At 70.6% G+C, this 55,789-nt stretch carries 47 protein-coding genes and 1 pseudogene; 33 read left to right on the top strand and 15 right to left on the bottom strand.

Annotation, left to right across the window (positions count from 1 at the left end; translation table 11 throughout):
* From IH09_RS33205 to IH09_RS33190, 4 genes and pseudogenes are all read left to right on the top strand, one after another.
* A pseudogene (locus tag IH09_RS33205) lies at window positions 1-563 on the top strand (flavodoxin-dependent (E)-4-hydroxy-3-methylbut-2-enyl-diphosphate synthase); the annotation flags it as partial.
* Window positions 564-782: 219 nt separating this feature from the next.
* Window positions 783-1,628 carry a GNAT family N-acetyltransferase gene (locus IH09_RS33200; RefSeq protein ID WP_052861272.1) on the top strand — a complete coding sequence of 282 codons (846 nt, stop codon included), beginning with the start codon at window positions 783-785 and terminating at the stop codon, window positions 1,626-1,628.
* Between the two features lie 46 nt (window positions 1,629-1,674).
* On the top strand, window positions 1,675-2,211 hold the full coding sequence (locus IH09_RS33195) for a GNAT family N-acetyltransferase (protein ID WP_052861271.1): 537 nt from the start codon (window positions 1,675-1,677) through the stop codon (window positions 2,209-2,211).
* A gap of 102 nt (window positions 2,212-2,313) precedes the next feature.
* Window positions 2,314-4,023 (top strand): proline--tRNA ligase, encoded by a 1,710-nt coding sequence (locus tag IH09_RS33190; RefSeq protein WP_052861270.1) that lies wholly within the window; start codon window positions 2,314-2,316, stop codon window positions 4,021-4,023.
* Between the two features lie 64 nt (window positions 4,024-4,087).
* Here IH09_RS33190 and IH09_RS33185 read toward each other — a convergent pair whose 3' ends face one another.
* The 3 genes from IH09_RS33185 to IH09_RS33175 all read right to left on the bottom strand — a co-directional run bounded on the left by IH09_RS33185 (window position 4,088) and on the right by IH09_RS33175 (window position 6,179).
* Window positions 4,088-4,999: an aminoglycoside phosphotransferase family protein gene (locus IH09_RS33185; RefSeq protein ID WP_052861269.1), complete on the bottom strand. Its 912-nt coding sequence runs from the start codon at window positions 4,997-4,999 to the stop codon at window positions 4,088-4,090.
* Window positions 5,000-5,049: 50 nt separating this feature from the next.
* Window positions 5,050-5,523, bottom strand: coding sequence for a ferritin-like domain-containing protein (locus IH09_RS33180; RefSeq protein ID WP_052861268.1), 474 nt, complete (start codon window positions 5,521-5,523; stop codon window positions 5,050-5,052).
* A 68-nt stretch (window positions 5,524-5,591) separates the two neighbouring features.
* Complete coding sequence (locus IH09_RS33175) at window positions 5,592-6,179, bottom strand: hypothetical protein (protein ID WP_318279627.1); 588 nt, start codon at window positions 6,177-6,179, stop codon at window positions 5,592-5,594.
* Between the two features lie 118 nt (window positions 6,180-6,297).
* On the opposite strand from IH09_RS33175, the gene rimP reads away from it, so the two are divergent.
* From rimP to IH09_RS33135, 8 genes are all read left to right on the top strand, one after another.
* The gene (gene rimP, locus IH09_RS33170; RefSeq protein ID WP_052861266.1) at window positions 6,298-6,831 is read left to right on the top strand and encodes a ribosome maturation factor RimP; all 534 of its coding nucleotides are present in this window, start codon (window positions 6,298-6,300) and stop codon (window positions 6,829-6,831) included.
* Between the two features lie 2 nt (window positions 6,832-6,833).
* Complete coding sequence (gene nusA / locus IH09_RS33165; protein ID WP_052861265.1) at window positions 6,834-7,823, top strand: transcription termination factor NusA; 990 nt, start codon at window positions 6,834-6,836, stop codon at window positions 7,821-7,823.
* A gap of 126 nt (window positions 7,824-7,949) precedes the next feature.
* Entirely contained in the window at window positions 7,950-8,228 is a 279-nt protein-coding gene (locus IH09_RS33160; RefSeq protein WP_110952748.1) for a DUF448 domain-containing protein, read from the top strand.
* A gap of 179 nt (window positions 8,229-8,407) precedes the next feature.
* Window positions 8,408-11,533 (top strand): translation initiation factor IF-2, encoded by a 3,126-nt coding sequence (gene infB / locus IH09_RS38355; RefSeq protein WP_110952747.1) that lies wholly within the window; start codon window positions 8,408-8,410, stop codon window positions 11,531-11,533.
* A 204-nt stretch (window positions 11,534-11,737) separates the two neighbouring features.
* Complete coding sequence (locus tag IH09_RS33150) at window positions 11,738-12,031, top strand: DUF503 domain-containing protein (RefSeq protein WP_052861262.1); 294 nt, start codon at window positions 11,738-11,740, stop codon at window positions 12,029-12,031.
* 67 nt (window positions 12,032-12,098) lie between these two features.
* Entirely contained in the window at window positions 12,099-12,548 is a 450-nt protein-coding gene (rbfA, locus tag IH09_RS33145) for a 30S ribosome-binding factor RbfA (RefSeq protein ID WP_052861261.1), read from the top strand.
* Window positions 12,545-13,678, top strand: coding sequence for a tRNA pseudouridine(55) synthase TruB (gene truB, locus IH09_RS33140; protein ID WP_240150679.1), 1,134 nt, complete (start codon window positions 12,545-12,547; stop codon window positions 13,676-13,678). The genes rbfA and truB overlap by 4 nt, the downstream gene beginning before the upstream one ends.
* Before the next feature lie 320 nt (window positions 13,679-13,998).
* Complete coding sequence (locus IH09_RS33135; protein ID WP_094792003.1) at window positions 13,999-14,955, top strand: bifunctional riboflavin kinase/FAD synthetase; 957 nt, start codon at window positions 13,999-14,001, stop codon at window positions 14,953-14,955.
* Window positions 14,956-15,088: 133 nt separating this feature from the next.
* On the opposite strand, the gene IH09_RS33130 is transcribed toward IH09_RS33135, so the two are convergent.
* The 3 genes from IH09_RS33130 to eccE all read right to left on the bottom strand — a co-directional run bounded on the left by IH09_RS33130 (window position 15,089) and on the right by eccE (window position 20,367).
* Window positions 15,089-17,917, bottom strand: a complete 2,829-nt coding sequence (locus tag IH09_RS33130; protein WP_052861259.1) for an SCO5717 family growth-regulating ATPase — start codon at window positions 17,915-17,917, stop codon at window positions 15,089-15,091.
* A gap of 375 nt (window positions 17,918-18,292) precedes the next feature.
* On the bottom strand, window positions 18,293-19,141 hold the full coding sequence (locus IH09_RS33125) for a hypothetical protein (protein WP_052861258.1): 849 nt from the start codon (window positions 19,139-19,141) through the stop codon (window positions 18,293-18,295).
* Window positions 19,141-20,367: a type VII secretion protein EccE gene (gene eccE, locus IH09_RS33120; protein WP_052861257.1), complete on the bottom strand. Its 1,227-nt coding sequence runs from the start codon at window positions 20,365-20,367 to the stop codon at window positions 19,141-19,143. Before eccE ends, IH09_RS33125 begins: the two co-directional genes overlap by 1 nt.
* 341 nt (window positions 20,368-20,708) lie before the next feature.
* Between eccE and IH09_RS33115 the strand changes: the two genes are divergently transcribed.
* The 7 genes from IH09_RS33115 to mycP (IH09_RS38350) all read left to right on the top strand — a co-directional run bounded on the left by IH09_RS33115 (window position 20,709) and on the right by mycP (IH09_RS38350) (window position 28,482).
* Window positions 20,709-22,364 (top strand): type VII secretion protein EccB, encoded by a 1,656-nt coding sequence (locus IH09_RS33115; protein WP_110952746.1) that lies wholly within the window; start codon window positions 20,709-20,711, stop codon window positions 22,362-22,364.
* 489 nt (window positions 22,365-22,853) lie between these two features.
* A complete protein-coding gene (locus IH09_RS33110) occupies window positions 22,854-23,177 on the top strand; it encodes a WXG100 family type VII secretion target (RefSeq protein WP_052861256.1) in 324 nt (107 codons plus the stop codon).
* Between the two features lie 124 nt (window positions 23,178-23,301).
* Complete coding sequence (locus tag IH09_RS33105) at window positions 23,302-23,592, top strand: WXG100 family type VII secretion target (protein ID WP_052861255.1); 291 nt, start codon at window positions 23,302-23,304, stop codon at window positions 23,590-23,592.
* Between the two features lie 236 nt (window positions 23,593-23,828).
* Window positions 23,829-25,088, top strand: a complete 1,260-nt coding sequence (gene mycP / locus IH09_RS33100; protein WP_052861254.1) for a type VII secretion-associated serine protease mycosin — start codon at window positions 23,829-23,831, stop codon at window positions 25,086-25,088.
* 2 nt (window positions 25,089-25,090) lie between these two features.
* The gene (locus IH09_RS33095) at window positions 25,091-25,420 is read left to right on the top strand and encodes a hypothetical protein (protein WP_052861253.1); all 330 of its coding nucleotides are present in this window, start codon (window positions 25,091-25,093) and stop codon (window positions 25,418-25,420) included.
* Between the two features lie 68 nt (window positions 25,421-25,488).
* The gene (locus IH09_RS33090) at window positions 25,489-27,033 is read left to right on the top strand and encodes a hypothetical protein (protein ID WP_052861252.1); all 1,545 of its coding nucleotides are present in this window, start codon (window positions 25,489-25,491) and stop codon (window positions 27,031-27,033) included.
* 90 nt (window positions 27,034-27,123) lie between these two features.
* Window positions 27,124-28,482 carry a type VII secretion-associated serine protease mycosin gene (gene mycP, locus IH09_RS38350; protein ID WP_110952745.1) on the top strand — a complete coding sequence of 453 codons (1,359 nt, stop codon included), beginning with the start codon at window positions 27,124-27,126 and terminating at the stop codon, window positions 28,480-28,482.
* A 165-nt stretch (window positions 28,483-28,647) separates the two neighbouring features.
* Here mycP (IH09_RS38350) and IH09_RS33085 read toward each other — a convergent pair whose 3' ends face one another.
* From IH09_RS33085 to IH09_RS33075, 3 genes are all read right to left on the bottom strand, one after another.
* Window positions 28,648-29,277 carry a hypothetical protein gene (locus tag IH09_RS33085; RefSeq protein ID WP_052861251.1) on the bottom strand — a complete coding sequence of 210 codons (630 nt, stop codon included), beginning with the start codon at window positions 29,275-29,277 and terminating at the stop codon, window positions 28,648-28,650.
* Window positions 29,278-29,346: 69 nt separating this feature from the next.
* On the bottom strand, window positions 29,347-29,949 hold the full coding sequence (locus IH09_RS33080; protein WP_052861250.1) for a hypothetical protein: 603 nt from the start codon (window positions 29,947-29,949) through the stop codon (window positions 29,347-29,349).
* Window positions 29,946-30,545, bottom strand: coding sequence for a hypothetical protein (locus tag IH09_RS33075; RefSeq protein WP_190233482.1), 600 nt, complete (start codon window positions 30,543-30,545; stop codon window positions 29,946-29,948). The genes IH09_RS33080 and IH09_RS33075 overlap by 4 nt, the downstream gene beginning before the upstream one ends.
* A gap of 417 nt (window positions 30,546-30,962) precedes the next feature.
* Here IH09_RS33075 and IH09_RS33070 point away from each other — a divergent pair, with 417 nt between their 5' ends.
* The 3 genes from IH09_RS33070 to IH09_RS33060 all read left to right on the top strand — a co-directional run bounded on the left by IH09_RS33070 (window position 30,963) and on the right by IH09_RS33060 (window position 33,111).
* Window positions 30,963-31,292: a WXG100 family type VII secretion target gene (locus IH09_RS33070; protein WP_052861276.1), complete on the top strand. Its 330-nt coding sequence runs from the start codon at window positions 30,963-30,965 to the stop codon at window positions 31,290-31,292.
* A 219-nt stretch (window positions 31,293-31,511) separates the two neighbouring features.
* Entirely contained in the window at window positions 31,512-32,525 is a 1,014-nt protein-coding gene (locus IH09_RS33065; protein WP_110952744.1) for a WXG100-like domain-containing protein, read from the top strand.
* A gap of 268 nt (window positions 32,526-32,793) precedes the next feature.
* Entirely contained in the window at window positions 32,794-33,111 is a 318-nt protein-coding gene (locus IH09_RS33060) for a hypothetical protein (RefSeq protein WP_052861248.1), read from the top strand.
* 221 nt (window positions 33,112-33,332) lie between these two features.
* Here IH09_RS33060 and IH09_RS33055 read toward each other — a convergent pair whose 3' ends face one another.
* The 3 genes from IH09_RS33055 to IH09_RS33045 form a co-directional block, all read right to left on the bottom strand.
* On the bottom strand, window positions 33,333-34,727 hold the full coding sequence (locus tag IH09_RS33055; RefSeq protein WP_052861247.1) for an SUKH-4 family immunity protein: 1,395 nt from the start codon (window positions 34,725-34,727) through the stop codon (window positions 33,333-33,335).
* Window positions 34,724-36,865 (bottom strand): hypothetical protein, encoded by a 2,142-nt coding sequence (locus tag IH09_RS33050; protein WP_052861246.1) that lies wholly within the window; start codon window positions 36,863-36,865, stop codon window positions 34,724-34,726. The genes IH09_RS33055 and IH09_RS33050 overlap by 4 nt, the downstream gene beginning before the upstream one ends.
* A 460-nt stretch (window positions 36,866-37,325) precedes the next feature.
* A complete protein-coding gene (locus IH09_RS33045) occupies window positions 37,326-37,727 on the bottom strand; it encodes a hypothetical protein (RefSeq protein ID WP_052861245.1) in 402 nt (133 codons plus the stop codon).
* A gap of 246 nt (window positions 37,728-37,973) precedes the next feature.
* On the opposite strand from IH09_RS33045, the gene IH09_RS33040 reads away from it, so the two are divergent.
* The gene (locus IH09_RS33040) at window positions 37,974-38,282 is read left to right on the top strand and encodes a hypothetical protein (protein ID WP_052861244.1); all 309 of its coding nucleotides are present in this window, start codon (window positions 37,974-37,976) and stop codon (window positions 38,280-38,282) included.
* On the top strand, window positions 38,279-39,046 hold the full coding sequence (locus tag IH09_RS33035; RefSeq protein WP_052861243.1) for a WXG100 family type VII secretion target: 768 nt from the start codon (window positions 38,279-38,281) through the stop codon (window positions 39,044-39,046). Before IH09_RS33040 ends, IH09_RS33035 begins: the two co-directional genes overlap by 4 nt.
* A gap of 107 nt (window positions 39,047-39,153) precedes the next feature.
* On the opposite strand, the gene eccCa is transcribed toward IH09_RS33035, so the two are convergent.
* Window positions 39,154-43,110, bottom strand: coding sequence for a type VII secretion protein EccCa (gene eccCa / locus IH09_RS33030; RefSeq protein ID WP_052861242.1), 3,957 nt, complete (start codon window positions 43,108-43,110; stop codon window positions 39,154-39,156).
* Between the two features lie 290 nt (window positions 43,111-43,400).
* On the opposite strand from eccCa, the gene eccD reads away from it, so the two are divergent.
* The 6 genes from eccD (at window position 43,401) to IH09_RS33000 (ending at window position 50,506) form a co-directional block, all read left to right on the top strand.
* Complete coding sequence (gene eccD / locus IH09_RS33025; RefSeq protein WP_052861241.1) at window positions 43,401-44,870, top strand: type VII secretion integral membrane protein EccD; 1,470 nt, start codon at window positions 43,401-43,403, stop codon at window positions 44,868-44,870.
* Window positions 44,871-45,031: 161 nt separating this feature from the next.
* A complete protein-coding gene (gene rpsO / locus IH09_RS33020; protein WP_052861240.1) occupies window positions 45,032-45,319 on the top strand; it encodes a 30S ribosomal protein S15 in 288 nt (95 codons plus the stop codon).
* A 293-nt stretch (window positions 45,320-45,612) separates the two neighbouring features.
* A complete protein-coding gene (locus tag IH09_RS33015) occupies window positions 45,613-47,829 on the top strand; it encodes a polyribonucleotide nucleotidyltransferase (protein WP_052861274.1) in 2,217 nt (738 codons plus the stop codon).
* The gene (locus IH09_RS33010; RefSeq protein WP_052861239.1) at window positions 47,826-49,205 is read left to right on the top strand and encodes a M16 family metallopeptidase; all 1,380 of its coding nucleotides are present in this window, start codon (window positions 47,826-47,828) and stop codon (window positions 49,203-49,205) included. Before IH09_RS33015 ends, IH09_RS33010 begins: the two co-directional genes overlap by 4 nt.
* A gap of 77 nt (window positions 49,206-49,282) precedes the next feature.
* Window positions 49,283-50,038 (top strand): 4-hydroxy-tetrahydrodipicolinate reductase, encoded by a 756-nt coding sequence (dapB, locus tag IH09_RS33005; RefSeq protein ID WP_052861238.1) that lies wholly within the window; start codon window positions 49,283-49,285, stop codon window positions 50,036-50,038.
* Window positions 50,039-50,053: 15 nt separating this feature from the next.
* Window positions 50,054-50,506 carry a tetratricopeptide repeat protein gene (locus IH09_RS33000; protein ID WP_052861237.1) on the top strand — a complete coding sequence of 151 codons (453 nt, stop codon included), beginning with the start codon at window positions 50,054-50,056 and terminating at the stop codon, window positions 50,504-50,506.
* Between the two features lie 125 nt (window positions 50,507-50,631).
* Here the strand turns inward: IH09_RS33000 and IH09_RS32995 are convergent, their stop codons facing one another.
* Both IH09_RS32995 and IH09_RS32990 read right to left on the bottom strand, forming a co-directional pair.
* Entirely contained in the window at window positions 50,632-51,189 is a 558-nt protein-coding gene (locus tag IH09_RS32995) for a phage holin family protein (RefSeq protein WP_052861236.1), read from the bottom strand.
* A gap of 102 nt (window positions 51,190-51,291) precedes the next feature.
* Window positions 51,292-51,531 carry a hypothetical protein gene (locus tag IH09_RS32990; protein WP_052861235.1) on the bottom strand — a complete coding sequence of 80 codons (240 nt, stop codon included), beginning with the start codon at window positions 51,529-51,531 and terminating at the stop codon, window positions 51,292-51,294.
* Between the two features lie 231 nt (window positions 51,532-51,762).
* Here IH09_RS32990 and thyX point away from each other — a divergent pair, with 231 nt between their 5' ends.
* The 3 genes from thyX (at window position 51,763) to IH09_RS32975 (ending at window position 55,408) form a co-directional block, all read left to right on the top strand.
* Window positions 51,763-52,512: an FAD-dependent thymidylate synthase gene (thyX, locus tag IH09_RS32985; RefSeq protein WP_052861234.1), complete on the top strand. Its 750-nt coding sequence runs from the start codon at window positions 51,763-51,765 to the stop codon at window positions 52,510-52,512.
* 198 nt (window positions 52,513-52,710) lie between these two features.
* Window positions 52,711-53,610 carry a 4-hydroxy-tetrahydrodipicolinate synthase gene (gene dapA, locus IH09_RS32980; protein ID WP_052861273.1) on the top strand — a complete coding sequence of 300 codons (900 nt, stop codon included), beginning with the start codon at window positions 52,711-52,713 and terminating at the stop codon, window positions 53,608-53,610.
* Window positions 53,611-53,722: 112 nt separating this feature from the next.
* Complete coding sequence (locus IH09_RS32975; protein WP_052861233.1) at window positions 53,723-55,408, top strand: ribonuclease J; 1,686 nt, start codon at window positions 53,723-53,725, stop codon at window positions 55,406-55,408.
* Window positions 55,409-55,789: the final 381 nt, after the last annotated feature.

Below are 55,789 nucleotides of genomic sequence, written 5' to 3'. Positions count from 1 at the left end.
CCGGCGGCTGCTCCAGAAGTACGGCAAGGCGACGCCGGAGGCGCTGGTGGAGTCGGCGCTGTGGGAGGCGTCGCTCTTCGAGGAGCACGGTTTCCGGGACATCAAGATCTCGGTCAAGCACAACGACCCGGTCGTGATGGTCAACGCCTACCGCCAGCTCGCCGCGCGCTGCGACTACCCCCTGCACCTGGGCGTCACCGAGGCCGGCCCCGCCTTCCAGGGCACCATCAAGTCCGCGGTGGCGTTCGGTGCGCTGCTGAGCGAGGGCATCGGTGACACGATCCGGGTCTCTGGAGGGCATGGAGGTGCCGCTGCGGGTCGCCGTGATGGGCTGTGTCGTCAATGGTCCCGGTGAGGCGCGGGAGGCCGATCTGGGTGTGGCGTCCGGCAACGGCAAGGGCCAGATCTTCGTCAAGGGCGAGGTCATCAAGACCGTCCCCGAGTCGAAGATCGTCGAGACCCTCATCGAAGAGGCCATGAAGATCGCCGAGCAGATGGAGAAGGACGGCGTGGCCTCCGGCGCCCCGGTCGTCACGGCCGCCGGCGAACCGGCCACCGTCTGAGCCGCTGACGCCCCGGCGCCGCCCCGCGCCCCCGAGCACCGCCGCCCCCACCCGGGCCGCGGGGCTCACGCGTACCGCGGCGCGCCTCACCACGCCCGCCACAGCCGCGGTGTGCGCCGTCACGCAGCGGGCCGGGTGCTCCCGCGCACGGAGAGGTAAAGTGCCAGGACCTGCTCCCGCCTGACCTCCCAGGCCCGCACCGGTGAGGCTTTCCGACACGTGCTGACGACCACCACCATCAAGGTCTTGGAGCCCGGGGAGCTCGACGAGGCCCTCGCGGTCCTGGACCGGGATCCGGTCGCCAACGCCTTCGTCGCCGCCCGCGTCCAGATCGCCGGGCTCGACCCCTGGCGGCTCGGCGGCGAGATGTGGGGCTGGTACGCCGACGGCCGGCTGCGGTCCCTGTGCTACGCCGGAGCCAACCTCGTCCCCGTCTGCGCCACCACCGAGGCCGTCCGCGGCTTCGCCGAGCGCGCCCGCCGCCAGGGCCGCCGCTGCTCCTCCATCGTCGGCCCGGCCGGCCCCACCGCCGCACTGTGGTCGCTGCTGGAACCCACCTGGGGCCCGGCCCGCGAGATCCGCGCCCACCAGCCCCTGATGGTCACCCGCACCCCGTCCACCGAGGTCGCGCCCGACCCGTACGTCCGGCGGATCCGCAAGGACGAGATGGACGTGATCATGCCCGCGTGCGTGGCCATGTTCACCGAAGAGGTCGGCATCTCGCCGCTGGCCGGCGACGGCGGACTCCTCTATCAGGCCAGGGTCGCCGAACTCGTCGGCGCCGGCCGGTCCTTCGCCCGCATCGAGGACGGCCGGGTCGTCTTCAAGGCCGAGATCGGCGCCGCCACCCAGCAGGCATGCCAGATCCAGGGCGTCTGGGTCGCCCCCGAACGCCGCGGTCAGGGCCTGTCGGAGACCGGTATGGCCGCCGTGCTGCGCTACGCCCTCAGCGACGTCGCCCCGATCGCCAGCCTCTACGTCAACGACTTCAACACCGCCGCCCGCGCCTCCTACCGCCGGGTGGGCTTCGAAGAGGTCGGCGCGTTCATGAGCGTGCTGTTCTGAGCCATCGGCGTACGGTCCCCGGCCGCCTCCTTGTACGCTCCCGACCATGGATGACGTCGCGGTCGGCCCCCTTGATCTCGTTGCCCGGGTGGATGACGCGCTCGCCGTCCAGGCGCTCGCCTTCGGCCTGACCGACGACGAGATCGCCGTCCGCCGGCACATCGTGCTGCGCCACCTCACCTGCCCCGGCGCCCGCGCCCTGGGCGCCACCACCCCGGCCGGCCGGCTCGTCGGCTTCGTCTACGGCATGCCCAACGACCGCGCCCACTGGTGGTCCACCGTCGTCGAGCCCTACCTGCACAGCGAGGGCCTGGACCACTGGCTCGACGACTCCTTCGTCATCACCGAACTGCACGTCCACCCCGCCCACCAGCAGCACGGCATCGGCCGGGCACTGATCACCCGCATCACCGACGAGGCCCGCGAACCCCGCAGCATCCTCTCCGCCGTCGACACCGAGAGCCCGGCCCGCGGGCTCTACCGCTCCTTGGGCTACCGCGACCTCGCCCGCCGGGTGCTCTTCCCCGGCGCCCCGACGCCGTACGCCGTCATGGGCGCGCCGCTGCCGCTCCGGCGCCCCTGAGCGCGCGCCGCCCGGCCGGTGCGGCGGAGAACGCATTTCCGTGCGCCACATCCCTGCGGCTAACCTCCAGGGAGTCACCTTTCTTACGCAGGAGAAACTCCCATGGCCCACGCCGCGCAGGTCCAGCGCATGTCCCGCTTGATGATCAAGACGTTGCGCGACGACCCGGCCGACGCCGAGACCGCCAGCCACAAGCTGCTCGTGCGCGCCGGATACGTCCGCCGTACCTCCGCCGGCATCTGGACCTGGCTGCCGCTGGGCAAGAAGGTCCTGGAGAACGTCTCCCGCGTCGTCCGCGAGGAGATGGACGCCATCGGCGGCCAGGAGGTCCTGCTCCCGGCGCTGCTGCCGCGGGAGCCCTACGAGACCAGCGGCCGCTGGGAGGAGTACGGCGACCTCCTCTTCCGCCTCAAGGACCGCAAGGGCGCCGACTACCTCCTCGGCCCCACGCACGAAGAGATCTTCACCCTCACGGTCAAGGACCAGTGCACGTCCTACAAGGACCTGCCGGTGATCCTCTACCAGATCCAGACCAAGTACCGCGACGAGGCCCGCCCCCGCTCCGGCGTGCTGCGCGGCCGCGAGTTCCAGATGAAGGACTCGTACAGCTTCGACACCACCGACGAGGGTCTGGCCGAGTCCTACGCGCTGCACCGCGAGGCGTACACCAAGATCTTCGAGCGGCTCGGCCTGGACTACCGCATCGTCTCCGCCGTCTCCGGCGCGATGGGCGGCTCCGCCTCCGAGGAGTTCCTGGCCCCGGCCGCGGCCGGTGAGGACACCTTCGTGGACTGCCCGGCCTGCGACTACGCCGCCAACACCGAGGCCGTCACGGTCAAGGTCGCCGCGGCCGACGGCTCGGCGCACGGCCCCGTGGAGGAGCTGGACACCCCCGACACCCCGACCATCGAGACGCTCGCCGCGCACCTGGGCGTCCCGGCCTCCGCCACGCTCAAGAACCTCCTGGTCAAGGTCGACGGTGAGATCGTCGCGGTCGGTGTCCCCGGCGACCGCGAGGTGGACCTCGGCAAGCTCGGCGAGCACCTCGCACCGGCCACCGTCGAACTGGTCACCGCCGACGACTTCACCGACCGCCCCGACCTGGTCCGCGGCTACGTCGGTCCGCAGGGCCTGGCCGGCAAGTCCTTCCGCTACCTCGCCGACCCGCGCATCGCCCCCGGCACCTCCTGGATCACCGGCGCCAACAAGCCCGGTACGCACGCGAGGAACGTCGTGTGCGGCCGCGACTTCGAGGTCGACGAGTACTTCGACGTGGTCGTCGTCGAGCCCGGCGACCCCTGCCCGAACTGCGGCGCCGGACTGCGCATCGACCGCGCCATCGAGATCGGCCACATCTTCCAGCTGGGCCGCAAGTACGCGGACGCCTTCGGACTGGACGTGCTGGGCCAGAACGGCAAGCCCGCCCGGGTCACCATGGGCTCGTACGGCATCGGCGTCTCCCGCGCGGTGGCCGCCCTCGCCGAGCAGACCCACGACGAGTCCGGCCTGTGCTGGCCCCGGGAGGTCGCCCCGGCCGACGTCCATGTCGTCGCCGCCGGCAAGGCCAAGCAGACCGAGCTCGCCCTGGAGATCGGCGAGCGGCTCGGCGCCGCGGGCCTGCGGGTCCTCGTCGACGACCGGGCCGGTGTCTCGCCCGGTGTGAAGTTCACCGACGCCGAACTGATCGGCGTCCCGACGATCGTGGTCGCCGGCCGCCGCGCCGCCGAGGGCGTCGTCGAGGTCAAGGACCGCCGCACCGGCGAGCGCGAGGAGCTGACGGTCGAGGAGGCCGTCGCCCGCCTCGGCGCGTAACCCCCGCATCCGGGCCGGCCGGGGTGGACAACCACCCCGGCCGGCCCGTTCGCGTGCCCGCCCGCTACAGCCAGGTGGCGAACTCCAGCAGCAGTTCGCCGTGGCGGCGGTCACCGGCCGCGGATTCGCGGACGCCCGCGGCGACCGCGAGGTACAGCGTCCAGGCCCGCAGCCGGTCCCGTTCGACCTCCAGGGAGTCGGCCAGCCTGGCCACCCTGCGGCGGGCCGTGGCCGCCCCGCCGGAGCCGGCCACCAGGTCCTCGAAGCGGTCCAGTACGAGGCCCGCCAGGTCGTACGCCCGCTCGCCGACCACCGGCGCCGGGCCGACCGCCAGCCACGGCACCCGCTCACCGGCCAGCACCTTGCCCTGCCGGAACGCGCCGTGCAGCAGCACCTGCTCCGTACTGCCGGCCGGCAGCGCCCGGCGCAGCTCCAGCGCCTCGTCCACCAGCGGCCCGGCGGCCGGGACCAGCGCCCCGGTGGTTTCGAGCGCCGCCACCGCTTCCTCGGTGCGGCCGGCCAGCGTCTCGAAGGGATGCCCCTCGGCCGGTGCCACCCACAGCCGGCGCACCGTCCCGGCCGCCTCCAGCAGCGCCTTGGCCTCCGGCAGCGAGCGCAGCGACACCGCGCCGTGCAGCCGCTCCAGCAGCAGCGCGCCACCGGTCTCGTCGGACCGCAGCAGCCGCACCGCGCCCCAGCCGTCCCACGCCGCCAGCGCCGCACCCTCCCGCGCGGACGCCTGCCCCGGCACCGGGAACTTCAGCGCGGCGGGCGTCCCGTCCTGCTGCCGTACGAGCGCGACGAGACTGCCGCGGCCACCGGGCGCCTGCACCCGTTCCAGCGTCAGATCCCAGGCGTCCAGCCGCTGCTGAACCACTGTCGGCAGCGCCGCCAGCCACTTCCGTACGGGGCTGTCCGGATCGCCGCTCAGTGCGCTCACCAACCGTTGCGGCGGTTCGACGGGTGCCGTTGACATGCTGGAACTGTCCTTTTCCTGGAAGCGGTGGCCGCGGGGCGGCCGGTCGGTCAGAGCGCGTTCGCGGCGGCGCCCGCCGGGGCCCGCTCGGCGAGCCCGGGGAAGGCTACGCCGCTGCCCCGCCAGCGCACGGCCCGCACCGCCGCCTCGCGCAGCGCGGCCGCCGCCTCGGCCCGCCGCGCCGCGCCACCGGCCCGTACGAGGTCCGCGTAGACGCCCGCCAGCCGGTCCTCCAGCTCCGCGGCCAGCCGGACCGCGGCGGCGGTGTCCGGCACCGGGAAGGGCAGCGCGTAGGCGGCGGCCGCCGCCTGCGGCCGCCCGCCGAGGTCGCGCACCGTACGGTGCAGCGCGTCCCGGCGCGCGCGGTGCGCGTCGTACGCCGTCTGCGCCTCCTTGCGGCGGTCGGCGGCGATCCGGCCGCCGACCACGCCGTAGCCGTACACCGCGGCGTGCTCGGCGGCCAGCGCCGCCTGCACGGCCGCCAGTTCCGCGCCGCGGTCCTCGGCACCGGTTGTCCCGGTCATTCGTGGCTACGCCCTTTCCCTGGTCGGTCCCCGGCCGCGGTACGCACCCGGAGGGCTGCCCGCCGCCGTCACGCCTCGGCCGCTGTCAGCAGATACGCGTGGGCCGCGCCGGCCGCCGCCACCGAGGCGAGCAGCCGGGCCAGCTCCGGCGGCGCGGCGGTCAGCGCCTTGGTGCGGGTGTCGGCGAGCCGCCGCTCCGCGTCGGCGAGCGCCGACCGCGCGGCCTTCTCGTCCTGGGGCACCGCGGCCCCGGCCGGCGGGGCGGCGGTGTGCGCGGGGCCGGGCGCGGGCGTCTTGGTGCCGGGGGCCGGGGTGCCGGACGGCGTGCCGCCGGGGGCGGGTGTCCCGGACCGGTCGCCGAACGCCTCGGCGTGCCGGGCGACTTCGGTGCGCAGCGGCCGCAGCCGCGCGGCCAGCGCCGGGTGCGCGGCCAGTGTCGCGTCGTAGCGGGCCAGCAGCGCCGTGCTGTCGCGCGCGGCGCCCGTGCGCAGCCGGTCGGCGGCGGAGGGGTCCGCCGGACGGTCCCGTTCCGGCTCCCCGGAGCAGCCCGCGAGCAGGGCCGCGCCCCCGAGGGCGGCGCCGGCCAGCAGGGTCCTTCTACGCGTGAGCGCCTGGTTCGGCACGTTCCACTTCCCGGGGTCTTCCGTAGTGATCACCGCAGGCGAGCGTAGCCGTGACCGCTCACCGAATCGTCAGTACCCCGCCGGTACCGATAGGCTTTGACCCGACACGCGACCTTCCCACAACAGCACACGCGGCCGAGGAGTCACCCGGATGAGCACCACCCAGAGCGAGAGGCTGCGCGGATTGCTTGAACCGCTCGTCGCCGCGCGAGACCTGGATCTGGAAGAGATCGAGGTGACCCCCGCGGGCAAGCGGCGAGTGCTGAGGATCGTGGTCGACTCCGACGAGGGCGTCCAGCTGGACGACTGCGCCGCGCTGAGCCGCGAGGCATCGCAGGTCCTGGACGACTCCGACGCGATGGGCGGCGCCCCGTACACCCTTGAGGTGACCTCCCCGGGCGCCGACCGGCCGCTGACCGAGCTGCGGCACTACCGCCGCGCCGTCGGCCGCCTCATCAAGGCCCGGCTCCACGAGGGCGACGAGCTGATCGCCCGGATCACCGCCGTCGACGACGCGGGTCTGGACGTCGAGGTACCGGGTGTGAAGGGCCGCAAGCCGACCACCCGCCGGGTCGCGTTCGACGAGATCGCCAAGGCGCGGGTCGAGCTGGAGTTCAACCGCAAGTCCGACAAGCGTGACGCGCAGCACGAAGAGAAGATCGACGAGAACCAGGAGGAGGCGTAGCCGTGGACATCGACATGAGTGCCCTGCGGGGTTTGGTGCGGGAGAAGGAGATCTCGTTCGACCTGCTGGTCGAGGCGATCGAGTCGGCCCTCCTCATCGCTTACCACCGCACCGAAGGCAGCCGCCGGCGGGCGCGGGTGGAGCTGGAGCGCAACACCGGCCATGTGACGGTGTGGGCGAAGGAAGACCCGGAAGACCTGGAAGAGGGCGCCGAGCCCCGCGAGTTCGACGACACCCCCTCGGGCTTCGGCCGGATCGCGGCGACCACCGCCAAGCAGGTCATCCTGCAGCGGCTGCGGGACGCCGAGGACGAGATGACCTTCGGCGAGTACGCCGGACGCGAGGGCGATGTCGTCACCGGTCTCGTCCAGCAGGGCAAGGACCCCAAGAACGTGCTGGTCGACATCGGCCGGCTGGAGGCCATCCTGCCCGTGCAGGAGCAGGTCCCCGGTGAGGAGTACACGCACGGCACGCGACTGCGTACGTACGTGGTCCGGGTGGCGAAGGGCGTCCGCGGTCCGTCCGTGACGCTCTCGCGCACCCACCCCAACCTGGTGAAGAAGCTCTTCGCCATGGAGGTACCGGAGATCGCGGACGGCTCGGTGGAGATCTCCGCCATCGCCCGCGAGGCCGGTCACCGCACCAAGATCGCCGTACGGTCCACCCGCTCGGGCCTGAACGCCAAGGGTGCCTGCATCGGCCCGATGGGCGGCCGGGTGCGCGCCGTGATGGCCGAGCTGCACGGCGAGAAGATCGACATCGTGGACTGGTCGGACGACCCGGCCGAGCTGGTGGCCAACGCGCTGTCGCCGGCCCGGGTCAGCAGGGTCGAGGTCGTGGACCTGGCGGCACGCTCCGCCCGGGTCACCGTCCCCGACTACCAGCTGTCGCTGGCCATCGGCAAGGAAGGGCAGAACGCCCGGCTCGCCGCCCGGCTCACGGGCTGGCGGATCGACATCCGTCCGGACACCGAGCAGGCACCGCAGGACTGAATCCGCCGGCTCCGCCGCGGCCCGCCGAAAAGAAGTGGTGCCGCGGCGGTCGACCGGGAATTCTGAGCAGCCGTTCGGCCCTTACCCCATCGGGGTGAGGCCGGCACGGGGAGGTAGACTTAAGAAGTGTCTGGTCGGACGCATTCCCGCGCATGCCCTGAGCGCACCTGTGTGGGGTGCCGGGAGCGAGCGGCCAAGAGCGATCTGCTGCGGATCGTGATGATCGAGGGTGAGTGTGCCCCCGATCCTCGCGGTACGCTGCCCGGCCGGGGTGCTCATGTGCATCCCACACCGGCCTGTCTCGACCTGGCGGTCCGCCGCCGGGCGTTCCCCCGGGCCTTCCGGGACCAGGGACCGTTCGACACGACGGAACTGCGTCGGTCCATCGAGCGGGACGGGCGTTGAGCAGCCGCAACTGCACCAAGGCACAGCACGAAACGCACAGCGCACGGAGAACCGTGCGGTCAGGTACCTCGCGAGTCGGAAGTAGGTCGAGATTGCGATGAGCACTCGATGAGTACGCGATGAGTACGCCCATGAAGTAGCGACGGTCCGGTGGACAACCCGGACCTAGAAGGAGCGAAGTGGCTAAGGTCCGGGTATACGAACTCGCCAAGGAGTTCGGCGTGGAGAGCAAGGTCGTCATGGCCAAGCTCCAAGAGCTTGGTGAATTCGTCCGTTCGGCGTCCTCGACGATCGAGGCGCCGGTTGTTCGCAAGCTGACCGATGCTTTCCAGGCAGGCAGTGGCGGCGGCCGCGCCGCCGGCAAGCCCGCGGCGCCGCGCAAGGCGGCCCCCGCGAAGCCGTCCCCGTCCGTCTCTCCGGCGCAGGCGGCACGTCCGGCTGCTCCGAAGCCGGGCGCCCCCAAGCCGGGCCCCGCGGCACCCGCCCCGGCGGCCCCTGTGGCCCCGGCCCCGGTGACCCCTGCGGCTCCCGTGGCCCCGGCGGCCCCGGTGGCCCCCAAGAGCACCCCCGCGGCCGGCCCGACCCCGGGTCCGCGCCCCGCGCCCGCCCCGAAGGCGGCCGCACCCAAGCCCGCTCCGGCCGCCCCCGCGCAGCCCGAGTTCCAGGCTCCGCCGTCCGCGCCGGCGGCTCCCGCCGGCCCGTCGGCGCCCCGTTCCGGTGCCACTCCCGGCCCGCGTCCGGCCCGTCCGGCGCCCGCACAGGGCCGTGGCAACGCGCCGCGTCCCGGCGGTGACCGCCAGGGCGGCCGTCCGGGCGGTGCCCGTCCGTCGGGTCCGCGTCCGGGCAACAACCCCTTCACCTCGGGTGGCTCCACCGGTATGGCCCGCCCGCAGGCACCCCGTCCCGGTGGCGCCCCGCGCCCCGGCGGTCAGGGCGGCCCCGGCGGCCCGCGTCCGCAGGGCGCAGGCCAGGGTGGCGCCCCGCGTCCCCAGGGCCAGGGCGGCGCCCGTCCGACTCCGGGCGGTATGCCCCGTCCGCAGGGCGGCGCTCCCGGTGCCGGTGGCGCGCCGCGCCCCGGCGGCGGTAACCGTCCGAACCCGGGCATGATGCCGCAGCGTCCGGCTGCCGGCCCGCGTCCCGGCCCCGGTGGCGGCGGTCGCGGTCCCGGCGGTGCCGGTCGTCCCGGTGGCGGCGGCGGTCGTCCCGGCGGCGGTGGCGGCTTCGCCGGCCGTCCCGGTGGTGGCGGCGGCGGTCGTCCGGGTGGCGGCGGCGGTTTCGCCGGTCGTCCCGGTGGCGGCGGCGCCCCCGGTGGTGGCGGCGGCTTCGGCGGCCGTCCCGGCTTCGCCGGCCGTCCCGGCGGCCCCGGTGGCCGTGGTGGCACACAGGGTGCGTTCGGCCGTCCCGGCGGTCCGGCGCGTCGTGGCCGCAAGTCGAAGCGGCAGAGGCGCCAGGAGTACGAGGCCATGCAGGCCCCGTCGGTGGGCGGCATCATGCTGCCGCGCGGCAACGGTGCGACGGTTCGCCTGTCGCGCGGTGCCTCGCTGACGGACTTCGCCGAGAAGATCAACGCCAACCCGGCGTCGCTCGTCCAGGTCATGCTGAACCTGGGAGAGATGGTCACCGCGACGCAGTCGGTCTCCGACGAGACCCTCCAGCTGCTCGCCGACGAGATGAACTACGTCGTCGAGATCGTCAGCCCGGAGGAGGAGGACCGCGAGCTCCTGGAGTCCTTCGACATCGACTTCGGCGAGAACGAGGGCGGCGAGGAGATGCTCGTCGCGCGTCCGCCGGTGGTGACCGTCATGGGTCACGTCGACCACGGTAAGACGCGCCTGCTGGACGCGATCCGCAAGACGAACGTCATCGCGGGCGAGGCCGGCGGCATCACCCAGCACATCGGTGCCTACCAGGTCGCGACCGAGGTCAACGACGAAGAGCGCCGGATCACCTTCATCGACACCCCCGGTCACGAGGCGTTCACCGCCATGCGTGCCCGTGGTGCCAAGTCGACCGACATCGCGATCCTCGTGGTGGCGGCCAACGACGGCGTCATGCCGCAGACGATCGAGGCGCTCAACCACGCCAAGGCGGCCGATGTGCCGATCGTGGTCGCGGTCAACAAGATCGACGTCGAGGGCGCCGACCCGACCAAGGTGCGCGGTCAGCTCACCGAGTTCGGTCTGGTGGCCGAGGAGTACGGCGGCGACACCATGTTCGTCGACATCTCCGCCCGCGAGGGCCTGCACATCGACCAGCTGCTGGAGGCCGTGGTCCTGACCGCGGACGCCTCGCTCGACCTGCGCGCCAACGCGGAGCAGGACGCGCAGGGCATCGCGATCGAGGCTCACCTCGACCGCGGCCGCGGCGCCGTGGCGACCGTCCTGGTCCAGCGCGGCACGCTGCGGGTCGGCGAGACGATGGTCGTCGGCGACGCGTACGGCCGCGTCCGGGCGATGCTCGACGACAAGGGCAACAACGTCGAGGAAGCGGGTCCCTCGACCCCCGTCCTGGTCCTGGGTCTGACCAACGTCCCGGGCGCCGGCGACAACTTCCTGGTGGTCGACGAGGACCGTACGGCCCGTCAGATCGCCGAGAAGCGCGCGGCGCGCGAGCGCAACGCCGCGTTCGCCAAGCGCACCCGCCGGGTGTCCCTCGAGGACCTCGACAAGGTGCTCAAGGCGGGCGAGGTGCAGCAGCTCAACCTCATCATCAAGGGCGACGCGTCCGGTTCGGTGGAGGCGCTGGAGTCCTCGCTGCTCCAGCTCGACGTCGGCGAAGAGGTCGACATCCGGGTGCTGCACCGCGGCGTCGGTGCGGTCACGGAGTCCGACATCAACCTGGCGTCCGGCTCCGACGCGATCGTCATCGGCTTCAACGTGCGCGCCGAAGGCCGTGCCACGCAGATGGCCGACCGCGAGGGCGTCGACGTCCGGTACTACTCGGTCATCTACCAGGCGATCGAGGAGATCGAGGCGGCCCTCAAGGGCATGCTCAAGCCGGAGTACGAGGAGGTCGAGCTCGGTACGGCCGAGATCCGCGAGGTCTTCCGCTCGTCCAAGCTCGGCAACATCGCCGGTGTGCTCATCCGCTCCGGCGAGGTCAAGCGCAACACCAAGGCGCGCCTCATCCGCGACGGCAAGGTCGTGGCGGAGGACCTCAACATCCAGGGTCTGCGCCGCTTCAAGGACGACGTCACCGAGATCCGCGAAGGCTTCGAGGGCGGTATCAACCTCGGAAACTTCAACGACATCAAGATCGACGACGTCATCGCGACGTACGAGATGCGCGAGAAGCCGCGCGGCTGATCGCGTGCGGGCAACAGCCCGTCCGGAGCCCGGTCCACCGGAGACGGTGGCCGGGTGACGGGCGGACTACCGGGGCCGGTCGGCGGAGGGATATTTCCGTCGATCGGCCCCGGCCGTTGCGTGTACGGTTCATAGGACTCGTACACCCCCAGCTACCGCTGGGCGGTGACCCCAGGGCCCCACGGGTGGCTTGACCCGTCTTGCATGTATGTAGGGACACTCTCCTTTGACTTGCTTCTCGGCGACATACGGTCGCTGAAGGAGAAGCGTTCCGTCATCCGGCCGATCGTCGCCGAGCTGCACCGCAAGTACGCGGTGAGCGTCGCGGAGGTCGGGGACCAGGATCTGCACCGCCGGGCCACGATCGGCCTGGCGGTGGTCTCCGGAGACACGGGACATCTCACCGACGTCATGGACCGCTGCGAGCGCCTGGTCGCCGCACGGCCCGAGGTGGAGCTGCTGTCGGTACGGCGGCGGCTGCACGGCGACGACGACTGACCAGGAACACCAGGCGATCCGTCGCCGGTGGAAGCACAATTGTGGAAGACAAGAAGGAGACGGACCAGTGGCCGACAATGCGCGGGCGAAGAAGCTGGCGGACCTCATCCGGGAGGTGGTCGCCCAGAAGCTGCAGCGTGGCATCAAGGACCCGCGGCTCGGCACGCACGTGACCATCACGGACACCCGGGTCACCGGCGACCTGCGGGAGGCGACGGTCTTCTACACGGTCTACGGCGACGACGAGGAGCGCGCCAGCGCGGCCGCCGGGCTGGAGAGCGCCAAGGGCGTCCTGCGGTCCGCGGTCGGGGCGGCGGCGGGCACGAAGTTCACGCCGACCCTGGCCTTCGTGGCGGACGCGCTGCCGGAGAACGCCAAGACGATCGAGGACCTGCTCGACAAGGCACGGGCCTCGGACGCCAAGGTGCGCGAGGTGTCCTCGGGCGCCGCGTACGCCGGTGAGGCCGACCCGTACCGCAAGCCGGGCGAGGACGACGAGGGCGCAGCCGCAGAATGAAGCATGAGCACACCAGCGAGCGGGCCGCGGCGCCCGCCGGTGGCGACAGCACGGTGCCCGTCCCGGCGGTGGCCGGCGGCGGGACCGGGCGGCGGAAGAACACCGGGCAGCGGCGCGGGGGGAACGGCACCAAGCGCGTGGAGGCGAGCGGTGCGAAGCACGCGGCGCCGGACGGTCTGGTGATCGTCGACAAACCGGCCGGCTTCACCTCGCACGACGTCGTGGCGAAGATGCGCGGGATGGCCCGCACCCGCCGGGTCGGCCATGCCGGCACCCTGGACCCGATGGCGACCGGCGTGCTCGTCCTGGGCATCGAGCGGGCCACCAAGCTGCTCGGCCACCTCGCGCTGACGGAGAAGGAGTACGTCGGCACGATCCGGCTCGGCCAGACGACGGTCACCGACGACGCCGAGGGCGAGATCACCGCGTCGAAGGCGGCGCACGGCATCGCGCGCGAGGACATCGACGCGGGGATCGCAGGACTGTCCGGCGCGATCATGCAGATCCCGTCGAAGGTCAGCGCCATCAAGATCGACGGCAAGCGGTCGTACTCGCGGGTCCGCGACGGCGAGGACGTCGAGATCCCGGCCCGCCCGGTCACCGTCTCCTCGTTCGTGCTGCACTCCGCGCACGAGACGGAGGCGGCGGACGGCACCCCGGTGACCGATCTGCTGGTCTCCGTCGAGTGCTCGTCGGGGACGTACATCCGCGCCCTCGCCCGTGACCTGGGCGAGGGGCTCGGGGTCGGCGGCCATCTGACCGCTCTGCGGCGCACCCGGGTCGGCCCGTACAAGCTGGACCGGGCACGCACCCTCGAACAGCTCCAGGCCGCGGTGAACGGCGGTGAGGGCGCCGAGGGCACGGGGCTGCCGGTCATGCCGATCGGCGACGCGGCCGCCGCGGCGTTCGTCCGCTGGGACGTCACGCAGGCGCAGGCACGGCTGCTGGCCAACGGCGTGCGGATCGCCATGCCGCTGTTCGACGGCACTGACGGTTCCGACGATGCCGAGGGTGCCGGCACCGGGGGACGGGTGGGCGGACCGGTAGCGGTGTTCGGGCCGGACGGGACGTTCCTGGCGCTGGTGGAGAACCAGGGCGGGAAGGCCAAGAGCCTGGCCGTGTTCGTCTGAGCGGTGCTCGTGCGCACGGTGTCCGTGGGTACGGGCCGGCCGCCGGGTGACCGGTCCGACGGCCGGGACGGATAGGGGTGGCCGGGTCCGGGGCGAGGTTTCGCCCGGGGCCCGGCCCTCGTCGTTCCGGGCCCGGCCGGGCACCCGGGAGCCGCGGCCGGAGGGTCGTGGCGGGCCCGCCCGCCCCCGCGGATGCCCCGCGCTACGGGAGCGAAGCGACCCTTCGCGCGAAGCTCCCGCCCCGGCATGGCAGTCTTAGACCTGCGTCATGCCGAATTGGCGCAGTGGACGGACAAGTGATCGGGCGAGGAGCGGGCACAGTGCAGCGCTGGCGTGGCTTGGAGGACATCCCCGAGGGCTGGGGACGCAGCGTCGTCACCATCGGCTCGTACGACGGTGTGCACCGCGGCCACCAATTGATCATCGGTAAGGCGGTGGCACGCGCCCGCGAGCTGGGCATCCCCGCGGTGGTCGTCACCTTCGACCCGCACCCGAGCGAGGTCGTACGCCCCGGCACCCATCCGCCGTTGCTCGCGCCGCACCACCGGCGGGCCGAGCTGATGGCCGGGCTGGGCGTGGACGCCGTGCTCGTCCTGCCGTTCACCAAGGAGTTCTCGCAGCTGGCGCCGGCCGACTTCGTGGCCAAGGTGCTGGTCGACAAGTTGCACGCGCGGGTCGTCGTCGAAGGACCCAATTTCCGCTTCGGGCACAAGGCGAGCGGCAATGTCGCCACGCTCGCCGAGCTCGGCGCCACCTACGACTACACCGTGGAGGTCATCGACCTCTACGAACGCGGGACGGCGGGCGGCGGCGAGCCGTTCTCCTCCACGCTCACCCGACGGCTGGTCGCCGACGGTGACGTGGCCGGTGCGATGGAGGTCCTGGGGCGCCCGCACCGGGTGGAGGGCGTGGTCGTACGCGGTGCGCAGCGCGGCCGCGAAATGGGCTTCCCGACGGCCAACCTGGAGACCCTGCCGCACACCGCGATCCCGGCCGACGGCGTGTACGCGGGCCTGCTGCACGTCGAGGGCGAGGCGATGCCGGCGGCCATCTCGGTCGGCACCAATCCGCAGTTCGACGGGAAGACCCGCACGGTCGAGGCGTACGCCATCGACCGGGTCGGCCTGGAGCTGTACGGCCTGCACGTCGCCGTGGACTTCCTCGCCTACATCCGGGGCATGGAGAAGTTCGACACGCTCGACGCCCTGCTGGAGCGGATGGCGATCGATGTGAAGCAGGCCCGGGGACTGATCGCCGCGGCGGCGCCGGCGGACTGACCCGCGCGGTCCATGGCGTACGCGCCCGTGACGGCACGGGAGTTGACACCTGACAAGGGGGCGGGGCCCGGCACCGATGTGCCGGGCCCCGCCCCCTTGTACCGTCCCGCGGCCCGTCCCCGCCGCGCCGTCCTCACTGAGGCGGCGGCTGCTGCCAGCCCGGCTGGAATCCGGGCTGCTCGGGGTGGACCGGTCCCTCCGGGCCGGGCTGCTGCCAGTGGGCCGGCGGCTGGGCGGGCGGCGGGGCGGTCCAGCCGCCCTGCTGCGGCGGGTAGCCGGCCGGTGGCGGACCCTGGTGGCCCTGCTGCGGATACTGCTGCTGCTGCGCGTACGGGTCACCGGCCATCGGCGGGGCCATCTGCTGCGGGGCGTTGGGGTCCGACCAGCCGCCCGGCGCCTGCTGCGCCCGCGTGAAGTCCTCGGCCACCAGGGCGGACAGCTGGAAATACGCCTCGCGGGTCTTGGGCCGCATCATGTCGAGATCGACCTCGGCACCGGCGGCGAGATGCTCGTCGAAGGGGACGACGACCACACCGCGGCAGCGCGTCTCGAAGTGCGACACGATGTCGTCGATCTTGATCATCTTGCCGGTCTCGCGGACCCCGGAGATGACCGTGATACCGCGCTGCACCAAGTCGGCGTAGCCGTGCGCGGAGAGCCAGTCCAGGGTGGTGCTGGCGCTGCTCGCACCGTCCACGGACGGGGTGGAGATGATGATCAGCTGGTCGGCGAGGTCGAGGACGCCGCGCATCGCGCTGTAGAGGAGTCCGGTGCCCGAGTCGGTGAGGATGATCGGGTACTGCTTGCCGAGGACGTCGATCGCCCGCCGGTAGTCCTCGTCGTTGAAGGTCGTGGACACCGCGGGGTCCACGTCGTTGGCGAGGATCTCCAGGCCGGAGGGGGCCTGGGAGGTGAACCGGCGGATGTCCATGTAGCTGTGCAGATGCGGGATCGCGTGCACCAGGTCACGGATCGTCGCACCGGTCTCGCGGCGCACCCGGCGGCCGAGGGTGCCGGCGTCCGGGTTCGCGTCGATCGCCAGGATCTTGTCCTGCCGCTCGGAGGCGAGCGTCGAGCCCAGCGCCGTGGTCGTCGTGGTCTTGCCGACGCCGCCCTTGAGGCTGATCACCGCGATCCGGTAGCAGGAGAGCACCGGGGTCCGGATGAGTTCCAGCTTGCGCTGGCGCTCCATCTCCTCCTTCTTCGCCCCGAGCTTGAACCGCGACGGCTGGGCGTTGGCACCCGGCTTCTTCTTCTTGGGCTGATTGCGCAGCAGCCGGTCGGAGGTCAGCTCGACTGCGGCGCTGTAGCCGAGCGGCGCGCCGGGAGCGGCCCGCTGCTGCGGCTGCTGCTGGCCCGGCTGCGAATACGACGCGTAGTTCGCCGCCGCGTTCTGGCCGCCGAACTGCTGCCCGGGGAGCGGCTGGTGCGCTGCCTGCGGGGACTGCGGAAACTGCTGGGCCTGCTGGGCTTGTTCCGCTGCGTGTGCCTGCTGGGCCTGGGCCGCTTGTTGAGCCTGCTGGGCCTGCTGGGCCTGCTGAGCCTGTTGGGCTTGCTGTGCCTGGTAGGCCGCCTGCTGCTGGTCGTAACCGGGGTACTGGCCCTGCTGCGGGTGAGGCTGCTGGCCCTGCGGTGGCTGCTGCGGGTACCCCTGGGCATCGGACTGCGGGTACCCCTGGGTGCCGGTCTGCGGATAGCCGTAACCGGACTGCTGCGCGGGCAGGTTGGGGTCGTACGGCTGCTGCGGCGGCCCCTGCTGGGGGTAGCCGTACGCGGGCTGCGGATAGCCGTACCCCGGCTGCTGCTGCGGGTAGCCGCCCTGCTGCGGCGGTACCTGCGGGGGCGGGCCCTGCGGATAGCCGGCCTGCGGGTGCTGCGGCGCCTGCGGCGGCGGGCCCTGCGGCTGTCCGTACTGCTGCGGGGGCGGTCCGCCCTGGACCGGGAACTGACCCGGTGCCTGGCCCTGGGCCAGCCGCGGGTCCGCCGGCTGGAACTCCGGCGGCAGCGGCGGCAGCGGGCCCGCCGCGGGCACACCCTGCGGGGGTACGGCCTGCGGGGGTACGCCTCGCGGGTCCTCGGCGGCACCCCAGGGTGCTCCCTGCTGCGGAATGCCGTGTGACGGCACACCCTCGTGAGGAGCGCCTTCGTGCGGAGCGCCTTCGTGGGGTACGCCCTGCGGAGGCGCGCTCTGCTGCGGAACACCCTGCTGCGGAAAGCCCTGTGGTGGCGCGTCCTGAGCGGGCGGCGCATCCTGCGGCGGCTGCGGCCGGTCCTGTGCGGGCGGCTCGGCGCCCTCGGCGGCCGGCGCGGTGGGCTCGGGCGCCGAGGGCGCGGGGGCGGGCGCGGCGGCCGGAGTCCGGACCTCCGCGGGGGAATCGGATGCGGCTGCGGCCATCGGCTGCGGCGCCGGTGCGGCAGGGGCCGTGACCTCCGGCTCGGGGGTCGTCGCCGCGGTCTCCGGCTCGTCGTCGTCCCAGAGAGCAGCCGACGGGTCGACGCCACTGCCCGTGCGCACATTGCCGGACCCGGACCCGGGCGCGGGCCGGGGCCCGGACTCGGCCCCGGAGGGCGTGCCGGCGTCCGCGGTCGCCGGTGCGCCCGGCGCCTCGCCGGTGGCGCCGGCGGGCCGCAGTGTGGGGAACCCGGGCGGCGGGGTCGCCGCGGCGGCGGCCGGACCGGGCGCGCCCGGCGGGACGCCCTGTGCGGGCACCGACAACGGCAGGCCCGTCGGCGGCGGGGGAGTGGTCCCGCCCGGCGGTGTGCCCCCGGGCGGGGTGGCGGGTGAAGACGCAGGAGGAGGCGTGGGAGAGGCCGGGGCACCCGCCCCGCCTCCGCTGGTGTCGTTGCTCGCGTACCAGGCCGGAGCGGCAAAATCGATCTTGAACTCACCGGTCAGTTCGAACTCGGACTGGTCGTCGTCAGGATCGTTCCCGTCCGGACGGAAAGCCTCCTGCTCTTTCACTGTGCCTCCTGGTGTACGGCAACGCACCTGAACGGCAGGACCGGATACAGGCGGATCGATCGGATGTGGCGGAAGTCGGAACACACCACCCGGGGTTGCGCCAACACTAACTTTCTCCGTCCCCGTATCGGCTGCCGTCCGATGTGCTCCGGCGGCTGTGCATACAGCCTAATCAAGAGTCGGCCCGGAGCGGCAGTCGCTGTCATGTTGTCATCAAGCCCCGCCGGTACGCCTACGGGCGCATCCGAGGATGCGCCCGTGCGTCCCGCCCGTACCTCTGCCCGTACCGGTACCCGTGCCCGTACGGCATGGCGGTATGTCAGGTCCGTACGTCAGGCCGGTAAGTCCGTCCGCGCGGTCCGGCCCCGGCCGGTGTCAGTCCATCCGGCGCGGGCCGCCGAGCAGGCCGGTCTCCGCGTCGGTGGGCTGGGTCATGACGAACTGGTGGCCGTCCCGCGAGCACCAGAGCATGGCGTTGTCGCTGAGCGTCGGCAGCACCGCGCCGACCTGTTCCGGCAGCCGCATGACGCGCGTGACCACCTCGGCCTCTTCCGGTGAGAGTCGCTGGAGGCCGACCAGATCGGCGCGGCCGAGCATCTGCGGCGACCGCGGGCCGAGGAACGGCAGCACGGTCAGCACCGACTGCCAGGGGCTCGGGGCGAGCTGATTGCGCGGCGGCCGTGCGCCCATGTCCCGGACGACCAGCACCGGGCTGGAGACCGAAGGGCCCTGGGGCGCTATCTGCCGCACCTCGTGGACCGACACACACTGCTGCCCGCCGCCCGCGGCCTGCGCCATCTGCGCCCAGGCCGGCGGCCGTGCGGTCTCCACCGCGACCCGGGCGCCGGTGGCGACGGTGCGCAGCGCCAGCACCTGCGCCATCCACACGCTGCCGACCAGCACGATCTCCAGCGGTGTGGAGCGCAGCAGGCTCAGCACCGCGGGCTGGTTCTGCGGGTCGATGCCGATGATCACGCCGTCGTCGCCGACCGGCAGGGTCAGCGCACCGAGCGACTCGGGCGTCAGGACGTGCGGGCTGCGCCGGGGGCCGCGCAGGCCGAAACCGGGCTTCGGGCGCGGTCCGGCCGGCGCCGACTGCTGCTCGTCCGCCCGCGGCTGGTGCGACAGCCGCCGGCCGCCGCCGGTGCCCTGGCCCCCGATGGGGGGATTGCGCCAGCCGTCGCTGCCGGCGTTCACACGGGGCTGATAGGTGGGAGAGGCCATCAGCGGGTACCTCCGAGGGGAAGCGTGGCCAGGAGGCCGGGCAACTGCTCGCGGTCGAGCCGGACGAGCCCGATCTTCGACGAACCGGACCGGCGCTCCAACTCGGCCCGGACGGCGACGAGTTCGTTGTCACTGCGGGCCGAGAGCCGGACGTAGCCCGAGATGGCCGGCGCGCGGCCGCCGCCGTGCGAGGCGGTCAGCGCGAAGGTGCTGGCCATCGCCGCGGTACTGGTCAGCAGCTGGGTGACGGCGGCCAGCGGTGCGCCGCCCGCGCCGAGTTGGGGCCAGCGGCCGATCCAGTAGGTGGTGTGCCAGCGGTCGTCGCAGCGCCAGGCGCGGGTCGTCTCCTGGGTGCGGCGGGCCGCCCGCCCGTCCCGTCCCATCGCGCCGTTCGCGGCCCGCGGGCTGACGCACACCGCCGTGCCGATCGCGGCGACGACCTCCCGTTCGGCGAGCACCCGCGCGCGCAGGCCGTGGGCGGTGAGCCGGCTGACGAGCTGGTCGGCGGCGCGCAGCAGCGAACGCTTGGCGCCGTCCAGCCCGCCGCCCCGCGCCTCGATGGCCTCGGCGCACAGTTCCGGGTCGAGCTTGAGCGCGATCCAGGTCAGCTGCAGTGCCGGGGTCTGCGACTGGGCCTGGAGCGGTGCGTACGAGCGGGCCGCGACGGCCTGCTCGGGCAGGTGGGGGGCGGGCGCGGGCTGCGTGTACTGGACGTACTGCACGGATTCGAGGTGGATGTCCTCGACGTCGAGCGCGGTGTGCAGCACATCGAGCGGCAGCATGTTGCTGCCGCGCTGCGGGCGCAGCGGCTCGTCGCGGGCGTCCACCTGCACGAGGGCGGTCAGGAACGTGCCGTCGCCGACGAAGCCGACGGCGCGCTGCTCGGCGTCCAGGTACTCGTAGGTCCGCAGCGCCGCATCGCACTCCACCACCGGGGCGAACGCGGGATCGACGCCCTGGGTGGCGGCGGCCGCCGAACCGCCGTCCTTGCCACGGCGCTTCATGGCGCGCACGGTCGTGATCCACTCGGGCAGCGGGACCTTCCGGCGGCGGCCCAGCGCGAAGACGATCAGGACGGCCGCCAGTACCGCGGTCACGCTCAGCGCCACCGGGTGGTGGATCGACAGGCCCACCAGCACCAGGGCCGCGGCGAGTTCGACGATGGCCAGCTGCTGAACGCGGACGCCGCCGATGTTTCCGGCCTGCGGGCGCAGTCGCGGTGCCACCGGGCCGGACGCCCGGTCCGCCGGTCCCCGGTCGCCATTTCCTCTATTGCCCGGAGCTGTACCGTTTTGGTCAGCATTTCCCGTGTATTGCGGTGCGGCGGAAGCCTGTTGCTCCTGTTGCCGCCCATTGCGGCGTCGAGCCCTGGTGGCGCTGGACATCCCCCGGCCTGCTCCTCTACTGGTATGTCGTCTGGGCGTATCGACCGCCGCTGAGACTGGTGCGTTGGAAGGTGGCACCCGTACCGTACGGGTCGATCGGTACACGGCATAGTAGAGGGCGCTACGGCCTACGCGCCGGGTGCGGTCGACGGTGGATCCGACAGCGGGGAGAGAAAGCAACAATGGCATCACGTCGGGACGAGCTGAATGCATATTCGTTCGCGCGGAAGCGAACGAATGCCGCATTCCTGAAGCCGCTGCCGAACGGCTCGATCGAGAGCGCGCCGAAGCCGCTGAAGGCGGTGCTGCCCAGCGTCTTGACGGGAGTCCTGATCCTTGTCGGATTCGGTGCCTGCGGCATTCTCAAGCCGGTCGCCCCGAAAGGGTGGGACACGGTAGGGCAGAACGTCATCGTCGGGGATGAATCCACCACTCGTTATGTCGTGCTGAATAGCACGGACGCCGACGGCAAAAAGCAGAAACTGCTCCATCCCATCCTGAACCTCGCCTCGGCCAAACTCCTTCTCGACCCGAAGAAGTTCCAGGTCGTCAAGGTCAAGGAAGCCGAGCTGGACGGAAAGATCCCGCACGGCCCGGCCATCGGGATTCCGTACGCCCCCGACCGGCTGCCGAGCGCGAAGGAAGCCGACACCCCCAAGGTCTGGGCGGTGTGCGTACGCCCCGGCAGCGGCACCAGCAGCCGGGCCCAGCAGGCCGTCTTCGTCCTGGGCGGCAAGGACAAGCAACTGGTCGAGGGCGTCGGCAAACTCGACCTGCACCAGGCGCTCTATGTCCGGGACCCCAAGGGTGTGCGGTACCTCGTCGACCAGAACGGCGTGGCCTTCACGTTCGACTCCACCCTGCGCAACACCCTGACGCCGAAGGGCGGCAAGGAGAAGGTCGACAGCGACCTGCGCCGGGTGATCTTCGGCGAGACCGAGCCGCAGGACGTCTCCGCGGACTGGATGAGCACGCTCATCAAGAGCCCGATCCCGGTCTTCATGCCGACGGTGCCCGGCGCGGGGCAGCAGAGCACCGGCAAGGGCGTCCCGGAGAAGTACAACAAGGTCGGCACCGTGGTCCAGGACAGCGGTTCGCAGCAGAAGTACGTCGTGGTCCAGGACGGCGTGGTGAAGGTGTCGAACTTCGTCGCCAAGCTGCTGCTCAAGGGGGAGAACGCGCAGGAGCTGAACAAGAACGGCGACAGCATGGAAGCGGTCCGGCTCTCCACCAGCAGCATCAGCCCCAAGACCGACGTCCGAGGCCAGGCCGAGCAGTTCCTGGGCAAGGTCCCGTTCCCGGGATACGAGGACGTGGACATGCCGTGGCCGACCGAGGCCGTCGACATGGCGAACAACTTCAAGCAGGGCTCGCAGACCGGCGGGCTGACCACCCCCACCAGCAACGGCGTGACCTGCAGCGTCTACCGGGGCACCAGCACCAAGTACCCGGGTGGGGCGGGCAAGGCCCTCGGCTTCCCCGACGGCGTGCCGGACATGCAGACCTGGGTGGGCAAGGACTACCCGGCCAAGATCGCCTCCGGCGCCACCTCGTACGTCACACCGGGCAGCGGTCTGCTGTACCAGCAGGTCGCCACCGGCGCGCAGAAGACCGGCAGCCTATTCCTCGTCACCGACACCGGACTGCGGTATTCCGTGCCGCGGAACAACGACAGCTCGAACAAGGCCGGAAAAGCCGATCAGGACCAGGACCAGTCACAGCTGCACCTCGGTTACGAGGGCGCGCATCCGCCGGCGATCCTGAAGGCGTGGTCCGACCTGCTCTCCGAGGGCCCGGCACTGGATGTCGCGAGCGCCAAGAAGCCGCAGAGTTCCTGACCGGCCGCGGAGTTCCCGGCGGAGCGGACCGCACCCGAGAGCCGAATTCGGGCAACCGGTGGGGCCCGCTCCGCATTGAGTACCCCGGCACCGGTCGCTCCCGGATAGATCTCGGGGAAGTTCCGGGGCGCTCGGGGGCGCGTTCCCGGGGCGTTCCCCGGGTGCGTGCATCGAATCCCGGTGAATCCCGGTGAATCCCCGAGTACGCTTCCCCGATCTTTTCCGGATCTTTCCCGGGCCCGGTCCCTGACCGTTAGCATCGCATCTGTCCGATTCCGTGGAACGGTACGGACGATGCCGCCGAACGGCGTTCCGAAGGGCGCCAGTTGGCGATGTTGTGATCCCGCCACAAGAGTCCTCCCCCCTGTTGGGGGCGGAGGTATGGAGTGGTTAAAGTAGCCAAAGGCGTCAACAGAAGACGCCAGCCGCGCAACCGCCTCGGTAGGCGTGACGCGGTACGACGTACGAGTCTCATGGGGGACGTTGACTATGGCTGGTCAGCAGTTCACAACCACCGAGGAGGAGATGGTTGCGTTCAGCGGCCGCATCTCCACGGTCAATCAGTCGATCCAGGGCGAGATCCAGCGCCTGAACACGGTCGTCGACTCCATCACCTCCGGGTGGAAGGGCGCCGCGGCCTCCTCGTACCACCAGCTCCAGTCGCAGGTGAACGAGGACGCGAACCGTCTCAACCAGCTTCTGGGCGAGATCAAGGAAGCGATCGACGCGACCACGAAGAACTACTCCGCCTCCGAAGAGGAGCAGGCACAGTCGATGTCGCAGGTCTCCGCGCAGGCTTCTCCGTTCGGATGACGAGGCCGCGCCGCTCCCCGCGGCGTACCGGCCCAGCCGCCGCAGCACGGGCCCGCCGGCCAGTCCCGCCGGCCCGCTGCGGCATGTGAATCGACCAGGCCACATCAACTCCTGAGGAGACCCTATGTCCGGCCAGATCCTCGTCAACTTCGCGACGATCTCGCAGGCCGCTTCCGACGTGCGCGGTACGGCCAACAACATCCGCACCCAGCTCGACGACCTCGAGTCGGGTGTCAAGAAGATCGCCGCCAGCTGGGAAGGCGCGGCGCAGGAGGGCTACCAGGCCCGCCAGCGCGAGTGGGACCAGCGTGCCGCCTCCCTGCACTCGACTCTGGAGGCCATCGCCAAGGCCCTGGACACCGCGGCGCAGAACTACCAGAGCACCGAGCACAAGAACGCCGGTATCTGGTCCTGACCGCACGTCAGCGCCGTTACGGGCGGCACAACGGCTGAGCAGCCCCGACGGCTCGCACAGTGGTCAATGAGGGCGAGCGCGCTGCACCGGTGCGCTCGCCCTTCTGCCGTCCGGCACCGGCCGGCCACGCCCGCACCTCTTCCCGGCACCTTCTCCGCCGTCTCTCACCGCACGTTCACTCACGCCCTTCACGCCCCCTCACGTCCCTTCCGCCACACATGGAGAGCTGACAACCCGTGGGATCTCGCGCCATTGGTCACCGAGCCGGGCACCGTCGACGAGCGGCGGGTGCACTGGTCGCGGCGGCCTGCGCCGCCGGCCTGTCCTGCGCCACCGCCGCGCCGGCGGTGGCGGACGAGAACGTGCCGCTCAACAGCGGTGAGTGCAAGTTCGGCAGCGACGACATCAAAGAGACCCCCTGGTCGCTCCAGCGCCTCCTGACCAATCAGATGTGGGCCGACACCCAGGGCCAGGGCGTCCGGGTCGCCGTCATCGACACCGGTGTCGACGCGGGCAACCAGCAGATCAAGAGCGCGATCGGACCCGGCGGCCAGACCTACGTCAAGGGCAAGCCGACCGAGGACAAGGTCGGCCACGGCACCAAGGTCGCGGGCATCATCGCCGCGCGGCCCAGGCCGTCCTCCGGATTCGTCGGCATCGCGCCCAAGGCGACCGTCATTCCCTTCCAGCAGACGAGCGACGAGAAGGCCGGTACCGCCGACAGCCTGGCCACCGCCATCAACGACGCGGTGAAGGCGAAGGTCGACATCATCAACATCTCGCAGGGCACGGCCGCCAGCGAGGACCGGCTGCCCACTCTCAAGGCGGCGGTGGCCAACGCCGAGCAGGCCAAAATCCTGATCGTCGCCTCGGCCGGCAACGGCGGCGCGAGCGGCGAGGAGAAGAACATGTATCCCGCCGCGTTCAAGGAGTACAGCAACGTCCTGGCCGTGGCCGCCTCGGACCGCAACAACGAACGCGCGGCCTTCTCCCAGCCCGGATCGTTCGTCGACATCGCCGCACCGGGCGTCGACATGGTCTCCACCGTGCCGGGCGGCGGCAACTGCGTCGACCAGGGCACCAGCTTCGCCGCCCCCTACGCCGCGGGCGCGGCGGCCCTCCTCATCGCCAAGCACCGCGCCGACGCCTGGACGCCGGAACAGGTCATCTGGCACCTGGAGCAGACCGCCGAGCGGGTGCGCAAGAACCGGGACGACAACATCGGCTGGGGCGTCGTCGACCCGGTCGCCGCCCTGAACGACGACACCAGGCCCACCGCCGCGCCCACTCCGGACAAGGGCACCAACGCGGCCGCCGGCGCGAACATCGAACCGGCCGCCCTCACCATCGGCGAATCCGCCGAGGACCGACGCTCCCGCATCGCCATTTACATTGTCGGTGGCGGCCTGCTGGCCGTCGCAGCGGTCGTCGGCTCCGCCGTCGCACTACGCGACTGGCGACGCAAGACGGGTTTCAACACACACGGGGAGGCTTAACAATGGGTGAGCAATATCGGGTGGATCTGAGCGCGTTGGAAGACACCATCAGGAAACTCAATGGGGTTCTGAAGGATCTCGGCAACGCCAATGCGGACACCCGGTACAAGACCTCACTGTCACGGAGCGCCCTCGGAGCTGACGCACCCGGTGCCTCGTTCCTGGAGGCGCGGAAGCTGACCGAGGCCCACACGCAGATGAAGTTGCACATCGAGGAGATCGTCCAGCATCTCCACGACGTGATGAACGAATTCGGCAACAAGACGCAGAAAGTGCACGGCAACTACCAGAACCAGGAAGCTGAGACCGCCGCGAACATGTCGGGTACCTGACGTGGCATCGGTATCGGCCGGAGCGGTTCTGGAAGCAGCATGAAGAGCAGTGGAGGGGGAACTGAATCATGAGCGGTGACGAACTCGAGTACGAGTACATGCCGGCGACGATGTGCTACGCCGCCAAGCATGAGACGAACTTCGCCGAAATGGACATGGACACCATGAAGGCGATGGTCAAGGCGTCCAATCCCGGCGAGGTGCACAATGTTTCGCGGGGCTGGAAAGACGTTCACACCCAACTCGTCGGTGGGAGCGGCGGCGGCATCAAGGGCACCTTTGACGCCGCCGTGAACGAGGTTCTCCAGCACTGGGAGGGCCCCGCGGCCGAAAAGTTCAGGACACAGGCTCAGAAGATCAGCAAGAAGATCTCGGACGGGGCTCTGTACGCCGACTACACCTCGACCGCGATGGGCAATGCCGCGAAGGTGCTGGAGCAGCTCAAGCCCGACATCGAGTCGATGGAGAAGCCGAGCGCCGCCAACAAGGCCATCAACTGGCTGGAGGACGGCGGCAGGCGTGACGACTCAGGTCTGAAGAACGACCTCAAAAATCCCGGCATGAGCACCGCCGATGCCTTGGACAGGAACAGCGGCAGCCTGTCCGCGGGCAAAGAGCAACAGCTGCGCATGGCGGTCAAGATGGAGCAGCTGGGCGCGGCTTATGTTTCGCAGGCCAAGTCCATGGGGTCGTGGAAGACCAAGGGCAAGGTCGATGACAACGGCTCCGACTATCCGGGCCCTCCTGCGGGTGACCCGCCGTCCGCTATCCCGATGCCCTTGCCGGTCGGCTCGTCGCGACCGAAGCAGGTGGGAAATCCCTCGATCGCGGGACTGGGCAAGGGACCTGGATTCTCCTCCGGCGGGATCAAGTCGCCTGGCGATCCGGGTATCAGCGGCGGGATCGGCTCTCCGCAGCCGGGGAGAGGGGCCTTGACTCCCCATGTCGGCACGGGGCTCGACAGCTTCAATCCGCCTGGCACCGGCAGCGGCGGAGGAGGCATCGGCAGTGGCCTGACCGGCGTTGGCGGCAGCGGTGGCGTTGGCGGCGGCAGCATCGGTAGTGGCGGCGTCGGCGGTGGCGGCGGCTCGGGTGTTCTCGGCGCCGGTCCCGGATCGGGCGTCGGGATCGGAGTCGGCGGGCTTCCGGGCAAGGGCGGCAGAGTGCCCGGTGCGGGTGGCGCTGGTGTGGGCAAATCCGGTGCAGGCGCTGGTGCGGGTGGTGGCGCGGGTGGCGCCGGTGCCCGCGGCGGTGGCCGTGCGGGCATGCCCGGGATGGGTGGCGCTGCGGGCGCCGGCAAGGGCGCGGGTGCCAAGGGTGCAGGCGCCGGGCGCGGTGCAGCTCTGGCCCGCCAGAAGGGTGGTGTCATCGGTTCCGGTGGCGGCAAGGCGAGCGGCGCCGGCCAGGGTGGATCGGGCCTGCACCGCAGCCGTGGCGGAGCACAGGCCGGGGCCGCGGCAGGCGGTCGTCGTCCTGCCGGCATGGGAGCTCCTGGCGCACACGGTGCCAAGAACAAGGAAAAGGCACAGAACGGAGAGCGCCCCGACTACCTTGTGGAGGACGAGGAGACCTGGGCGTCGGAGCGTAGCGTTGCGCCGAAGGTCATCGAGTAGGACTCTGTCGTCAGCAATTCGGTCGTAACGAGGCGGGGCCCGCTGCTCTTTGGGCGGTGGGCCCCGTCCTGTTGGGAGAGGTGTTACAGCATGAGCTTCACGCGGACGCTGCGTGCAGTCGGCGGCGCGGTTGTGGCGGGAGCGCTGCTCTTCGGCACCGCGCCGGTTGCTGCGGCGGATCAGATCAGGGATGCACAGTGGCCTTTGCAGGGGTTCAAGGCTGAGGAGATCTGGCAGATCTCCACCGGCAAGGGAGTGACTGTCGCCGTCATTGATGACGGGGTCAATTCCCAGCATCCGGATCTGAAGGGAAATGTACTCGAAGGAAAGGATTTTATCGACGGAGGGGGGACGGAGCCGAAAAATGGGGACACCCACGGAACTCAGATGGCCGCGAATATCGCTGGTCACGGACATGGACCGGGGGAATCGGAGGGCGTCAAAGGGCTAGCCCCGGATGCCAAGATCTTGCCTGTGCGTGATCTAGGGGCGAGGTCAGATGGTTTTGCCTCCTCCATCCGGTACGCCGTCGATAAGGGCGCCTCCGTCATCAACATTTCGCAGACAGGTACGCCTTCCGATGGGGAGACCGAAGCAGTTGCCTACGCTCTGAAGCATGACGTCCTGATCGTAGCGGGCGCAGGAAACAAAGGCTCGGGGCCTGATTCCATTCAATATCCTGCACGTTATCCTGGAGTTTTGGCAGTTGGAGGAGTTCGAAAATCTGGAGAAATTTGGTTTGACTCTCCGGGGCACGGCTCCAACTACGGTCCGCAGGTATTGCTGACCGCACCTGCGGTTGATATCGTTTCAGCCGGAAGTAGCGGCAAGTCACTTTATCGAAAGAGCACTGGAACATCGGAGGCCACGGCCTATGTATCAGGCGCCGCTGCGCTGCTCCGTGCGAAGTTTCCGGACCTGTCGGCCGGGCAAATCGTCAACCGTCTGACCAAGACCGCTGGACTTCCGCAGTCCGCGAAGGGCACATCTCTCCCGGATCAGAAGTACGGCTACGGATTCATTCAGCCTCTCGCGGCGCTCACGCGTGACATCCCCGCGGGCTCGAAGGACGGGCCGATGCGGATGCCGAAGGCGGACTCTTCACAGGGCGCAGAGAATCCGGCGGCTTCGCAGGGCAGCGACGGCAAGGGAAGTGACTCCCAGCCGGTGAAGGAGGTGCCTATGAGCCCTCTCTTCATCGCTTTGATCGCAGTGGCCGGCCTTGTGGTGGTCGGCATCATCGTGGCCATCGTTCTGGTTGTGCGCCGTAAGGGCCGGCGGAACGGTCCCCCTCCGGGTGGGCCTGGTGGACCCGGTGGATATGGCGGATACGGTGGTGGGCCCGGTGGGCCGGGGTTCGCGCCTCAGCAGCCCAATCCGTATCAGCAGCAGTCCAGCGCTCCGAATGCGTACCCGCCAGCTCCTCCCATGCAGCCGCCCGGACAGTAGCCGAAGACCCGCAGGGGTTTCTTGATTTGGGGAATGCCGTCTCTGGCGGCGAGCAGAGGTAAGAAGATGGGCCCGCAGCCGTCAGGCTGTGGGCCCATCTTCTTTGAACCGAATCGCCGGGCTGTGGGAATTAGATCGAGCCGGGCGAAAGCTGCGAGGGCGGGGTCAGGGAAAGATCCAGCCGAAAGCGCAGATGGCGCCGCCAATTGCGCCGATGGTGAGGAGCACGAAGGCGAGGGTGTGGGACTGTTCGGCCTCGGAGGGTGGGTTCGACTCGGAGGCCGGCTTTGCCGCGAATCGTGCGCTGAGGGTGAGGAAGAGCAGGCCCAGACCGCAGGCGAGCAGGCCGCCGAAGAAGGCGGTGAGGCCGCGGGAGAGGGTGACCCAGGTGTGGGCCGTGTAGAAGGAGTGGCGAATCTGCCGGACTTCGACTTCGTCGCCTCGTTGGTACACGTGATACGGGGTTTCGACGTGGGCGTTGAGATCTTTGGCGGCGCCGTCGTCGGAATGGAAGGTCCCGTAGCACTGGACGGTTTTGGTGCGTGCAGGGGCGGTCCGGGCGGAAGTGGCGGAGGGGCGATGGCCGATACCGCACTCCTCGACGGTGATCTTCCCGGTGTCGCCGGCCCACCAGACCGAATACGGACCGAAGTAGAGGCCGGCCACGCCGAGTACGAGTCCGGCGACGAGCAGGCCCAGCCCGATGAGTCGCCCCTGTTTGCGGATCGCGTCCCGCTTCACCGTATTCGCGGAAGTGCCGGCCGAGTCCGGTGCCGTGTGATCCGGCGATGTCATGACGATGGGTCCTTTCCGGCGGTGTGCGCGGCCGGCGGCGGTATCGGCCCGGCCATGGGAACTACCTGACTACTGGAGGCAGAAGAAGACGACTGCGCCGATGAGACCGACTCCCGCGAAGGAGAGGAATACGGGGCGCAGGACGGCTCCGGAAGGCATCAGTTCCCAGCAGTCGCTGAACCGTGGCCCCCAGCGGCCGCCGAATCCGGTGAGAAGGCAGAAAGCTCCTGCCGTGAGCGTGATGAGGGTGACGAAGGCACCGGTGACCGCGCTCCAGGCGGCTTCTCCTCCGGTGCGCGTATAGAACGTTCCGTCCCATTGGACGGCTACCTCGTCGCCCGCTTCTCGCATGGACTGCGAAGGGAACTCTGCCGAAGGGTCTGGGCTTGTGCCGCTGTCGGCCGGACGGAAGGTGCCGGTACAGGTGAAGCCCCGTATACGGGTGGACCGGCCCGAATGCCCGGTCTGGAGGTCCTCCGCGCACCGCACGACGGTGAAAGTTCCGTGAGTGCCCTTATTCCCCGTGGCGAGGAGCGCTTGGTCGATGAAATAGACGCCGAAGCTCAGGGAGAGCGCGATCAGTACGAGCCCGAAAAAGCGGCCCGGCAGGCGCCGAGGCGTGTCGCGGTCGCGGGGCCGGGCGAATGCCGTCAGCACGGTTCGCCACGTCATGAGACGAACTTGTACACGATGAGCGACACCGCGGTTCCCGCAATGCCGATGCCGCCGACCACGGCCAGGAGGGGCCGGGTCACCCGTCCTGAGGGAAGTGCCGCCCATGCGGGCTGGAAGCGTGGCCCCCGTCGGCCGCCGAATCCGGTGAGGAGGCAGAATGCCCCGGCCGCCACTGCGAGCAGACTGCCGAACGCCGCCATGAAGACCGTCGATTTGTTCTGATCCTCGACGAGTTCGAAGGAGTGGCTCGACTTCACGACGTCGAGTTCTGTGCCGGGCTCCACTTCCCTCCCCGTCTCGACCGTGATGTCGGCGAGAGGGGGCTTGGACGACGCGTCGAACCGGAAGGTCCCGGTGCAGCTGACATGCCGCACCACATGCTGCTGATGGCGTGAGCGAGAGCGCTCCAGGGAGGTGCGGCACTCGTCCACCGTCAGCACCCCGTTGTCGTGCTGGTAGTTGCCTTTGTCGAGCACGGAGCGGACGGTGAGGCCGCCTATCAGCAACCCGGCGAGCAGGAGGCCGGCTCCGATCACTCGCCCCGCCGAGAGCAGCATCCGACGACTCGGTGGGGTGGTGTCATTCTCGTCCAACTGCGCCACGGTGGCGGTTCCCTTCCCGGCTGAGGCTCCTGGAGAGCGGTATATGGCATTCCGCAGAATTCGGTACGTTCGCGCCGTACGCACCGCAAGATGCCGGTGTGTACGGCAGGGGGAAGTGCGTTATGCGCCCCGTCGGCTCCTTACTCCGCAGGGCTCCGACTCTCGGCTTTCCCCTGCCATGTGTCAATCGGCGGCGGATGGTCTGACCCCGGCCGATAGCGTGGGCCAACCGCGGTTGCGATGCCCGGCGTTGGCGTGACACGATCAGGAGCACTTAAGATCGCGCCAGAATCGTGACATTGGTCATTGGGTGCTCGGCCGGATGTGGATCCCGGCGGGTGTGCCGGATACGGGTGAAGCGTAGGTCATTCATGCCGGCGGCGTGTGCGCGACGGACAGGGGGACGTGATGGACGGTAAGGCATTTGATGTCGATCCGGCGGTGTTGAAGCAACAAGGGGCGGAGTTCGTCGGTATCGGCACCGAATTCGGTAGCGCCTCCAAGAAGTTGCAGGACACGCTGAACGGCCTCGGCAAGCCGTGGACCGGTGCCGACTTCGCTGACGCTTTCGAGACGGTCTACGAACCTGTGCGGGACGGCATGTTCACGTCCATGGACTCGCTCGGTAAACGGCTTGAGGGTATGGGCGACAACCTTCAGGAAATGGGTAAGGGTTACGAGGCGTCCGACCTGGACAACGTCCAGGTGATCAGCTACGTCACCCCGCCCACTGTGTAGCGCGACAAGGATTCGTGGGCGAGGCCCCCGTGCCGGGGGTGTGGGAACGACGGCCGAGTGGTCGAACGGCCGAGTAGTCGGACGATCGAATGGCCGACCGCCCTCGGTAAATGAATTCATTGAGTGATCTGCTCAGAGCTGTCCATAACTCTCTTTCGCTCCCTCTCGTTCTCTTTCAAGCTCCTTGACTTTCTTTAACTCTCTTTCACGGTACGGGGGATGACCGCTGTGGCATTGACGCTTCCCGGCGAGGTCGTATGGGTTCTTGATCTCCTCGGGTACACCTGGCCCGAGGCGGATGAAGAGAAGCTCATCGAGTGCGGACAGGCATGGCTGGAGTTCGCCTCGCAGGTCGGGCAGACGGAGAATCGGGGCAGTTCGGCCGCGCAGGCGGTCGTATCGGCCAACTCCGGGCAGGCCGTTGAGGCATTCACGGACAGTTGGCGTGACTTTTCCGGCGGGCCCGGCGCGTATCTGGCCGAAGCGCAGATCGCCGCGGAAGTGATCGGGGTGGCCTTCGAGGTGGCCGCGGCGGAAGTCCTCGCGGCCAAGATCGAGGTGATCGTCCAACTCGTCATCCTCGCCACGGAGATCATCGCCGCACAGGCCGCCGCGCCGTTCACACTCGGACTCTCGGAAGCGGGCGCGCTCGGCGCGACCCAGGCGACCCGCCTGATCGTCCGGCGGCTGTTCGACGAGATGAAGCGGAAGGTTATCCAGGCCGTTACCAAGGCGATGGAAGAGGCTGCGACCAAGGGCATCAAGAAGATTGCCTCGGACTTCATGAAGCACCAGGTCAAGGACTTCGCAAAGGACTACGCGAAGAAGACGGCCAAGGAAGTCATCGTGGACCCGGCCAAGGAAAAGGCCAAGGACATCGCCAAGAGCGCCGGCCAGAACGTCATCCAGCAGGGCGTGGAGACGAACTTCGGGGCCCGTAAGGGAATCGACCTCGGGGAGACTGCCGAGGGGGCCAAAGAAGAATTCGGCAAGCAGTTCGGCACATACGAGGACGGTCAGCTCAAGCCCGGCGAATATTTCACGGGCAGCAAGAACGACCAGGGCGAGAGGGAAGGCGGCGTGGCCAGCCTCGCCGACCCCGCCACGCATCGGGACCGTCTCGTGGACCAGGCGAAGGAGGCGGGCAAGGATGCCGCCTCGAAGCATGCGGAAAAGGGTGTGCAGCACGTCAGGGGAGGCGACGGCGAGGACGTCCGCTCCGTCTTCGGCTGACCGCTGACCGCTGACCGCTGACCGCTGACCGCTGACCGTATCGACCGACCCTGTCGACATCGCATCGTGCCCGCCGCGCCCAGGCCGCCGCGCCCAGGCCGCCGCGCCCAAGCCGGCGGGCACGACGGGCGCGACAGTCGACGTCCCGCGCTCCCATGCCCGGCCGGGATGCCGACGTGGCAACAACTGTGCGCATTCCGGGGTGAGTTGGATCTGCTTTCGGTAGCGGAGCTCCCCGTCGGTGGCCCGTCCCGTAGCATTCCCGCCCATGGACGCACCCGGTGATGAACAGTCCCTTTCCGAGAGCGGTGTGGAGGAGGAGACGCCCCCGGGGGTGACGCCTCGGCAGGCCCGGCGGATACGGATCGTCCTGGCCTCGGTACTGATGGCCGCGATGGCGCTGGTGCTCGTGGTGCGCCTGGCGAGTCGTACGTCGGTGCTGGTGGTCGGGGTCTACGGAGCCGCGCTGGTGCTCTGCGGCATCGTGATCGAACTCAGCCGGAACGGGCGTACCCGGCTGGGGACGTGGCTGCTGGGCATCGGCCTGGCGGCAGCACTGGCCGCGGACTGGCTGCTGTTGCCCTGAGGAACCGGAGCGACCCGTGGGGGAGCGGAGCGGCATCCGGTCGGCGCAACCCGCGCCCCATATGAGCGACATCCGGTGGGAACGAACCGGGCCCCCTTGCGCGAGGAGCAATCGGAACAGCCCGAGCCCACCCGGGCGAAGAACAACCCGTTCAGAACAACCCGTTCAGAACAACCCGTTCAGAACAACCCGTTCAGAACAACCCGTTCAGAACAACCCGTTCAGAACAACCCGTGCCACATCTGGTCGAGAACCAGCGACCACCAGTTGCCGTCGTCGTCCAGCGCCCAGGGGTCGATCGCCGCGAGCCGCTCCTGGAAGGCGGCGACCGCCGCACCCGCCGCGTACGGATCCATGCCCCGCAGCTGGTGCCGGGTGGCGACCAGCAGGGCGAGTGAGCGCGCATACGCGGCGAGCGTGCGGTTGACGAACCGGCCGCCGCCGGACGATGGACGGACCGCCCAGACGGTGCCGAGCAGGCTCTGGTGCGCTTCCGGCGCCGTGCACCGCACCGCGATCGCGCAGGCCCCGTCCGTACCGAGCCGTACATAACCGGCGAGGGCCTCCAGCGTCGCTTCCCGGGCCTCGGTGCCGACCTCCCGCAGATGGGTGGCCGCATCGGTGAACAGCCCCCCGGCCGGCGGGTCGTCGGCGCGGTCCGCCGTGAAGAAGTACGGCACCAGGACGGGCAGTCCGGCCCCGAGCAGGGTCTCCCGCGTGGCTCCGGGCAACGGCGTCGCGGCGAGGGCGTCGGCGTCCGGCCGCACCACACCCCCTGGCCCGAAGACCTCCACGAGGTGCTCGCCGAGCGCCGCGTCACTCATCGGTTCCGCGGCCGTGACGTGCCGGGGGACCGGCACCCGGTGCGGCCGCGGCGGTGCCGGCCGGCCCGCCAGCTGATACGTCAGCTCGATGTGCCGCAGCAGCCCTGCGACGCCCGCGGCGCGCTCCTCGGGCCGCGGGCCGTAGCCCTCGGTGCAGGTGAACGCGGCGTTGGGGAAGGCCCGGACGACGAAGTCGGCGGGGTAACCGCCGGGCAGCGGCGCGGGCCGCAGATCGGTGTGCACCGCCGACACGTCCTCGCCGCGTACGCCCAGCTGCCGCAGCTCGTCGGCGAGCCGGTACTCGGCGGGCGGCAGGCCCGGGGCCGAGACACGGGCGAGGGTCGTCACCTCGCCGGTGGACGGGTCGCGGTAGGTGGCGACGGCCGTGTTGCCGGGGCCGGTGACCGGCGGCTCCGCGGGGGAGGCGGGCGCGGCCGCCGGAGCCGGGCCCGTCCCGGTACCGCGCTCGTGCCGATACCTCCGCACGATGTCGTCGACCGGTGCGGACGGCCAGACCGTCAGCTCGCCCGACGTCCGGTCGACGACGCCGTACGCGGCGGTGGCCATCGCGGTACCGGCCGCCGCGCCGCCGGCTCCGCCCGCAGCCTCCGCCGCCGTGGCAACGGCCTCCTGAGGCGGGAGGGACGGCGCTCCCGATGAGAACGGCGGTACCTCCCACACCACCCAGCCGAGGTCGAACTCCCGCATGGCGACCTCGCGCGGCGGGCCCTGCCGCCCCTCGGGGTTGAGCCAGCGGGCGGCGATGGCGTGGGCCTGCGCCTGGGTGATCACGAGGGGTCTCCTTCGAGGCCGTGGGAAGCGCCGGCGTCCGGGACGCGGGCGGACTGGACGGGCACGGTGGGACCGGCCGCGGGCGTGGCCGGCGCTCCGGCCGCGGTGATCTGCCGGGCGGTCACGCCGCGTCCCGTGGCGACGACGAGGACACCGTCCGGCGACAGGTCGGCGCCGGTGAAGGGGGTGTCGGAGATCAGGGCGGCCACCACCTCCCCGCTCTCCCGGGACCACACCCGCAGATAGTCGGAGCCGCGGCTGAGCCCGAGCGGCCCCGCCGCCCGCGCCTCGTCCGAGGGGGTCAGCACCCGTGCCGGGTCGGCGTCGACGTACTCCGGCCGCAGCAGATCGTGGACGAGCAGCGCCGGACCGCCGCCGCTGCCCGCCGGACGCGAGCCGGGCGTGCCCTCCGGGACGAGAAGCGCGACCACCGGACGGGCGGCCGACACCGCGGCCGAACCCTCCGCCGCTCCCACCGCTTCCGTACCGTCCCCGCCCTGCCCGGGGAGCGCCCCGACCGTCACCCCGGCCACCCCGGGGAGCGGCACGCTCCACAGCGTGCGCCACGGCAGATCCAGACCGAGGCCGTGCAGCACCTCGGCGTACGGCGTCAGCCCGTCCTCCACGAACGCGGTCTCCAGCAGCGCCGCACGCATACCGGCCGACGCCCGGATACGGGTGAGCAGGGGAGCGGTACGCAGATACGTACGGGCCGGGGCACCCAGCGCGTCGAACGGTACGGCCTCGACGGCGGCCCGCAGCGACACCGGATCGGCGTGGGTGAACAGGCCCGGGTCGGTGAGGAGCTGGGGGAGCAGACCGGCGTCGAGAGTGTGCGCCGCGAGATGGTCGCGGAGGTACGGATCGGCCCGGGACCAGTCCTGACCGGGCACGGCCGCCAGCAGCGCCATCGCGATCCTGGTCTGCGCATCGCGGGCGTCCGGCAGGCCGGCGCGGATCTCCTCGGCGAGCCCGGGGTGCGTCAGGCGCAGCACCGTGCGGCCCTCGCCCGCGGCCACGTCGGCCCCGCTCCCCGCCGCCCCGGCGCCGGGACCGTCCGCCGCCTCGTCCGCCCCCGCCGTCTCGACAGGCTGGACGAACGGGGCGGTGAGCAGCATGCCTTCGGCGAGGTCCCGGCTCATGTCCCGTCCGGCGACGGCGTCCGCCAGCGCGCCCCACAGCTGGACGGGCAGCCCCTCGCCCTCGGCGAACGCCAGCGGCGCCAGCATCAGCCGCAGGGTCCGCGGATCCGCCCCCAGCCGGCGGGCGTGCAGATCGAGCGCCTCGCCGACGCTCCCCGGCAGCTGGGACGCGTCCGCCGGATCGAAGCCCGCGGGGTGCGCCAGCAGCGACCGGACGGCGAGCTGGACGGTCAGCCGGCTCCCTCCGGCACGCCGGGCCATCGTCTCGGCGAGCGCCCGGCGGGCGGCCGGATCGGCGGTGTACGGGGGCGCGGTGGCGCCCGCGGACGGGGTGAGCGCGGTCTCGGCGTGCCGCACAAGTCCCTCGGGGTCGGCCCACTCGGGGTCGTCGAGGTCGATGAGCTGCGCCTGCCCGGCCGGCAGCGATCCGGCGAGCTCGGCGGCCAGTTCGCGCGGTACGTCGGCGAGCAGCTGGACGGTGCCGGTGGCGGCGAGCGGGACGAGTACGTCCCGTACCAGGCGGGCGGGTTCGTGCGCGGCCCGTACCGGACCGGCCGTGTCCACGTCGGGCACCACGATCGTCACGGGCTCCGCACGAGCGCCGAGTCCGGTGAAGACGTCGTCCGCGCCGACGGCCGGCAGGCCGAAGTGGTCGGCGAGGGTCCACAGCACCTGGGCCGCGGTGCGCCCGACGGGGCTCGGTACGGCGGGCGGCGGGAGGTCCGGTGGCACGGTGGCCGGATCCAGGTCGTCCAGCGGCAGCCGCTCGCGGTACTCGGGGTCGCACAGCATCAGGAAACCGGTGACCAGCCGCGAACGCCCGCTCCCCGGGCTGCCGGTGAGCACGACGACGCGGGGCGCACCGGGCCACCGCATCCGCCAGGCCGCGAGCGCGCGGAGCACGGCGGTGCGGCCGCCGATGTACGGATGCGGTGCGTATCCGGCCGTGTCGGCCCGTTCCCGGCCCGAGGTGTTCACGGCGTCCCCGTCCCCCATGAATACCGCCCTCCCGCGTCGTGGATTCCTGTCTCTGCCCGGCAGATCCTATGATCCGGGACGCGCTCCGGGCGCCCCCGGGGTACGGCGGTTCCGGAACCGGAATCGGAATCGGCGCCGGACCGGACCGGAATCCGGACCGGCGCCGGAACTCGGTGCGGTGACGGAAACCACGCGGACCGCGCCCGGCCCGCTCCCCGTCCGCAGATGTGCGCCAAAAACGGGACCACTCCGTACGGAAAAGGAGCGCAGGGCGCGGAGAGAACGGAAGGGGGGAAAGGACCGGAAACACCGGAGGGGCCCGGAAGGAATGGACCGGGCGATATCCCGTGGCCGGTGCCCGATTACCCGGTCCGGCCATCCATTTCCTTCCGTACGGGGTATGCGTACGTGAACGGGTCACGTATACAGGGCCGGTTCGCCGCCCGTGGCGGAACCGGCCCCGTATACGCGGCGGTCGTCAGCCCCGGTGACCGGCGCCGCCGCGCCGCGGTGTGCTGACGATGTTGCCGGTGGGACCGTCGCGCTCGGCGCGCTCCTTGTCCTCCTGCTCGTCCTGCTGCTTCTGCCAGGCGGCGAACTGCTCGCGCGACGCCTCCCGCTCCGCCTGGGTCTGGTCCTCCGCCGCGCGCCGGATCTCGTTCATCCGGTCGCCCAGCGCGTCCATGTAGCCCGGCGTCTGGATGGCGTCCCGCATACCGATCCGCCCGGCGAGCACCTCCTGGGCCATCTCCTGGAGCTTGCCCCCGACATGGGGGTTGTCCGCCAGTGTCCTGAGTGCTTTCCGCAGCCGGTGCGCCTGCTCCGGATCCTGGGCGACGTCCATCAGGTCCTCGTCCTGGATCTGCCGCTCACTGCTCATCTCTGCCCCCTTGAACGTGGTGGCGCAGCAACCGCGTGTGCTGCACCGGCGTCCTGAGTCTAATGACGGGGCACGCACCGCACGCACATGAGGTCAAGGCGGGGTTGTCGGTATTGCCGCCCATTGATCCGCATGTATTCCGCACTCCGCTCGCCGGCCGTTCGGCGGGACTTCGGGCCGCATGCGGGTGTGCTAGACCTGTGGCGGTGTCCGGCAGTCCGCCGTCAGTGAATTGGGGGAGAAAAGGTGTCCGATGAGGTCCGGATCAGTACCGATGCGTTGCACAAACTCGGTGCGACTTTCGAGATATACGCGGATGATCTGGGGCGGCAGCTGACCGCATTCCGACGGAAAGCGGACGCGGAGGCGCTGCGCGACGGCTTCGGCAGCCATGAGGCGGCCCAGCCGTTCCGTGAGCTGTACGAAGCGGCCGAGCGCGCCCTCGGCCATCTGCAGGAGCGGCTCGCCGAGGTGGGCGGCGGTATCCAGGAGACCGCCGCGAACACCCGGGCGACCGAGGAAGAGCTGGCCGAGACGGTGCGGAGCATCCGGTGACGGCGCGGCGCAACCCGGAGGCCCTGCACGAGGCGGCGGCCGGCTGGCGGGACATGGGCCAGCACCTCGACGGACTCGTCCGCGGTCTGGACCGGCACGTCGGCGACGCCACGTCCGCCAACTGGCACGGCCCGGCGGGCGAGGCGTTCGCCGCGGACTGGCACCGCCTGAAGCGGTCCGTCGAGGATTCCCTGCCCGCGTTCGAACTGGCCGCTGCGGAACTGGAGACGGCCGCCGCCGCGCCCCCCGCCGCCGCCGGGGACGGGACGGACCACGGCGCACCGCCCGTGGACGACTCCGCCCAGGGCGCGCGGTCCTCGGGCACCGACGCCGCGTACGGCTTCATGGCCCTCGGCCAGCTCGCCTCCTCCCTGGGCGGCGCGTTCGGCAAGCGCGGCGGCGGGGGCGGCCAGGGCCAACGGCCGCCCGTACGCCAGGAATGGGCGGCTTCGACGGCGCCGCAGGGGCCCGACCCGTTCGGACCGCCGGGGGCGGACGACGCCAGGGGGGCGCGGCCGCGCGGCGGCGAGGGCATCGCCAAGGGCGTACGGACGGGCCCGCCCGGCGCGGATCCGGCCGGCGGGCAGGATCCGGCGGCCGGGCCGCGGCGGACGGACCCGCCGGAACAGCGGCCCCGGTCGGACCGGACAGCCGCGGCCGGCGGCGCGGCGAGCACCCCGCCCGATGCCGCCGGGCCCCGGGGCGGCTCCGCGCCGGCCGAGGGGTCCGGACCGGACGTCGGCCGGCACGGCGCCTTCGGCTGACCCGGGCCCCGCGCCCCGGCCCGCCGCCACGGCGGACACACGAAACGGCGGTGGGGCGCCCCTTCCAGGAGGGGCGCCCCACCGCCGTGGTGGTTCCGGACGGCCGGTCAGCGGCCGTTCGCCGGCAGCCAGCCCGTCTGGACCAGCTGCGCGCCACGCTTACGCGTGATGAAGTGCGCCCGGCCGGGCGTCAGCTTCTGCGCCTTGATGTTGCCCATCAGCGGGCCCTCACCCGGGTCACCGGAGAGGATCAGACCCTGCGCACCAAGCTCCTTGGTGCGCTGCATCACCGGCTCGAACGAGGACCGGCCGGCCCCCGACGAGCTGCGCGCCAGGATCAGGCGCAGACCCAGGTCACGGGCGAACGGCAGGTACTCCAGCAGCGGCTGGAGCGGGTTGCCGCTGCTGGTCGCCACCAGGTCGTAGTCGTCCACGATCACGAACGCGTCCGGCAGGTCGTACCAGCTGCGGTTGCGCAGCTGCTCCGGTGTGACGTCCGGGCCCGGCATCCGGCGGCCCAGCGAACCGGCCAGACCGCTGATGACCTCCTGCAGCTGCGGCCCCGCGGCGCAGTACTTGTACACATGGCTCTCCGGGACCTCGCCGAGCAGCGCGCGACGGTAGTCGGAGACCACCATCAGCGCCTTCTCCTGCGGGTAGCGCTCGGCGATCTGCTTCGTCAGCAGGCGCAGCAGCGAGGACTTGCCCGATTCGCTCTCGCCGTAGATGACCAGCAGCGGATCGGTCTCGAAGTCGATGAACGCCGGCGACAGCGTCGTCTCGTCGACACCGATCGCGATGCCGTGCTCCGGGAAGTCGCTGCCCTTGGGCAGCTCGTTGACGTGCAGCAGCGTCGGCAGCATCCGCACCTTGGGAGCGGGCTCGCCCTGCCAGTGCTCGCTGACCGTCGCCACCAGATTCGCCATGCCGTCGCTGAGCGACTCCGTGTCGCTCATCCCGTCCAGGCGCGGCAGCGCGGCCAGGAAGTCCAGCTTCTCGGGGGACATACCGCGGCCGGGCTTGCCCATCGGGACGTTCTCCGCGCGCTTGCGGTCGAACTCCGACTCCATCGGGTCGCCCAGGCGCAGCTCGACACGGTTGAGGAGCTGGTCGCGCAGCGCGGGCCGTACCTCCGTGTACCGCGAGCCGCCGACGATGAGGTGGATACCGAAACCGAGACCGCGGCCGGCGATGTCCAGGATCACCGGGTCGAGCTGCTCGTAGTCGGTCTTGAACGTGCCCCAGCCGTCGATGACCAGGAAGACGTCGCCCCACTTCTGGTCGGGGAAGGCGCCCGCGGCCCGCCGCTGGCGGTAGGTCCCCATGGAGTCGATGGTGTTCGCGCGGAAGAACTCCTCACGCTCGTTGAGGATGCCGACGACCTCGGCGACCGTGCGGCGCACCTTCTCCGCGTCCAGTCGCGAGGCGACGCCGCCGACGTGCGGCAGCCCCTCCAGCGCGAGCATGCCGCCGCCGCCGAAGTCCAGGCAGTAGAACTGCACTTCGGCCGGGGTGTGGGTCAGCGCGAACGCGGCGATGGCGGACCGGATCAGCGTCGACTTACCGGACTGCGGACCACCCACGACCAGGCCGTGACCGGCGCCCGCGGAGAAGTCCAGGTACATCACGTCACGCCGCTGCTCGAACGGCTTGTCCACCAGCGCGACCGGCACCACGAGCTTGCCGAGCGCGGTGTACTCGGGTGCGTGCACGCCCCGCTCGGGGGTGACCGCGAGCGCCGGGAGCAGCTGGTTGACGGTCGGCGACTCGTCCAGCGGGGGCAGCCACACCTGGTGCGCCGGCGGGCCCTGGCCCTGCATCCGCTGCACGATGACGTCCAGCACCGTGTCGGCCAGCGCGTCGTCCTGCTGCGGTTCGGCCGGCTCGACGGGACCGGGCTCCTCGATGATCTGCTCGACGACCGGCGCCGCCGTGAACGGCACCGGCTGCCGGTTCGTACGGCTGCCGCCCCCGCCCCCGCCGGCGCCGGGCCCGCGGTAGGGCCCCGAGACATACGCGGCCTTGAACTGGACCATCGTCTCGGTGTCGTACTTGAGGATGCCGGAACCGGGGACGTTCGGCAGGTGGTACGCGTCCGGCACACCGATCGCGGTACGCGACTCGGCCGCGGAGAACGTCCGCAGACCCAGCCGGTACGAGAGGAAGGTGTCCAGACCGCGCAGCTTGCCCTCCTCCAGACGCTGCGAGGCGAGCAGCATGTGCACACCCATCGACCGGCCGATCCGGCCGATCTGGATGAACATGTCGATGAAGTCGGGCTTGGCGGTCAGCAGCTCGGAGAACTCGTCGAGCACCATCACCAGCGACGGCAGCGGGTCCAGCGGGGCACCCGCGGCACGCGCCTTCTCGTAGTCGGTGATGTTGGCGTAGTTGCCCGCCGAGCGCAGCAGTTCCTGACGGCGCTGGAGCTCACCGGTGATGGAGTCGCGCATGCGGTCGATCAGGCTGACGTCGTCGGCGAGGTTGGTGATCACCGCCGCGACGTGCGGCATCTCGGACATCCCGGTGAAGGTGGCGCCGCCCTTGAAGTCCGCGAGGATGAAGTTGAGGGTCTCCGAGGAGTGGGTGACCGCGAGGGCGAGCACCAGGGTGCGCAGCACCTCCGACTTGCCGGAACCGGTCGCACCGACACACAGCCCGTGCGGGCCCATGCCCTCCTGCGAAGCCTCCTTGATGTCGAGCATGACGGGCTGGCCGTCCTTGTCGACACCGATCGGCACCCGCAGCCGCTCGTGCAGCGTGCGCGGCCGCCACGTACGCGACACATCGACGGAACCGGCGTCGCCGATGTTCATCAGGTCCGTGAAGTCCAGGTTGGACAGCAGCGGCTCCTCGCCGTCCGCACCCGAACCGGCCCGCAGCGGCGCGAGCTGACGCGCCAGCGCCTCCGCCTCGGGGATCGACAGGGTGTCGCAGACGCCGTTGTAGACCGCGCCGCTCGCCGACTCCAGCACCAGCTTGCCCGGCCACACCTGCACGGCCAGACCGCCGCGGATCTCGTCCAGATCGCCCGGTACGACCTCAAGGATGGTGACGCCCTGCAGGCCCTCGGCCCCGGCGATCACCGAGTCCATCGGCACCTCGCCGGCGTCCAGCACGATCACCACGTGCGGGGTGTCGCTCACCGGAACGCCCTGCGGGTTGAACCGCCCGCGGCCGTCCAGCTCGTCCGCCAGCAGCTCCTCTATCTCACCGAGGTCCCCGACGACCAGCCGTCGCGAGCCGGCGCCGTCCACGGACTTGTGCTGGACCTGCGGCAGCCACTTGGTCCACTCCCACTCCGCCTGCGCACCGGGCGAGGCGACGACCGCCACCACCAGGTCCTCGGGCGAGTGCAGCGTGCACAGCTGGGCGAGGATCGCGCGCGAGGTGCCGTAGACGGTGTCCGGGTCACCGGAGACCGTCAGGTGGTAGAAGGCGCGCAGCGAGACCGCCAGCGGCAGGTTCTCCAGATGCCCGTGCTTGTCGAGGAACTCCTTCATCGCGTGTGCGGTGAGGGGCTCCAGCTCGTCGATCGGCGCGGTCTCCGGCGCCTTCAGCGGCGTGGCCAGTTGCTGCGGACCCAGCCCCAGCCGGACCTGCGCGAAGTCCGGATCGCTCGCCCGGCGCTCCCACACCCGCTTGCCCTCGGCCACGATCGACCACAGCTGGCCCGGTTCGGGGTGCGTGAACAGCTGGGCGTCGCGCTGCTTGCGGGCGGTGCGCCGTACCTCTTTCCGTTTCTGGGTAAGGTACTTGAGGTAGTCCTGGCGTTCCTGGAGCATTTGTCCGGAAGGCCCCTGCCGGGCCTTGACGATCTGTACGATCGCCATCGCCAGAGTCGACACCACCATGACGCCGCCCATGATCTTCATGAACGGCTGGCCGCCCATGAAGAGGAAGGCCGCCGACGACCCCATGCCCATCATGGGCATGAACATCATCAGCATGTTCTCCTGCTCGCCCTCGCGGGGGAGTTCCGGAGGCGCTTCCAGCATCACCTCCTCACCGGGAAGTTCGGGTGGCAGCGCGCGGGGCGGGCGCTTGACGATGACAACGCTCACCGAGGCATCAGTCCTTCATGCATCTCGCAGTCTCGGACCGCCCCCGTTGGTCTGACGGTCCCCCGAGCCAAGTCCTTGGCCCGACGCAGGCGTTGATCCTACTGTGAGTAGTCAAGTTTCGGGGTGGGTGGGGCAGCCGCCGAACCGGACGGTACGCTGACGCCCCGCGAGCGCGCCCGGCCCTGTGACGACGGCTCCACACGCGGCTCAGGACACGGCCCGTACAACGGCTCTCCGTATATAGGGCGCGCACGCGAACAGAACACCCAACGGATAGGGGGAACCGCCAGGTGAGTACGAGCACAGGCACCGGCTTCTGCCGGGTCACCGTCGCCGCGCCGGACGCACGGATCGATGTGGCACTGCCGGAGGACGTCGCACTCGTCGACATTTATCCGGAGATCCTGCGGCTCTCCGGACAGTCCCAGGCGGAGGGCGCCCCCACCGGCTACCACCTGGTGCGCCGCGACGGCACCGTACTCGACGCCGGTCAGTCGCTCGCCCAGCAGCAGATCCTGGACGGCGACCTCCTCCTGCTGAAGCCGTTCGCCGAATCGCTGCCCCTCCCGGTCTTCGACGACGTCTCGGACGCCGTCGCCTCCGCGGTCAAGCGCAACCGCAACCGCTGGAGCGACGACCTCATGAACTTCGTCGGCCTCACCGCCGGCGTGCTGCTGCTCGTGATGATGGCGTTCGCGCTCTGGTTCTCCAATCCGGTCGACCGCGATATGCACCGGCTGCCCGGCATCATCGCGGGCGTCACCGGCATCGTCCTGGTCGCCCTGGCCGGCGTCCGCGCCCGGGTCTACGACGACCACGGCTCGTCCATCGCCCTGGGTCTCGCCGCCCTGCCGCATCTGCTGCTCGCCGGCTCCGGCATCTTCCCGGTGGAGGCGGGCTCCGGCCCCGGCCGGCTGCACCTCCTCGTCGGCTGCGTGACCGTACTGATCGCCTCCGTGCTCCTGGTGGTCCTGCTGCCGCGCGGCGACGCGCCCTTCGTCGCGGCCGCCTTCCTCTCCGCCATCGGCACCCTCGCGGTCTTCGCCGCGATCCTCACCGACGCCGCGCCCCGCGAGGTCGCCGCCGTCACCGCCGCCGTCGCCATCGCCCTGGTCGCCTGGCTGCCGGGACTCTCCGCGCGGTTCGCCCGGCTGCCCATCGGCTACAAGTCGCCCGACCAGATCGCCAAGGGCTCCTACGACGGCGAGCGGCCCGGCGAGACCGAGTCGGTCGACTTCGTCAAGATCGGCAACCAGGCCCGCCGCGGCCACGAGCTGCTGCTCGGCCTCGTCGCCGGCTGCTCCGCCCTGGTCGTCGGCTCGGCCGGCGTGGTCCTGGGCTTCTCGGACAACGGCTGGGCCCAGCTGATGGCGCTGGCCGCGGGCATCACGATCATGCTCCGCGCCCGGCTCTTCGACTACACCGCGCAGGTCGCCTGCCTGACCATCGCCGGCATCCTCACGGTCGTCCTGCTCATCCTGGGCATCGCGCTGCACCCGCCGCTCGACATCTTCATCGAGCTCGGCAAGTTCGGCGACTCCGGTCCGCTGAACATCCGCACGGTCTGGTTCTCCGCCAGCATCGCGGCCGGCGCCGCCCTCCTGGTCGGCGTGGGGCTGATCGTCCCGCGCAAGGGCGTCACCCCCTTCTGGGGCCGGATCTTCGACGTCTTCGACGGTCTGGTCCTGCTGTCCCTGGTGCCGCTCTGCCTGGCGGTCCTTGATGTGTACGCGACCGTGCGCGGCCTCACCGGCAATTAGCGACGGCCCCGCTCACTCGCATGGCGGCCCCCCGACCACCTGGTCGGGGGGCTGTTTTCAGCTGGTACTCTGGGCGACGGCCTGATCGAGTCATCAAAGATTCCCTGTGCGGCAAATCCAGGGGCGCTCACGGGCCGAAACCACACACTGAGGAGTACCGCGTGTCGCTCGACGCCGCTACGAAGAAGCAGATCATGGCCGAGTTCGCCACCAAGGAGGGTGACACCGGTTCCCCCGAGGTTCAGGTGGCGATGCTCTCCCGCCGCATCTCGGACCTGACCGAGCACCTCAAGATGCACAAGCACGACCACCACTCCCGCCGGGGCCTGCTGCTGCTGGTCGGCCAGCGCCGCCGCCTGCTCCAGTACCTGGCGAAGAAGGACATCGTGCGCTTCCGTGCGCTGGTCGAGCGCCTCGGCATCCGCCGCGGCGCGGCGGGCGCCAAGTAAGACGCCGTAAAGGGAGCGGTTCCCACCGGGGGCCGCTCCCTTTGCCGTACGTACCGGACGCTTCCACCATCACGCGGTGGACGGAAGCTTTGTAGTCTGGTGCCATATCGCAAAAGCGAATGGGTGGAGCGCTTCCTGGCCGCCGGTCCTCGGTAGTGGCCCCCGGGTGGCTCATGGACGACACCATGCGGCATCACACCGGGTGCTTCGATCGAAGACCGGCCCGCACGGCGCTCCGCCGCAGACGGTCCGCCGCCACACGGGCGGCGGACGCAGACGAGGAGATATTCCTGGTGGAGAACGAGACCCACTACGCCGAAGCCGTGATCGACAACGGCTCCTTCGGCACCCGCACCATCCGCTTCGAGACGGGCCGCCTGGCCAAGCAGGCCGCCGGTTCCGCCGTGGCGTACCTGGACGACGACACCATGGTGCTGTCGGCCACCACCGCTTCCAAGAACCCGAAGGACCAGCTGGACTTCTTCCCGCTGACCGTCGACGTCGAGGAGCGGATGTACGCAGCCGGGAAGATCCCCGGTTCCTTCTTCCGCCGTGAGGGCCGTCCCTCCGAGGACGCCATCCTGACCTGCCGGCTCATCGACCGGCCGCTGCGCCCCTCCTTCAAGAAGGGCCTGCGCAACGAGATCCAGATCGTCGAGACGATCATGGCGCTCAACCCCGACCACCTCTACGACGTGGTCGCCATCAACGCCGCCTCCTGCTCCACGCAGCTGGCCGGCCTGCCCTTCTCCGGCCCGGTCGGCGGCACCCGTGTCGCGCTGATCGACGGCCAGTGGGTCGCGTTCCCGACCCACACCGAGCTGGAGAACGCCGTCTTCGACATGGTCGTGGCCGGCCGGGTGCTGCCCGACGGCGACGTCGCGATCATGATGGTCGAGGCCGAGGCCACCGAGAAGACCATCCAGCTGGTCAAGGACGGTGCCGAGGCGCCGACCGAAGAGGTCGTGGCCGCCGGTCTGGAAGCCGCCAAGCCCTTCATCAAGGTGCTCTGCAAGGCCCAGGCCGACCTCGCCGCCAAGGCCGCGAAGCCGACCGGCGAGTTCCCGGTCTTCCTCGACTTCCAGGACGACGTCCTGGAGGCGCTGACCGCCGCCGTCAAGGGCGAGCTCGCCCAGGCGCTGACCATCGCCGGCAAGCAGGACCGCGAGGCCGAGCTGGACCGCGTCAAGGCGCTGGCCGCCGAGAAGCTGCTCCCGCAGTTCGAGGGCCGCGAGCGCGAGATCTCCGCCGCCTACCGCGCGCTGACCAAGTCCCTGGTGCGCGAGCGCGTCATCAAGGACAAGGTCCGCATCGACGGCCGCGGCGTCACGGACATCCGTACGCTCGCCGCCGAGGTCGAGGCGATCCCGCGGGTGCACGGTTCCGCCCTGTTCGAGCGTGGCGAGACCCAGATCCTGGGCGTCACCACCCTCAACATGCTCCGCATGGAGCAGCAGCTGGACACCCTCTCCCCGGTGACCCGCAAGCGCTACATGCACAACTACAACTTCCCGCCGTACTCGGTCGGCGAGACCGGCCGCGTGGGCTCGCCCAAGCGCCGCGAGATCGGCCACGGCGCGCTGGCCGAGCGCGCCATCGTGCCGGTGCTGCCGACCCGCGAGGAGTTCCCCTACGCGATCCGCCAGGTCTCCGAGGCGCTGGGCTCCAACGGCTCGACGTCCATGGGCTCGGTCTGCGCCTCGACCATGTCGCTGCTGAACGCCGGTGTGCCCCTCAAGGCCCCGGTCGCCGGTATCGCCATGGGCCTGATCTCCCAGGAGATCGACGGCCAGACGCACTACGTCGCCCTCACCGACATCCTCGGTGCGGAGGACGCCTTCGGCGACATGGACTTCAAGGTCGCCGGCACCAAGCAGTTCGTCACCGCGCTCCAGCTCGACACCAAGCTCGACGGCATCCCCGCCTCGGTCCTGGCCGCCGCGCTGAAGCAGGCCCGCGACGCCCGTCTGCACATCCTCGATGTGATGAACGAGGCCATCGACGTGCCGGACGAGATGTCCCCGAACGCCCCGCGGATCATCACCGTCAAGATCCCCGTGGACAAGATCGGTGAGGTCATCGGCCCCAAGGGCAAGATGATCAACCAGATCCAGGAGGACACCGGCGCCGACATCACGATCGAGGACGACGGCACCATCTACATCGGTGCCGCCGACGGTCCGGCCGCCGAGGCCGCCCGCGCCACGATCAACGGCATCGCCAACCCGACCATGCCGGAGGTCGGCGAGCGCTACCTGGGCACGGTCGTCAAGACCACCACCTTCGGTGCGTTCGTGTCCCTGCTCCCGGGCAAGGACGGCCTGCTGCACATCTCGCAGATCCGCAAGCTCGCCGGTGGCAAGCGCGTGGAGAACGTCGAGGACGTGCTCGCGGTCGGCGCCAAGGTGCAGGTCGAGATCGCCGAGATCGACCAGCGCGGCAAGCTCTCCCTGATCCCCGTGATCGAGGGCGAGGACGGCGACGACAAGAAGGACGACACCGCCAAGTGACGTCCCGTACCCACCGTGCGACGGCCCGCCCCTCTTCGGAGGGGCGGGCCGTCGCCCGTACCCAAACGCTTCTCAAGGGCACCGCGGGTGCCGGTACGGTCCGCAGGACGACCCTTCCGGGCGGTCTGCGCATCGTCACCGAGACACTGCCGTCGGTCCGCTCGGTCACCTTCGGGATCTGGGCGCACGTCGGCTCCCGCGACGAGACCCCCTCCCTCAACGGCGCCACGCACTACCTGGAGCACCTGCTCTTCAAGGGCACCGAACGGCGCAGCGCACTGGACATCTCCGCCGCCATCGACGCGGTCGGCGGCGAGATGAACGCCTTCACCGCGAAGGAGTACACCTGCTACTACGCGCGGGTGCTGGACAGCGATCTGCCGCTCGCCATCGACGTGGTGTGCGACATGCTCACCGGCTCGCTGATCGAGGCCGAGGACGTCGACGCCGAGCGCAATGTCGTCCTCGAAGAGATCGCGATGACCGAGGACGACCCGGGCGACTGCGTGCACGACCTGTTCACGCACACCATGCTCGGGGACACCCCGCTCGGCCGCCCGGTCCTGGGCACCGTCGACACGGTCAACGCCCTCACCCCCGAGCGCATCCGCCGCTTCTACAAGAAGCACTACGACCCGACGCACCTCGTCGTCACGGCCGCGGGCAATGTCGACCACACCAAGGTCGTCCGGCTCGTCCGCCGCGCCTTCGAGCAGGCCGGTGCCCTGGACGGCTCCGCAGCCACCCCGGTCGCCCCGCGCGCCGGCACCCGCACCATCCGCACCGCCGGCGCCGTCGAACTCCTCAACCGCAAGACCGAACAGGCCCATGTCATCCTCGGGATGCCCGGTATGGCCCGTACAGACGACCGGCGCTGGGCGATGAGCGTGCTGAACAGCGCCCTGGGCGGCGGGATGAGCTCCCGCCTCTTCCAGGAGGTCCGCGAGAAGCGCGGCCTGGCCTACAGCGTGTACTCGTACACCTCGGGCTTCGCCGACTGCGGGCTGTTCGGCGTGTACGCGGGCTGCCGCCCCGGCCAGGTCCACGACGTGCTCGGGATCTGCCGCGAGGAACTCGACAAGGTGGCCTCCGACGGCCTCACCGACGACGAGATCCGCCGCTCGATCGGCCAGCTCCGCGGCTCCATGGTCCTCGGCCTGGAGGACACCGGCGCGCTGATGCACCGCCTCGGCAAGAGCGAGCTGTGCTGGGGCGAGCAGATGTCGGTCGACGAGATGCTCGACCGGATCGCCGCGGTGACCCCGGACGAGGTGCGCGAGGTGGCCCGCGATGTACTGGGCGGACGGCCCTCGCTGTCCGTCATCGGTCCGCTCAAGGACCGGCAGGCCGACCGCCTCCGGGAGACGGTGGCCTGAGAGCGGGCAACGGCGGCACCGGGCGGCCGATGCCCGGTGCCGCGAGCAGGAAGACCGGAAACGAGGAGAGTAGCGAGATGAGCAGCAAGCTGCGGGTGGCGGTGCTGGGCGCCCACGGACGCATCGGCTCCGAGGCCGTACGCGCCGTCGAGGCAGCCGAGGACATGGAGCTGGTGGCCGCCCTGGACCGGGACAGCGCGCTCGACGAGCTGACCGCGTCGGGCACCCAGGTCGCCGTCGACCTGACCCACCCCGACTCGGTGATGGGCAACCTCGCCTTCTGCCTGGCCCACGGCATCCACGGGGTCGTCGGCACCACCGGCTGGACCGAGGAGCGCCTCGCGACGCTGCGCGAGCAGCTCGCCGCGTCACCCGCCACGGGTCTGCTGATCGCGCCGAACTTCTCCCTCGGCGCGGTGCTGACCATGCGGTTCGCCCAGCAGGCGGCCCGCTTCTTCGAATCGGCCGAGGTCATCGAGCTGCACCACCCGAACAAGGCGGACGCCCCGTCCGGTACGGCGGCCCGTACGGCGCATCTGATCGCCGAGGCCCGCGCGGCGGCCGGCAGCCCGGCCCAGCCGGACGCCACCAGCACGGCGCTGGACGGCGCCCGCGGCGCGGACGTCGACGGCATCCCGGTCCACTCCGTACGGCTGCGCGGACTGCTCGCGCACCAGGAGGTGCTGTTCGGCGGGGTGGGGGAGACCCTCACCATCCGCCACGACTCCCTGCACCACAGCAGCTTCATGCCGGGCATCCTGCTCGGCGTGCGCCGCGTGGTGACCACTCCGGGCCTGACGGTGGGCCTGGAAAACTTCCTCGACCTGGGCTGACGGGCAGAACCGACCGTGCGCGCAAAGATCACCTATTTCGTCCTCGCGGCGGTGCTGGTCGTCTACTTCGTCCTCGTCGGCAGCCGCGGTGTCATGCTCATCGAGCAGGGCACCGTGCTCACCGTCGCCTTCGGAGTCGCCGTCCTGATCCTGCCGTTCATCGGCCTCTGGTTCCTCTGGCACACCACCCAGTTCGCCCGCAAGGCCGGCATCCTGGCGCGCGAACTGGAGGCCGAGGGCGGGCTGCCGGTCGACGAGCTGCGGCGTACCCCCGGCGGCCGGATCGACCGCGACTCGGCCGACGAGGTCTTCGCCAAGCGGCAGGCCGAGACGGAGGACGCGCCCGGCGACTGGCGTACCTGGTTCCGGCTCGCGGTCGCCTACCACGACGCCCGCGACACCCCGCGCGCCCGTAAGGCCATGCAGCGCGCGATCGCCCTGCACGACAACGGGCCCGTACGGACCTGAATCCGTACGGGCCCGCTCCGGCGCCCGCCGGGACGGCCGCGGTGTGCCGCTCCCGGCCCGCGACGTCCCGCCGGACGGCGCCGTTCTCCGCTTTCGGTTTTTCGGAGTCTTCGGGTTTCCGCTTGCTACGGTCGGTACTCCGCCGCCCACGCCTCCAGCACATCCGCGGCCCGCTCGAACGCCTCCGGACGGGACAGGAAGTCACCGTTGTGGTCGGTGACCTGCACCCGCAGCGGCTCGCCCTGCACCCGGTGGATGATCAGGGCCTGCCCCTGCACGGTCCGAGGCAGCCCCAGCCAGCGCACCGGCTGCTGGACGGTACGGACCGCCGCGATGGCGCGCCACGGCTCCGTCGTCGTACGCAGCAGCCCCACCTGCCGCAGGCCGCTCGCGCTCACCCACACACCCATCCGCAGCAGTCGCACCGCGAAGGCGATCACGAGCGCCGCCACCGCCAGACAGCCCAGCGCCCCGGGCAGCGAACCGGCCAGCGCGATGATCACCGCGGAGAGCATCACGAACGAGGCGAGCAGCAGAAACACCGCCGCCGCCCCTACCCGCCATGGTCCTGGGCGGTAGGGACGGCGCCATTGGTCGGGCTCGTCATGGGGCAGCGGAGTCGATTCCGCCGCACGGTGGTCGAAGTCAAGATCGCGGTCGGCCGTCAAAAAGGGCAGGGGCACGGCTGATCCTCACTTACGGTCACTCTGTTGAAAGCTGTGACCGGTGAGGCTATCGGGACTCGCGGGGCGGAACCACTCGGCGGCTCCTCCCGCTCGGCCCGTTCAGCGGTGTGCGGCCTCGGACTGCTGCACCCGGCTCGTACCGGAGCTGTCCTGCTGAAGCGCGGGAACCCCGAACAGCAGGGCGCCGGCCAGGCCGCCCACCACCGTCAGGGTGATCATCGACTGCCCCACGAGCTGCGCACGGGACGCGCGCTCGCGCGGCGGGGGATTGACATTGCTGCGGAACCGGTCTGCCTCGGCAACGAAGGCGAACGGGACGGGCTCTCGCCGGCGGAACATGAGCGGGCTCTCCTAGGAACCTCGAAGTGGGCACTGTCACAGGGTTAGACGTCTAAGTCGTCCGTTTGGTGCCCGTTTTCAGTGACTTCTGTGAAAAATATCAACCGCCGTTCCGCTCCTGGACACCGGGGTCCGTTTTGTGCCCTACGCGGCATCACGCCGCATTTCCTGGAGTGTCAGTGGCGGGTCGTAGGCTGGGCGCTCACGAGGATCGAACGGAAGGAACCGCCGGTGTCCCACACACCCGCCGAGAGCGCCGAGGGCGCAGCCGCCAGTTTCCGGAGCGAGGTGACGGTCGAGCTGGTCAAGCACAGCGCGGCCGACAGCGACGTCCTGTGGGCGGCCCGCGTCTCCACGGCCGGCGAGCAGTCCCTGGAGGAGCTCCAGAAGGACCCGGAGCGCTCCAAGGGCCTGATCAACTTCCTCATGCGGGACCGGCACGGCAGCCCCTTCGAGCACAACTCGATGACCTTCTTCATCAGCGCGCCGATCTTCGTCTTCCGCGAGTTCATGCGCCACCGCGTCGGCTGGTCGTACAACGAGGAGTCCGGCCGCTACCGCCAGCTGGAGCCGGTCTTCTACGTCCCCGGTGAGTCCCGCAAGCTGGTCCAGCAGGGCCGCCCCGGGAAGTACGAATTCGTCGAGGGCACCCAGGCCCAGCACGAGCTCACCGGCCGGGTCATGGAGGACACCTACCGCCGGGCGTACGACGCGTATCTGGAGATGCTCGCCGCCGGTGTCGCCCGCGAGGTCGCCCGCGCGGTGCTCCCCGTCGGCCTGTACTCCTCCATGTACGCGACCTGCAACGCCCGTTCCCTGATGCACTTCCTGGGCCTGCGCACCCAGCACGAGCTGGCGGCCGTGCCGTCCTTCCCGCAGCGCGAGATCGAAATGGTCGGCGAGCAGATGGAGGCCCACTGGGCCAAGCTCATGCCGCTCACGTACGGCGCATTCAACGCGAACGGCCGCGTCGCTCCGTAAATCGCCAGGCGGCGGGCCGGATACCGCAGCGCGCAGCACAGCCATGTGAAGTGTCCGGATTGCGGCATTTTGCGAATTTCATCTACGCTGAATAAACGGACCCGGCACTGCTTGAACCCCCGAGCAGGCAGTGCCGGAGTCCACCTCCCTGCTCCCCGGAGGCGCATCCGGCGGTGAGCTACGAGTAGCGTGGGTGCCATGGCTCCGACTTCCACACCGCAAACGCCCTTCGGGCGGGTACTGACCGCCATGGTCACGCCGTTCACGGCGGATGGCGCCCTCGACCTCGACGGCGCGCAGCGGCTCGCCACCCACCTGGTGGACGCCGGCAACGACGGCCTCGTCGTCAACGGCACCACCGGAGAGTCCCCGACCACCAGCGACGCGGAGAAAGCGCAGCTCGTACGCGCCGTGGTGGACGCTGTCGGAGACCGCGCCTTTGTCGTCGCCGGAGCCGGCACCAACGACACCCGGCACAGCCTGGAACTCGCCCGCGCCGCCCAGGACGCCGGGGCGCACGGCCTGCTCGCGGTGACGCCCTACTACAGCAAGCCGCCGCAGGAAGGGCTCTTCCGGCACTTCACCGCGATCGCGGACGCCACCGAGCTGCCCGTCATGCTCTACGACATCCCCGGCCGCAGCGGTGTCCCGATCAACACCGAGACCATGGTCCGGCTCGCCGAGCATCCGCGGATCGTCGCCAACAAGGACGCCAAGGGCGACCTCGGACGCGCCAGCTGGGCGATCGCCCGCTCCGGCCTCGCCTGGTACAGCGGCGACGACATGCTCAACCTCCCGCTCCTCTCGGTCGGCGCCGTCGGCTTCGTCTCGGTCGTCGGGCATGTCGTCACCCCCGAGCTGAGGTCCCTGCTGGACGCCCACCTCAACGGCGACGTCACCAAGGCCACCGAGATCCACCAGAAGCTGCTGCCGGTCTTCACCGGCATGTTCCGCACCCAGGGCGTCATCACCACCAAGGCCGCGCTCGCGCTCCAGGGACTGCCCGCCGGGCCGCTCCGCCTGCCCCTGGTGGAGCTCGCCCCGGAGGAGACGGAGCAGCTCAGGCGAGATCTCGCCGCCGGCGGGGTACAGCTGTAACCACAGACTTCACAACTGAACACGGACAAACAACCGCCACACAGTAAGTGCACGAATGTCATACGCGCCACGTGCCGAGTCGGCACGTGGCGCGCATGGTGAGGAGAGTCTTTTGAGTCATCCGCATCCCGAGCTCGGCCGTCCGCCGAAGCTCCCCAAGGGCGGCCTGCGGGTCACCCCCCTCGGCGGCCTGGGCGAAATCGGCCGCAACATGACGGTCTTCGAATACGGCGGCCGGTTGCTGATCGTCGACTGCGGAGTGCTTTTCCCCGAGGAGGAGCAGCCCGGAATCGACCTGATCCTGCCGGACTTCACGTCCATCAGGGACCGCCTCGACGACATCGACGGCATCGTGCTCACGCACGGCCACGAAGACCACATCGGTGGTGTTCCGTTCCTCCTGCGCGAGAAGCCGGACATCCCCCTCATCGGCTCCAAGCTGACCCTCGCGCTCATCGAGGCCAAGCTCCAGGAGCACCGCATCCGCCCGTACACCCTCGAGGTCAAGGAGGGGCACACCGAGCGCATCGGCCCCTTCGACTGCGAGTTCGTGGCGGTCAACCACTCCATCCCGGACGCCCTCGCGGTGGCCATCCGCACTCCCGCGGGCATGGTCGTGCACACCGGTGACTTCAAGATGGACCAGCTGCCGCTGGACCGCCGGCTCACCGACCTGCGCGCCTTCGCGAGGCTCGGCGAGGAGGGCATCGACCTCCTCCTCTCCGACTCCACTAACGCCGAGGTCCCGGGCTTCGTCCCGCCCGAGCGCGACATCTCCAACGTGCTGCGCCAGGTGTTCGCGAACGCCCAGAAGCGCATCATCGTGGCCAGCTTCGCCAGCCATGTGCACCGCATCCAGCAGATCCTCGATGCGGCACACGAATACGGCCGCCGGGTCGCTTTCGTCGGCCGTTCGATGGTCCGCAACATGGGTATCGCCCGTGAGCTGGGCTATCTCAAGGTCCCGGCCGGCCTGGTCGTCGACGTGAAGACGCTCGACGACCTTCCCGACGACGAGGTCGTGTTGGTCTGCACGGGCTCGCAGGGCGAGCCGATGGCCGCGCTCTCCCGGATGGCCAACCGCGATCACCAGATCCGGATCGTCCCGGGCGACACGGTCATCCTGGCCTCGTCCCTCATCCCGGGGAACGAGAACGCGGTCTACCGCGTGATCAACGGCCTGACCAGGTGGGGCGCGGACGTCGTCCACAAGGGCAACGCCAAGGTCCACGTCTCGGGCCACGCCTCGGCCGGCGAGCTGCTGTACTTCTACAACATCTGCAAGCCGAAGAACCTGATGCCGGTGCACGGCGAATGGCGCCACCTGCGTGCCAACGCCGAGCTGGGTGCCCTGACCGGAGTACCGAAGGACCGGATTGTGATCGCCGAGGACGGCGTCGTGGTCGACCTGGTCAAGGGCGTCGCCAAGATCGTCGGCAAGGTCCAGGCGGGCTATGTCTACGTCGACGGCCTCTCGGTCGGCGATGTCACGGAGGCCCACCTCAAGGACCGCCGCATCCTGGGCGACGAAGGCATCATCTCGGTCTTCGTCGTCGTGGACAGCACCACCGGCAAGATCGTCGGCGGTCCGCACCTCCAGGCCCGCGGCTCCGGCATCGACGACGCGGCCTTCTCCGCGGTGATCCCCAAGATCGACGAGGCCCTGGCCAAGTCGGCCCAGGACGGCGTCGCGGAGCCCCACCAGCTCCAGCAGCTGGTCCGCCGCTCGGTCGGCAAGTGGGTGTCGGACAACTACCGCCGCCGCCCGATGATCCTTCCCGTGGTCGTCGAGGTCTGACGCACTGGGTCGTACGCACGTGCCCAAGCGGAGCGGGGCGCCCGGATTTGCATCCGGGCGCCCCGCTCCAGTAGGTTTACGTCTCCGCCCGAACGGGAACCGCAGAACGCTTCCGCGTCCGCAGGTTTTACCGAAAGGGACGGAAATCCGGCCCAGAGAAATCTGATAATGTCGGATCCGCCGAAAGGCAAAGCCCCTCCGACGGGTAATCGGAACCGAATTCGAACCGGAAACGGAACGGACCGGGTCTGATAGAGTCGGAAAGGCCGGAAAGCGAAAGCAGGAAGGCCGACCCCGATCTCACAGGGGGCCGGATACGGAAACGGATCTGGTACGGTGAGAAAGCGAAGAAGCCGGAAGGCGGAAACGCAGACCGGCGGA

Origin of the sequence: Streptomyces celluloflavus (genome assembly GCA_000720995.1) — a bacterium.
Classification (GTDB): domain Bacteria; phylum Actinomycetota; class Actinomycetes; order Streptomycetales; family Streptomycetaceae; genus Streptomyces; species Streptomyces celluloflavus.
The sequence above is the reverse complement of the archived record's forward strand: the minus strand, read 5'-3'. Positions and strand labels throughout refer to the sequence as shown.

Coding starts and splice junctions, on each gene's coding strand:
- IH09_RS33195 (WP_052861271.1), top strand. CDS start 1,675: ATGGATGACGTCGCGGTCGGCCCCCTTGATCTCGTTGCCCGGGTGGAT.
- IH09_RS33190 (WP_052861270.1), top strand. CDS start 2,314: ATGGCCCACGCCGCGCAGGTCCAGCGCATGTCCCGCTTGATGATCAAG.
- IH09_RS33185 (WP_052861269.1), bottom strand. CDS start 4,999: ATGTCAACGGCACCCGTCGAACCGCCGCAACGGTTGGTGAGCGCACTG.
- IH09_RS33180 (WP_052861268.1), bottom strand. CDS start 5,523: ATGACCGGGACAACCGGTGCCGAGGACCGCGGCGCGGAACTGGCGGCC.
- rimP (WP_052861266.1), top strand. CDS start 6,298: ATGAGCACCACCCAGAGCGAGAGGCTGCGCGGATTGCTTGAACCGCTC.
- IH09_RS33150 (WP_052861262.1), top strand. CDS start 11,738: ATGTATGTAGGGACACTCTCCTTTGACTTGCTTCTCGGCGACATACGG.
- truB (WP_240150679.1), top strand. CDS start 12,545: ATGAAGCATGAGCACACCAGCGAGCGGGCCGCGGCGCCCGCCGGTGGC.
- IH09_RS33125 (WP_052861258.1), bottom strand. CDS start 19,141: ATGGCCTCTCCCACCTATCAGCCCCGTGTGAACGCCGGCAGCGACGGC.
- IH09_RS33115 (WP_110952746.1), top strand. CDS start 20,709: ATGGCATCACGTCGGGACGAGCTGAATGCATATTCGTTCGCGCGGAAG.
- IH09_RS33110 (WP_052861256.1), top strand. CDS start 22,854: ATGGCTGGTCAGCAGTTCACAACCACCGAGGAGGAGATGGTTGCGTTC.
- IH09_RS33105 (WP_052861255.1), top strand. CDS start 23,302: ATGTCCGGCCAGATCCTCGTCAACTTCGCGACGATCTCGCAGGCCGCT.
- IH09_RS33095 (WP_052861253.1), top strand. CDS start 25,091: ATGGGTGAGCAATATCGGGTGGATCTGAGCGCGTTGGAAGACACCATC.
- IH09_RS33090 (WP_052861252.1), top strand. CDS start 25,489: ATGAGCGGTGACGAACTCGAGTACGAGTACATGCCGGCGACGATGTGC.
- mycP (WP_110952745.1), top strand. CDS start 27,124: ATGAGCTTCACGCGGACGCTGCGTGCAGTCGGCGGCGCGGTTGTGGCG.
- IH09_RS33085 (WP_052861251.1), bottom strand. CDS start 29,277: ATGACATCGCCGGATCACACGGCACCGGACTCGGCCGGCACTTCCGCG.
- IH09_RS33080 (WP_052861250.1), bottom strand. CDS start 29,949: ATGACGTGGCGAACCGTGCTGACGGCATTCGCCCGGCCCCGCGACCGC.
- IH09_RS33070 (WP_052861276.1), top strand. CDS start 30,963: ATGGACGGTAAGGCATTTGATGTCGATCCGGCGGTGTTGAAGCAACAA.
- IH09_RS33065 (WP_110952744.1), top strand. CDS start 31,512: ATGACCGCTGTGGCATTGACGCTTCCCGGCGAGGTCGTATGGGTTCTT.
- IH09_RS33060 (WP_052861248.1), top strand. CDS start 32,794: ATGGACGCACCCGGTGATGAACAGTCCCTTTCCGAGAGCGGTGTGGAG.
- IH09_RS33050 (WP_052861246.1), bottom strand. CDS start 36,865: ATGGGGGACGGGGACGCCGTGAACACCTCGGGCCGGGAACGGGCCGAC.
- IH09_RS33045 (WP_052861245.1), bottom strand. CDS start 37,727: ATGAGCAGTGAGCGGCAGATCCAGGACGAGGACCTGATGGACGTCGCC.
- dapB (WP_052861238.1), top strand. CDS start 49,283: ATGAGCAGCAAGCTGCGGGTGGCGGTGCTGGGCGCCCACGGACGCATC.
- IH09_RS32990 (WP_052861235.1), bottom strand. CDS start 51,531: ATGTTCCGCCGGCGAGAGCCCGTCCCGTTCGCCTTCGTTGCCGAGGCA.
- dapA (WP_052861273.1), top strand. CDS start 52,711: ATGGCTCCGACTTCCACACCGCAAACGCCCTTCGGGCGGGTACTGACC.